General features: G+C 65.2%; 52 protein-coding genes and 3 pseudogenes (2 of these 55 cut by a window edge). 32 read left to right on the top strand and 23 right to left on the bottom strand.

The features are described 5' to 3' along the window. The 5 genes from CBI38_RS28665 to CBI38_RS28640 all read left to right on the top strand — a co-directional run. Window positions 1-781 carry the 3' portion of a DUF2254 domain-containing protein gene (locus tag CBI38_RS28665; RefSeq protein WP_109334292.1) on the top strand. 569 nt of this gene lie to the left of the window's left edge, so only the last 781 of its 1350 coding nucleotides appear in the window; the start codon falls outside the window, past its left edge; its stop codon occupies window positions 779-781. Between the two features lie 919 nt (window positions 782-1700). After that, window positions 1701-2156, top strand: coding sequence for a DUF4383 domain-containing protein (locus CBI38_RS28655; RefSeq protein ID WP_109334288.1), 456 nt, complete (start codon window positions 1701-1703; stop codon window positions 2154-2156). A gap of 82 nt (window positions 2157-2238) precedes the next feature. Continuing rightward, window positions 2239-2757, top strand: a complete 519-nt coding sequence (locus CBI38_RS28650) for an OmpA family protein (RefSeq protein ID WP_109334286.1) — start codon at window positions 2239-2241, stop codon at window positions 2755-2757. A 183-nt stretch (window positions 2758-2940) separates the two neighbouring features. Beyond that, window positions 2941-5937 carry a UPF0182 family protein gene (locus CBI38_RS28645; protein WP_109334284.1) on the top strand — a complete coding sequence of 999 codons (2997 nt, stop codon included), beginning with the start codon at window positions 2941-2943 and terminating at the stop codon, window positions 5935-5937. A gap of 70 nt (window positions 5938-6007) precedes the next feature. Further along, on the top strand, window positions 6008-7657 hold the full coding sequence (locus tag CBI38_RS28640; protein WP_109334282.1) for a cation:proton antiporter: 1650 nt from the start codon (window positions 6008-6010) through the stop codon (window positions 7655-7657). 67 nt (window positions 7658-7724) lie between these two features. Here CBI38_RS28640 and CBI38_RS28635 read toward each other — a convergent pair whose 3' ends face one another. After that, window positions 7725-7826: a Na+/H+ antiporter NhaA gene (locus CBI38_RS28635; RefSeq protein WP_230989992.1), complete on the bottom strand. Its 102-nt coding sequence runs from the start codon at window positions 7824-7826 to the stop codon at window positions 7725-7727. A gap of 84 nt (window positions 7827-7910) precedes the next feature. Then, window positions 7911-8819, bottom strand: a complete 909-nt coding sequence (locus CBI38_RS28630; protein ID WP_109334280.1) for an alpha/beta fold hydrolase — start codon at window positions 8817-8819, stop codon at window positions 7911-7913. A 427-nt stretch (window positions 8820-9246) separates the two neighbouring features. Here CBI38_RS28630 and CBI38_RS28625 point away from each other — a divergent pair, with 427 nt between their 5' ends. From CBI38_RS28625 to CBI38_RS38010, 4 genes are all read left to right on the top strand, one after another. Continuing rightward, window positions 9247-10752 (top strand): SulP family inorganic anion transporter, encoded by a 1506-nt coding sequence (locus tag CBI38_RS28625; RefSeq protein ID WP_418328293.1) that lies wholly within the window; start codon window positions 9247-9249, stop codon window positions 10750-10752. A 40-nt stretch (window positions 10753-10792) separates the two neighbouring features. Next, the gene (locus CBI38_RS28620) at window positions 10793-11209 is read left to right on the top strand and encodes a MerR family transcriptional regulator (protein ID WP_230989991.1); all 417 of its coding nucleotides are present in this window, start codon (window positions 10793-10795) and stop codon (window positions 11207-11209) included. Between the two features lie 690 nt (window positions 11210-11899). Then, on the top strand, window positions 11900-12337 hold the full coding sequence (locus tag CBI38_RS28615; protein ID WP_204164838.1) for a DUF4383 domain-containing protein: 438 nt from the start codon (window positions 11900-11902) through the stop codon (window positions 12335-12337). Between the two features lie 276 nt (window positions 12338-12613). After that, window positions 12614-12814 carry a hypothetical protein gene (locus tag CBI38_RS38010; RefSeq protein WP_162603155.1) on the top strand — a complete coding sequence of 67 codons (201 nt, stop codon included), beginning with the start codon at window positions 12614-12616 and terminating at the stop codon, window positions 12812-12814. Between the two features lie 86 nt (window positions 12815-12900). Here the strand turns inward: CBI38_RS38010 and CBI38_RS39390 are convergent. The 5 genes and pseudogenes from CBI38_RS39390 to CBI38_RS28585 form a co-directional block, all read right to left on the bottom strand. Next, window positions 12901-13061, bottom strand: a pseudogene (locus CBI38_RS39390) (ABC transporter substrate-binding protein); the annotation flags it as partial. A gap of 69 nt (window positions 13062-13130) precedes the next feature. Further along, window positions 13131-13665, bottom strand: a pseudogene (locus CBI38_RS28600) (DUF1360 domain-containing protein). A 35-nt stretch (window positions 13666-13700) separates the two neighbouring features. Beyond that, on the bottom strand, window positions 13701-14126 hold the full coding sequence (locus tag CBI38_RS28595; protein ID WP_109334276.1) for a hypothetical protein: 426 nt from the start codon (window positions 14124-14126) through the stop codon (window positions 13701-13703). Between the two features lie 43 nt (window positions 14127-14169). Beyond that, entirely contained in the window at window positions 14170-15339 is a 1170-nt protein-coding gene (locus CBI38_RS28590) for a zinc-dependent alcohol dehydrogenase (RefSeq protein WP_109334274.1), read from the bottom strand. 13 nt (window positions 15340-15352) lie between these two features. Beyond that, window positions 15353-15871, bottom strand: a complete 519-nt coding sequence (locus CBI38_RS28585; protein WP_109334272.1) for an SRPBCC family protein — start codon at window positions 15869-15871, stop codon at window positions 15353-15355. A 119-nt stretch (window positions 15872-15990) separates the two neighbouring features. Here CBI38_RS28585 and CBI38_RS28580 point away from each other — a divergent pair, with 119 nt between their 5' ends. The 7 genes and pseudogenes from CBI38_RS28580 to CBI38_RS40350 form a co-directional block, all read left to right on the top strand. After that, on the top strand, window positions 15991-16428 hold the full coding sequence (locus CBI38_RS28580; protein ID WP_109335431.1) for a hypothetical protein: 438 nt from the start codon (window positions 15991-15993) through the stop codon (window positions 16426-16428). 58 nt (window positions 16429-16486) lie between these two features. Beyond that, window positions 16487-17560: a YihY/virulence factor BrkB family protein gene (locus CBI38_RS28575; protein ID WP_109334270.1), complete on the top strand. Its 1074-nt coding sequence runs from the start codon at window positions 16487-16489 to the stop codon at window positions 17558-17560. Window positions 17561-17652: 92 nt separating this feature from the next. After that, window positions 17653-18753 carry a ferredoxin reductase gene (locus CBI38_RS28570; protein WP_109335430.1) on the top strand — a complete coding sequence of 367 codons (1101 nt, stop codon included), beginning with the start codon at window positions 17653-17655 and terminating at the stop codon, window positions 18751-18753. A gap of 20 nt (window positions 18754-18773) precedes the next feature. Continuing rightward, on the top strand, window positions 18774-20159 hold the full coding sequence (locus tag CBI38_RS28565) for a fatty acid desaturase family protein (RefSeq protein ID WP_109334268.1): 1386 nt from the start codon (window positions 18774-18776) through the stop codon (window positions 20157-20159). Between the two features lie 552 nt (window positions 20160-20711). Beyond that, on the top strand, window positions 20712-21386 hold the full coding sequence (locus CBI38_RS28555; protein WP_109334266.1) for a TetR/AcrR family transcriptional regulator: 675 nt from the start codon (window positions 20712-20714) through the stop codon (window positions 21384-21386). Then, complete coding sequence (locus CBI38_RS28550) at window positions 21383-22297, top strand: oxygenase MpaB family protein (RefSeq protein WP_109334264.1); 915 nt, start codon at window positions 21383-21385, stop codon at window positions 22295-22297. Before CBI38_RS28555 ends, CBI38_RS28550 begins: the two co-directional genes overlap by 4 nt. A gap of 59 nt (window positions 22298-22356) precedes the next feature. Continuing rightward, a pseudogene (locus CBI38_RS40350) lies at window positions 22357-22664 on the top strand (manganese catalase); the annotation flags it as partial. A gap of 3 nt (window positions 22665-22667) precedes the next feature. Here the strand turns inward: CBI38_RS40350 and CBI38_RS28540 are convergent. Continuing rightward, the gene (locus tag CBI38_RS28540) at window positions 22668-23372 is read right to left on the bottom strand and encodes a hypothetical protein (protein ID WP_109334262.1); all 705 of its coding nucleotides are present in this window, start codon (window positions 23370-23372) and stop codon (window positions 22668-22670) included. 322 nt (window positions 23373-23694) lie between these two features. Here CBI38_RS28540 and CBI38_RS38005 point away from each other — a divergent pair, with 322 nt between their 5' ends. From CBI38_RS38005 to CBI38_RS28525, 3 genes are all read left to right on the top strand, one after another. Continuing rightward, window positions 23695-23850, top strand: coding sequence for a lipopolysaccharide assembly protein LapA domain-containing protein (locus tag CBI38_RS38005; protein ID WP_162603295.1), 156 nt, complete (start codon window positions 23695-23697; stop codon window positions 23848-23850). Window positions 23851-23855: 5 nt separating this feature from the next. Next, window positions 23856-24647 (top strand): SDR family NAD(P)-dependent oxidoreductase, encoded by a 792-nt coding sequence (locus CBI38_RS28530; RefSeq protein WP_109334258.1) that lies wholly within the window; start codon window positions 23856-23858, stop codon window positions 24645-24647. Between the two features lie 102 nt (window positions 24648-24749). Beyond that, window positions 24750-25622: a hypothetical protein gene (locus CBI38_RS28525; protein WP_109334256.1), complete on the top strand. Its 873-nt coding sequence runs from the start codon at window positions 24750-24752 to the stop codon at window positions 25620-25622. 11 nt (window positions 25623-25633) lie between these two features. Here the strand turns inward: CBI38_RS28525 and CBI38_RS28520 are convergent, their stop codons facing one another. Together CBI38_RS28520 and CBI38_RS28515 are read right to left on the bottom strand one after the other, a co-directional pair. Then, window positions 25634-27160, bottom strand: a complete 1527-nt coding sequence (locus tag CBI38_RS28520) for a flavin-containing monooxygenase (RefSeq protein WP_109334254.1) — start codon at window positions 27158-27160, stop codon at window positions 25634-25636. Continuing rightward, complete coding sequence (locus tag CBI38_RS28515; RefSeq protein ID WP_109334252.1) at window positions 27157-28050, bottom strand: SDR family oxidoreductase; 894 nt, start codon at window positions 28048-28050, stop codon at window positions 27157-27159. Before CBI38_RS28515 ends, CBI38_RS28520 begins: the two co-directional genes overlap by 4 nt. A gap of 78 nt (window positions 28051-28128) precedes the next feature. Here CBI38_RS28515 and CBI38_RS28510 point away from each other — a divergent pair, with 78 nt between their 5' ends. Both CBI38_RS28510 and CBI38_RS28505 read left to right on the top strand, forming a co-directional pair. After that, a complete protein-coding gene (locus tag CBI38_RS28510) occupies window positions 28129-28767 on the top strand; it encodes a TetR/AcrR family transcriptional regulator (protein ID WP_109334250.1) in 639 nt (212 codons plus the stop codon). 114 nt (window positions 28768-28881) lie between these two features. Further along, a complete protein-coding gene (locus CBI38_RS28505; protein WP_109335429.1) occupies window positions 28882-30099 on the top strand; it encodes a hypothetical protein in 1218 nt (405 codons plus the stop codon). Between the two features lie 9 nt (window positions 30100-30108). Here CBI38_RS28505 and CBI38_RS28500 read toward each other — a convergent pair whose 3' ends face one another. Genes CBI38_RS28500 through CBI38_RS28490 form a run of 3 tightly spaced genes read right to left on the bottom strand, consistent with a single transcriptional unit; the run spans window position 30109 to window position 33186 of the window. Further along, window positions 30109-31317 (bottom strand): CoA transferase, encoded by a 1209-nt coding sequence (locus CBI38_RS28500; RefSeq protein ID WP_109334248.1) that lies wholly within the window; start codon window positions 31315-31317, stop codon window positions 30109-30111. A gap of 25 nt (window positions 31318-31342) precedes the next feature. Further along, on the bottom strand, window positions 31343-32350 hold the full coding sequence (locus CBI38_RS28495; protein ID WP_109334246.1) for a MaoC family dehydratase: 1008 nt from the start codon (window positions 32348-32350) through the stop codon (window positions 31343-31345). Then, the gene (locus tag CBI38_RS28490; protein WP_109334245.1) at window positions 32347-33186 is read right to left on the bottom strand and encodes an HpcH/HpaI aldolase/citrate lyase family protein; all 840 of its coding nucleotides are present in this window, start codon (window positions 33184-33186) and stop codon (window positions 32347-32349) included. The genes CBI38_RS28495 and CBI38_RS28490 overlap by 4 nt, the downstream gene beginning before the upstream one ends. A 192-nt stretch (window positions 33187-33378) precedes the next feature. On the opposite strand from CBI38_RS28490, the gene CBI38_RS28485 reads away from it, so the two are divergent. The 3 genes from CBI38_RS28485 to CBI38_RS28475 are packed head-to-tail and all read left to right on the top strand — an operon-like array spanning window position 33379 to window position 35810. Next, the gene (locus CBI38_RS28485; RefSeq protein ID WP_109334243.1) at window positions 33379-34530 is read left to right on the top strand and encodes an acyl-CoA dehydrogenase family protein; all 1152 of its coding nucleotides are present in this window, start codon (window positions 33379-33381) and stop codon (window positions 34528-34530) included. Between the two features lie 31 nt (window positions 34531-34561). Then, the gene (locus CBI38_RS28480) at window positions 34562-35308 is read left to right on the top strand and encodes a GntR family transcriptional regulator (RefSeq protein WP_109334241.1); all 747 of its coding nucleotides are present in this window, start codon (window positions 34562-34564) and stop codon (window positions 35306-35308) included. Between the two features lie 49 nt (window positions 35309-35357). After that, window positions 35358-35810: a MaoC family dehydratase gene (locus CBI38_RS28475; RefSeq protein ID WP_109334239.1), complete on the top strand. Its 453-nt coding sequence runs from the start codon at window positions 35358-35360 to the stop codon at window positions 35808-35810. Window positions 35811-35814: 4 nt separating this feature from the next. Here CBI38_RS28475 and CBI38_RS28470 read toward each other — a convergent pair whose 3' ends face one another. After that, on the bottom strand, window positions 35815-36957 hold the full coding sequence (locus CBI38_RS28470) for a glycoside hydrolase 5 family protein (protein ID WP_204164835.1): 1143 nt from the start codon (window positions 36955-36957) through the stop codon (window positions 35815-35817). 223 nt (window positions 36958-37180) lie between these two features. Here CBI38_RS28470 and CBI38_RS28465 point away from each other — a divergent pair, with 223 nt between their 5' ends. After that, complete coding sequence (locus tag CBI38_RS28465; RefSeq protein ID WP_109334237.1) at window positions 37181-41656, top strand: AAA domain-containing protein; 4476 nt, start codon at window positions 37181-37183, stop codon at window positions 41654-41656. A gap of 12 nt (window positions 41657-41668) precedes the next feature. Here the strand turns inward: CBI38_RS28465 and CBI38_RS28460 are convergent, their stop codons facing one another. After that, window positions 41669-42262 carry a TetR/AcrR family transcriptional regulator gene (locus CBI38_RS28460; protein ID WP_109334236.1) on the bottom strand — a complete coding sequence of 198 codons (594 nt, stop codon included), beginning with the start codon at window positions 42260-42262 and terminating at the stop codon, window positions 41669-41671. Between the two features lie 79 nt (window positions 42263-42341). On the opposite strand from CBI38_RS28460, the gene CBI38_RS28455 reads away from it, so the two are divergent. Both CBI38_RS28455 and CBI38_RS28450 read left to right on the top strand, forming a co-directional pair. Beyond that, complete coding sequence (locus CBI38_RS28455) at window positions 42342-42728, top strand: DUF1304 domain-containing protein (RefSeq protein WP_109334234.1); 387 nt, start codon at window positions 42342-42344, stop codon at window positions 42726-42728. Window positions 42729-42762: 34 nt separating this feature from the next. Then, a complete protein-coding gene (locus CBI38_RS28450) occupies window positions 42763-43767 on the top strand; it encodes an NADP-dependent oxidoreductase (RefSeq protein WP_109334232.1) in 1005 nt (334 codons plus the stop codon). 43 nt (window positions 43768-43810) lie between these two features. Here the strand turns inward: CBI38_RS28450 and xylB are convergent, their stop codons facing one another. The 4 genes from xylB to CBI38_RS28430 are packed head-to-tail and all read right to left on the bottom strand — an operon-like array spanning window position 43811 to window position 48615. Next, window positions 43811-45202 (bottom strand): xylulokinase, encoded by a 1392-nt coding sequence (xylB, locus tag CBI38_RS28445; RefSeq protein ID WP_109334230.1) that lies wholly within the window; start codon window positions 45200-45202, stop codon window positions 43811-43813. Then, window positions 45199-46122 carry a carbohydrate kinase family protein gene (locus tag CBI38_RS28440; protein WP_109334228.1) on the bottom strand — a complete coding sequence of 308 codons (924 nt, stop codon included), beginning with the start codon at window positions 46120-46122 and terminating at the stop codon, window positions 45199-45201. The genes xylB and CBI38_RS28440 overlap by 4 nt, the downstream gene beginning before the upstream one ends. Further along, window positions 46119-47600, bottom strand: a complete 1482-nt coding sequence (locus CBI38_RS28435) for a mannitol dehydrogenase family protein (RefSeq protein WP_109334226.1) — start codon at window positions 47598-47600, stop codon at window positions 46119-46121. Before CBI38_RS28435 ends, CBI38_RS28440 begins: the two co-directional genes overlap by 4 nt. 10 nt (window positions 47601-47610) lie before the next feature. Further along, on the bottom strand, window positions 47611-48615 hold the full coding sequence (locus CBI38_RS28430; RefSeq protein ID WP_109335427.1) for an NAD(P)-dependent alcohol dehydrogenase: 1005 nt from the start codon (window positions 48613-48615) through the stop codon (window positions 47611-47613). Window positions 48616-48764: 149 nt separating this feature from the next. Here CBI38_RS28430 and CBI38_RS28425 point away from each other — a divergent pair, with 149 nt between their 5' ends. The 5 genes from CBI38_RS28425 to CBI38_RS28405 are packed head-to-tail and all read left to right on the top strand — an operon-like array spanning window position 48765 to window position 54142. After that, window positions 48765-49787: a sugar-binding transcriptional regulator gene (locus tag CBI38_RS28425; RefSeq protein ID WP_109334224.1), complete on the top strand. Its 1023-nt coding sequence runs from the start codon at window positions 48765-48767 to the stop codon at window positions 49785-49787. A gap of 52 nt (window positions 49788-49839) precedes the next feature. Further along, on the top strand, window positions 49840-51165 hold the full coding sequence (locus tag CBI38_RS28420; protein ID WP_109334222.1) for an ABC transporter substrate-binding protein: 1326 nt from the start codon (window positions 49840-49842) through the stop codon (window positions 51163-51165). Continuing rightward, the gene (locus tag CBI38_RS28415; protein ID WP_109334220.1) at window positions 51162-52127 is read left to right on the top strand and encodes a carbohydrate ABC transporter permease; all 966 of its coding nucleotides are present in this window, start codon (window positions 51162-51164) and stop codon (window positions 52125-52127) included. The genes CBI38_RS28420 and CBI38_RS28415 overlap by 4 nt, the downstream gene beginning before the upstream one ends. After that, window positions 52127-53005: a carbohydrate ABC transporter permease gene (locus CBI38_RS28410; RefSeq protein ID WP_109334218.1), complete on the top strand. Its 879-nt coding sequence runs from the start codon at window positions 52127-52129 to the stop codon at window positions 53003-53005. The genes CBI38_RS28415 and CBI38_RS28410 overlap by 1 nt, the downstream gene beginning before the upstream one ends. A 51-nt stretch (window positions 53006-53056) precedes the next feature. After that, complete coding sequence (locus tag CBI38_RS28405; RefSeq protein ID WP_109334216.1) at window positions 53057-54142, top strand: ABC transporter ATP-binding protein; 1086 nt, start codon at window positions 53057-53059, stop codon at window positions 54140-54142. A gap of 341 nt (window positions 54143-54483) precedes the next feature. Here the strand turns inward: CBI38_RS28405 and CBI38_RS28400 are convergent, their stop codons facing one another. The 4 genes in view from CBI38_RS28400 to CBI38_RS28385 are tightly spaced (at most 27 nt apart) and all read right to left on the bottom strand, a layout consistent with a single transcriptional unit that may run on beyond the window. Next, window positions 54484-54960 carry an SDR family NAD(P)-dependent oxidoreductase gene (locus tag CBI38_RS28400; RefSeq protein ID WP_109334214.1) on the bottom strand — a complete coding sequence of 159 codons (477 nt, stop codon included), beginning with the start codon at window positions 54958-54960 and terminating at the stop codon, window positions 54484-54486. Further along, on the bottom strand, window positions 54957-55892 hold the full coding sequence (locus tag CBI38_RS28395; protein ID WP_109334212.1) for an acyl-CoA dehydratase activase: 936 nt from the start codon (window positions 55890-55892) through the stop codon (window positions 54957-54959). Before CBI38_RS28395 ends, CBI38_RS28400 begins: the two co-directional genes overlap by 4 nt. Then, window positions 55892-57232 (bottom strand): 2-hydroxyacyl-CoA dehydratase subunit D, encoded by a 1341-nt coding sequence (locus CBI38_RS28390; RefSeq protein ID WP_109334210.1) that lies wholly within the window; start codon window positions 57230-57232, stop codon window positions 55892-55894. The genes CBI38_RS28395 and CBI38_RS28390 overlap by 1 nt, the downstream gene beginning before the upstream one ends. 27 nt (window positions 57233-57259) lie before the next feature. Further along, on the bottom strand, window positions 57260-57671 hold the final stretch of the coding sequence (locus CBI38_RS28385) for a 2-hydroxyacyl-CoA dehydratase subunit D (protein WP_418328354.1). 737 nt of this gene lie beyond the right edge of the window; the window shows 412 of its 1149 coding nt (coding positions 738-1149); the start codon falls outside the window, past its right edge; its stop codon occupies window positions 57260-57262.

The following is a 57671-nucleotide window of genomic DNA, read 5'->3' as shown; positions in this document are numbered from 1 at the left end:
ATTCCTCGACCCCCGCCGCACCGGGGACGGCCGCGACACCAGACCCCCACCGCCGACACCACCCCACCCTCTCGAATCTGCCGCGTCGGGATTCCTCGTCAGCATCGACGAACAGGCACTTCTTCGCGCCGCCACCGAAGCCGGCGTGGTGATATGGATGGACCGAGCGGTCGGGGACTTTCTCGTTGCCGGTACACCGATCGGAGACTGTCACCCAGCCGGCCGCGGTGATCCGCTCGACCCGCAGAGCATGGACGCTCTCCGCGAACAGGTGACCCGATCGCTCGGAACCGGCCTCGAACGCACCGCAACCCAGGACATCGGGTACGGATTACGGCAACTCGTCGACGTCGCGATCAGGGCCTTGTCGCCGGGAATCAACGACCCGACCACCGCGATCCATGCGCTCAGTTCATGTTCTTCCCTGCTGTGCGAGCTGTCCGGATATCAGCTCGGCCCGGTGACGCTCGACGACGATGCGGGCATCACACGCGTGCGGTTGCAGCGCCCGACCTGGCCCGAACTGCTCGATCTCGTGTGCAGCCAGCCACGGCGTTACGGTGCCCAGGATCCGGTGGTGCTGGGCCGGCTGCTGTCACTGCTGCGCGATGTCGCCTGGCGTACAGAAGATCCCCACCACACGAGGGCAATCACCGACCAACTCGGCCGGCTGGAGCGCACCGCTTCCGAGCAGAACTTCGACGCCGCCGAGCGCGGAGAACTCGACACACTCGCCGAACACGTTCGCGCTGCCCTCGAACAGCACTGGACTCACAAATAGGAAGAGCACCCGACCCGGATAGCGACACATTCCGGCCGTATCGCCGGGTAAGGAGGGCCGCCACCGATGACGTGGCCACTGACCGCGGTCGGCTAACTGCTCATCGAAGGGGGCGGTCGCCGTTCTCCAACGCGGTCAGCCGAGTACGGCGACACGACTACTCGACTCGGTGACCGGGGCGCTGACCACGATGGAGCTAGATTTGATGCAGTACCAGGAAACCTTTTCTTCCGTGATGCCGATCCTGCCTACTCCTTCGCTGTCGCACTGTCGTTCGTGCCCGCGCTGGCGGCCGCAGGATCGAAATCCGACTCGATGGAGGTGCGCTGGGCCGCGGAGATGCTCGACACCCAGGCAGATCACCTCGCCCGCTGACTCGACGTGAATTACCTCCGTACCCGGGCAGGGACACGTGAGGTCTTCGACGCGTTCGCCGATGACCACCGGCCCCGCCCACTGCTCCACCGGTAGACACACGTCCGCGCGTCGGCGGGGAGACACCGATCGTCCCGCTCTGGATCTCACTTTTGTCGATTCTCATCTCAGCATTGCTCACAATTGCCATGGCGAATTGATGTTGCATGCGCAGGTTCACGGGTACGGTGTGTAAGACCTGCAAGCGACGAGTGCGGCCGGCAACAATATGAGCATTGCACGATCCGCGCCGAGGTCTGCCGCCGCTGCGAACACGCCTGCGTCGACGCCCTTGCCTGAGGCCCAGGCGAAGCCGCACCCCTCCGACCGATGTCCGTCTTACCGTGAGGAGCCGGCGACCCACGTGGTCGCCGCACTTTCTCGCCGTCCCCGGTTTGACCGAGACGGCAGCGGGTAGGCGGCAAACGAAGCGTAAAATTCGGACAAACCGGACACGAGCTTGTTTGTGCGCTTCTTGCGGATACAGCCTCTCGGAAGGACGCTGATGACTGAGCACTCCACCACAACCACCAGACCGCTTGCCCGGATCGCCGCCTTCACTGTCGGGGCACTTTTTCTCGTGGTCGGCATCCTCGGATTCATTCCTGGAGCCACAACCGGTTACGACACCCTCGGCTGGGCCGGCCACCACTCCGAAGCCGAAATCCTCGGAGTGTTCCAGGTATCGATCCTGCACAATGTGGTCCACCTGCTCTTCGGCGTCGCTGGAGTTGTGATGGCGCGCACCGCCGCCGCAGCGCGGATATTCCTACTCGGCGGTGGCCTCATCTATCTGCTGTTGTGGCTCTACGGGCTGATCATCAATCGGGACTCGGCCGCGAACTTCATTCCGGTCAACATGGCAGATAACTGGCTCCATCTAGGACTCGGCATCGTCATGATCGGCCTCGGCCTCCTCACCTCGAGTCGAGCGAAACACACGGCCGCGACGCCCACATAGCAGCAAACGCCGCCGGGTCTGCATGCAGTGCGGCAAAGATCGAAAACACCGAAGAACCCGAACTTGAACGAAGGAGAAAACAATGCGGAGAAAAATTGCCAGTGCATGTGCTGCTGCGGCCATCACCCTCGCCGGAGCAGGAGCTGCCGGATGTTCCGACAATGCCGATGACCCCACCCCAGCGAACACACCGACATCGATGCCAGAAACCACCGAAGACACCATGACCAGTGTCGACGCGACCGCCTCTGCAGCGTTGACCACGGCTCGAGAGACGGCCCAGGACGCCATCAACGCCGCCGTCGAGGCCGTACCGATCGCCTTCGCTCCCGGCACCGCCGACCTGAACGCGGCCTCCGACGCCACGATCACGGCGGTGGCTACTGCCTTGAAGGCAACCGAAGGTGATGTTCAGATCGAGGCCTACGCGACGAACAGTGACGAAGACGCGGCGACGGACCTGGCCGAACGGCGGGCCAACGCAGTCGCGGACGTTCTCGAAAGCAAGGGGATCGACCGTGAGCGGCTCTCTGCGGAAGGCATCGCAAACCCGGACAACGTCAACATCGATCAGGTAAAGATCACCGTCACCGAGAACTAGTGCACCCGGGACTTTCACGGCGGATCGGCCTTGCCGTGAATGCCCGGAGGGCTCCTTGTGCGGCTTTCGGGCAGTGCCGCGGGAACCCTAAACTAACGAACACACGGGCAGGCACTTTTCTTGGTCGCCGGGGCTGTTCCCGACTTCAGCCGCCCAGACAAGTGCCGCCGCGGGAGGTGGGCAATGCAACCGTCCGAACGGGTGCGACCGTTGTCTCGCCGTGCGACCGTGTGGACGGCGGCACTGTTGATCGTCGCGGCGCTGCTTGTGGTCGGGCCACGCCTGATCGCCGTCTATACGGACTGGTTGTGGTTCGGGGAAGTCGGGTACCGCGGTGTGTGGGGCACCATCCTGGTGACCCGACTAGTCCTGTTCACGCTGGTCACCGTGCTCGTGGCTGCCCTGATCTTCGCGGCGTTGTTCTGGGCGTACCGGTCGCGGCCACTGTTCGCCGACGCCGCGGCTGCCGCCGGGAAGGATCCCATCGAGCAGTACCGGACGGTGGTGATGAGCCGGCCACGGGTGTTCGCGATCGGCATTCCGCTGCTGCTGGCTCTGCCGTTCGGCCTCAACGCACAGGCGAACTGGGAACGAGTGCAACTGTTCCTCCGCGGCGGCAGCTTCGGAATCACGGATGCGGAGTTCGGGCACGACGTCGGCTTCTACGTCTTCGACTTACCGTTCTACCGGTTGGTATTGACGTGGTTGCTGGTGGCGGTGTTCCTGGCCTTCCTCGTCAGTGTGGGCGCTCACTACCTGTTCGGCGGGATACGGCTTTCGTTCAAGGAGAAGACCGACCCGGACGCCACCACCTCCGCATTGACGCGGTCGGCGCTGATCCAGCTCGCGGTGCTGGCGGGAAGCTTCATCGTGCTGAAGGCAGCGGCGTACTGGTTCGACCGCTACTCGCTGTTGTGGAGCAGCCGCAAGGAACCCACCTTCACCGGCGCCGGGTTCACCGATATCCACGCCGTGCTGCCGGCGCGGCTGATCCTGTTCTCGATCGCCATCATCTGTGCTGCAGCGTTTTTCGCGGCAATCGTGGTGCGCGATCTCCGGATCCCGGCGATGGCGGCCGCCCTGCTGTTGCTGTCCTCGATCCTCGTGGGCGGGCTGTTCCCGGCGCTGATGGAGCAGTTCTCGGTGCGCCCGAACGCCGCCGACCGGGAGAGCCCGTACATCGAACGCAACATCGACGCGACCCGGCAGGCGTACAGGATCGGCTCGGAGAGGGTCGAGTATGAGGATTACCCCGGTGTGGGTACCCGGCCACCACGGGATTTGCCCGCTGACGTCACCACCATCGCCAACGCCCGACTCCTCGACCCGAACGTGCTCTCGCGCACCTTCACGCAGCAGCAACAACTGAAGAATTTCTACGGCTTCACCCCGACCCTCGACATTGACCGCTACACGATCGACGGGGAGCTCAGCGACTACATCGTCGCCGCCCGGGAACTGTCCCCGAACAGCCTCAGCGGCAACCAGACGCAGTGGATCAACCGGCATACCGTCTACACCCACGGCAACGGATTCGTCGCCGCCCCAGCCAACCGCGTCAATGCCGCCGTGAGGGACGCCGCCGGCCAGAGCGCCAGCAGCGACAGCGGCTACCCGATCTACACCGTGAGCGACATCGCCTCCCAGGCCGCCGGCCAGCAACTCATCCCGGTGCAGCAACCCCGCATCTACTTCGGTGAACTCATCGCGCAGGCGAGCCCGGACTACGCCATCGTCGGCGCCCAGCCGGGGGCCGAGCCTCGCGAATACGATACGGACACCTCGGCATATACCTACACCGGTGCCGGTGGGGTACCGGTCGGGAGCTGGATCAATCGGCTGGCGTTCGCCGCCAAATACGGTGAACGCAACATCCTGTTCTCCGGTGCGATCGGGGCCGATTCGAAGATCATCTTCAATCGAGACCCGAAGACCCGCGTCGAGCACGTCGCACCGTGGCTGACCACCGACGGCAACCCTTACCCCGCCGTCGTCGACGGACGCATCACCTGGATCGTCGACGCGTACACCACCCTCGAGCACTACCCCTACGCACAGGCGGCGTTCCTCAGTGAACCCGTCACCACCGAGACGGGCCTGACACTCGCACGTGAGCAGGTCTCCTACATCCGGAACTCGGTCAAGGCCACCGTCGACGCCTACGACGGTACCGTCACCCTTTACCAAGTCGACCGAGACGACCCTGTCCTGAAAGCATGGATGAACGTATTTCCCGGGACGGTACAGCCCGAGGACACGATCTCGCCCGATCTGCGCGCCCACTTCCGTTATCCCGAGGACCTGTTCCGGGTGCAGCGGGAACTGCTGGCGAAGTACCACGTCAACGATCCACGCGAGTTCTTCACCAACAACGCATTCTGGTCGGTGCCCAGTGACCCCACGTCCGACACCGACGGACAGCAACCGCCGTACTACGTTCTCCTCGGCGATCAGGACACCGCCGCACCCTCCTTCCGCCTCACCAGTGCCATGGTCGGATTCAATCGCGAGTTCCTCTCCGCCTACCTCTCCGTCCGCTCGGACCCGGAGGAGTACGGGAAAATGCACATACTGCAGCTACCCACGGACACCCAAACCCAGGGCCCGCAGCAAACCCAGAACTCGATGATCTCCGATACCCGCGTCGCATCGGAACGCACTCTGCTCGAGCGGTCGAACCGTATCCACTACGGCAACCTGCTGACGTTGCCGATCGCCGACGGCGGCTTCCTCTACGTCGAACCGTTGTTCACCGAGCGGCTGTCCACCAACGTCGACGGCTCCACGTTCCCTCAACTGTCCCGCGTCCTGGTGAGCTACCGGGAACCGGGAACCGGGGGTGTGCGCGTCGGGTACGCACCCACGCTCGCCGAAGCACTCGACCAGGTATTTGGAGCAGGAACCGGACGCGCAGCGACCGCGCCCGGCGGCGACGCGGCCACCGCACCACCGTCGGACCCGCAGGCCACTCCCGCGCCGCCGGTAGAAGGAGCCGAGCCGATTCCCGCGCCGCCGGCCGGGCCGGCGGACTTGACCGCCGCGGTCCTCGAACTCAACGACGCCCTGGCCAGCCTGCGCGAAGCGCAGCAAACCGGGGACTTCACCGCCTACGGCACCGCCCTCGACCGCCTGCAACGGGCCATCGACGGCTACCTCGCCGCCGGGGGAAGCCTGAATTGACATTCTCCCCGGAAGTGACGCGGCCGCTGGGGTTTGCCGCGTCGACCGGGCGCGTGTGAAGGGATCGAGCATGGCGGATCTACACGAGTTCGCGCTGATCGCGGTCATCCTGGCCATCGCCGCGTGCGCAGGATTGCTGGCCACCCGGCTGCGGCAGCCGATGATCGTCGCATTCATCGGAGTCGGCATCCTGGTCGGACCGGCCGGAACCGGCTGGGTGGTCGCCGACAGCACGATCGAGCTTCTGGCACGCCTCGGCATCGCCATCTTGCTGTTTCTGGTCGGTTTGAAGCTCGACCTGCACCTGATCCGCAGCACCGGGCCGGTCGCCCTGGCCACCGGTCTCGGGCAGGTCCTGTTCACCTCCGTGGTCGGGTACCTGATCGCGATCGCTTTGGGAATGGACTCGGTGACCGCACTGTATGTCGCGGTCGCTCTTACCTTCTCCTCGACGATCATCATCGTGAAGCTGCTGTCGGACAAACGTGAACTAGAACAGCTCCACGGGCGGATCGCGGTCGGTTTCCTGATCGTCCAGGACATCGTCGTGGTGCTGGTGATGATCGCTCTCAACGTCTTCGGACGGCAGAGCGGGGACAGCCTGGCACTGAACATCACGCTGGTCATCGCCAAGGGCCTCGGCCTGCTCACCGCCGTCGCCGTGCTGATGCGCTACGTGCTGCCCTGGCTGCTGCACCACATCGCCCGATCCCAGGAACTGCTCGTGCTGTTCGGGGTGTCCTACGCTGTCTCGATCGCCGCGGTGAGCGACACACTCGGTTTCAGCTCCGAAGTGGGCGCCTTCCTGGCCGGGGTATCCCTGGCGAGCACCCCGTACCGGGACGCACTCGGGGCACGGCTGGTCAGCCTGCGTGACTTCCTGTTGCTGTTCTTCTTCCTGGACCTGGGATCACGGCTGGAATTTACCCACGCCGCCGACCAAATTCCCGAGGCAGCCATCTTCTCACTGTTCGTGCTCATCGGAAACCCACTGATCGTCGTGCTCATCATGGCCGCGATGCGCTACCCCGTGCGGGTCGGGTTCCTCGCCGGGTTGACCGTGGCCCAGATTTCCGAGTTCTCCCTCATCCTGGCCGCCCTGGGCCTCGGCCTCGGCCACATCAGCACCGCCACCGTCAGCCTGATCACGGTCGTCGGACTCCTCACCATCGGCGGTTCCACCTACCTGATCCTGTACTCACATCAGCTCTACCACCGGCTCGAGCGGTGGTTGAAGGTGTTCGAGCGCACCAGAACCCAAGCAGTCGACATCGCCGACGAGGATGCCGAGGTCTACGCGATTCTCTATGGGCTCGGCCGCTTCGGCCGACACATCGCCGATCATCTCAGCCGTGCCGGGCACTCGGTGTTAGCGGTCGATTTCGACCCCCACCGGGTCGGTGCCAACAGCCGCGACGGGGTCACCGCGGTCTACGGCAGCGCCGAGGACGTGCATTTCCTCGAAACGCTGCCTTTGAACCAGGCCCGCTTCGTGATCAGCACCATCCCGTTGCTCGATACCAATCTGGCGCTCCTGCACGCCCTGCACCACCACCAATACCGCGGACACATCGCCCTGACCGCCCACACCGTCCACGACGCCGAACAATTACTCGCCGCCGGTACCGAGGTGATCCTCGAACCCTTCTCTCTCGCCGCCGACGCCGCGACCCAGGCGCTCGACCAGCTCCTCGCGAAAGACGCCGACACGGATTCGTGAAACGCGAACTACTGCTGGCAGAACCATCCCCGACCGCCGCGGCGATCGGTAGCACGGCCGCCGTGGATCACGTAGGCCCCTGGCCCACAAACACGCGTTTGAGCTCGAGGCCGACGGCGAAGCGGAAGATCGCGAGCAGCCCGTCCGCGGCCCAGGTGCCGATCGACACATACAGGTGGGAGCACCACGGGCCCGGAGGTTTCCGCCCACGATCCGCGCGGAAACAATGGAGGTCGAACTGGTCGACGAGTGTTTACACGGATCCTTTATGGTGCAAACCGGGCGCAGGAAGTGCGGAGATCAGCGTGGCCACCGATGCGGGGGCCTCACGTAAACCGAGATGCCCGCACCCGGCCAGGAGCTGAACCTCGACCCCGAGCAGGGACCGTGCTCGTCGGCGCAGGCGGTTCCGGTCGAGCAGTGGATCGCACTCACCGTCGGCGACGATGACCGGAACTTCTCCGGCCCAGCGGCGGATCATCCGCGCGGGCAGTCGGCGCGGGAGCCTGCCGGGGAAACAGTGCTCAGCAATCATGCTGTACCAACAGACCAGGCTCATGTCCGGGGTGAACGGGGATCCACTCAGGTATCTCAGGAGTTGTTCGCTGTTGTCGAGGGTGGGGTGGAGCATCCACTTCGTGCGCAACCGGGTCAGCTGCCAGGTGCGTTTGATCGCGGTGATGCCTGCGGGGTTGACCAACACCAGTCCGGCGAAGCGATCACTCGGCGTGGCGGCAAGTGCAATAGCGGCGCCAAGAGCGTGGCCGACCACGATCACCGGCTCAGGGCGCAGCTGCGGGATCAGCTCGTCGAGCCAACGCCCGTACACGTCGTACGCGTGCCGGTGCGGGCGCCGCGACGAACTCAATCCGGGTTCCCCGGGCAGGTCGGGAACGAGGACCCGGTGGTGCTCATACAATGCGCAGACAGTCGCCACAGTGCTGGCGGCACTCAGGCCCGCCCCGGGTAGCAACACGACCGGTGGCCTGCCCGTATTGGTGCCGGCGGTCAGGACTGTCGTTGCCCCCAGCGAGGTTTCGAGTCGCAGAAGGGCGTGGGGCACGTGCCAGCGTTCGAGACTCTCGCGGCATGCACGGCGGACCGGAACACAGTCTTCGTCGTCGCGGTAGATCCCGTGGGTGGCGATGGGAAGGCGCTTCATGTTCGCCGCCCGATAGCAGACGAAATGTTGTTCGCTGGGCGGGAGGGCGCTACGGATGGCTCGGTACGCATGCTCAGTCCTGTCCTGGTCGGGATGTCGCGAAACCATTGCCGACCAGACTTCCCGGCGCACCGACTTCACTCTATCGCGACACCGCGCGATCAATGTGCACTGTGCCACCAGCCGATGCCACTCACACAAGTTTTCCGGGAGACGCTCAACCGAGGCGGGTACCGATTCGCACTCTACCCTTACGGGAGGGTACAGTGCCTCCGGTCGGTGAATCCGGCGAAGACCCGCCACACGCGCGGGCTGCGACAGAATTCTGGCACTCGACGGTGATGTCGCTTCCCCTCGATCGGTGCAGCGATGCGCCGACCGAACATCTACGGCATCGGCGTCACCGCGCCATGCGAACGGAGCCTTGGTGGCCACACAGCAGCTAGACGACCATATTCGTGATGAAGGATCGGTGCGGGCCGCCTTGCGGTCACCACGCCGATTGAAGACTGAGGTACTGGCCGGACTGGTGGTCGCGCTGGCCCTCGTCCCGGAAGCGATCTCGTTCTCGATCATCGCAGGCGTGGACCCCCGCGTGGGTCTGTTCGCCTCCTTCACCATGGCGGTGACCATCGCTTTCGTCGGCGGCCGTCCCGCGATGATCTCGGCGGCGACCGGTGCGATCGCCCTCGTCGTCGCGCCGCTCTCGCGTGAATACGGTCTGGACTACCTGATCGCCGCCGTCCTGCTGGCCGGTGTGCTGCAGATCGTCCTGAGCCTGCTCGGGGTCGCGAAACTGATGCGATTCATCCCGCGCAGTGTGATGATCGGCTTCGTCAACGCCCTCGCGATCTTGATCTTCACCGCGCAACTGCCACACCTGATCGACGTGCCCGCCCTGGTCTATCCGATGGTCGCGGCCGGACTGCTGATCATGGTGTTCCTGTCCAAGCTCACCACCGCGATCCCCGCCCCGCTGGTGGCCATTGTGCTGCTCACCGCCGCCACCGTGATCTTCGCGCTGAACGTCCCTAACGTCGGCGACGAAGGCGAGCTGCCGTCTTCGCTGCCGACCTGGGTGATCCCGAACGTGCCGTTCACCATGGACACGCTGTCGATCATCGCCCCCTACGCGTTGGCGATGGCCCTGGTCGGGCTGCTCGAATCGTTGATGACCGCGAAGCTGGTCGACGACATCACCGATACCCACTCGGACAAGACTCGCGAGGGCTGGGGGCAGGGGATCGCGAACCTGGTCACCGGCCTGTTCGGCGGTATGGGCGGCTGCGCCATGATCGGCCAGACCATGATCAACGTCAAGGTCTCCGGAGCCCGCACCCGCATCTCCACCTTCCTGGCCGGGGTGTTCCTGCTGATCCTCGTCGTCGGACTCGGCGACATCGTCGCGCTGATCCCGATGGCCGCCCTGGTCGCGGTGATGATCATGGTCTCGGTCGGCACCCTGGACTGGCACAGCATCGCCCCGAAGACGTTGCGGCGCATGCCCCGCAGCGAAACATCCGTCATGCTTGCGACCGTCGCGGTCACCGTCGCCACCCACAACCTCGCCTACGGGGTGATCGTCGGTGTGATCACCGCAATGGTGCTCTTCGCCCGCCGGGTCGCGCACCTGACCGAGGTCGTGGACGTCGCCCACCCCGACGAGAACACCCGCATCTACAAGGTGCGCGGCGAACTGTTCTTCGCCTCGAGCAACGACCTGATCTACCAGTTCGACTACGTCAGCGATCCGGAGAATGTCGTCATCGACCTGTCCGACTCCCACATCTGGGACGCCTCGACCGTCGCGACCCTCGACGCGATCACCACGAAATACGCTGCCAAGGGCAAGCAGGCGGAGATCGTCGGCCTCAACGCCTCCTCCGCCGAACGCCACGTGCGCCTGAGCGGGCAGATGGGTGCGGAGCACTGACATCATCAGTGCCCGGACGAATGCAGAGAAAGGTGAGCAGATGACGGACCGCCTCGAGGGTTCGGCATTGCGGCACATGCAGATCGGTGAGGTCGCCGAACGCACCGAACTGTCGATCAAGACGATCCGCCACTACGACGAGGTCGGCCTGGTACGGCCTTCTGAACGCAGTGCCGGCGGCTTCCGCCTCTACACCGATGCGGATGTCCAACGCCTGCTCGTCATCCGGCGGATGAAGCCGCTCGGATTCACCCTCGACGAGATGCGCCAGCTCCTCGACTCGCTCGAAATTCTGGCGTCCGACCCCGCAGCCGACGAACGCGCCGACGCCCAGGCATTCGTCACCGACTGCCACACGCGGGCCGAGGAAAGTTGTCGCAAACTCCGCACACAACTGGCCTACGCTGAAGAGTTGACCGCACTACTCGCCGACAATGCGACCACCGAAGTACCGTAGCTGCCCCAGGCCGGCGGTCTGTGGTCACGCCCGAGCCTTCCGCAATCGTCGTGACAGTGCTGAGGACGCTTGATGGGCAGTTTCGCCGACCTCTGTGACGATCCGGTGAGGCCGAACTGTGCACGCTGGCTACCCACACTGGTGTGGCAAAGAGCATCCAATACCGCCACGGCCCGCGGTATTGGATCACTGCCTTACCCACCACACTGCGAACGCCGAGACGATTTTCGCTGAATGGCCGGGCTTGGACGTGTCTATACGGCGAAATCGTACGAACCCTCCAGCCGAAGGGGTTAGACGGCCGGAGGGTGTGGCTGTCGCGGCGGTTGCAGTCCGTGATTTCGCGGCAGCACACAAGTCGGATACCCGAATCCGTCTGGATTACTCCTCAGCCGGGAACATCCTGCCGGGACGCCGCCCTAGTGTTTGCGATCTCGAAAGGTGCCGGTGCTTCGCTACTTCACTACGCGTCGCGGCTGCAAGCAAGGAGCAGTAGATTCTGGTCACTTTCGATGAACGGACTTCGACTGCAACGTGGGTGCCACTCCACCAAAGAGGGACGCAATCAGGTCACTCGCGGTTTGCCCGCGGCACGCAGAGGAAACCCTCGTTCGGAGAGACACATCTTGCACCGACTGCGCGAAGGGACGCATGATGGCAACTCCCCGATCTCGCCCGACTCGAAACTCGATGACCTCCACCCCAGTGCAGGCCGCCTCGTTGGTTCTAGGTGCGGTGTTCCTACTCGTCGGCATCCTCGGTTTCATTCCTGGAGTCACCTCCAACCTCGACCAGCTCGCGGGCGCTGGGCATGACTCCGGCGCGATGCTGGTGGGTCTGTTTCAGGTATCCGTGCTCCACAATATCGTTCACATAGTCTTCGGTGTTGCCGGTATCGCCGCTGCCCGCCTGGCGTCAGCCGCCGGGATCTACTTACTCCTCGGTGGCTTCATTTACCTGGGATTATGGGTTTTCGGGTTGGTGATCGACAAGGACGAATCCGCCAATTTCATTCCACTCAACTCCGCCGACGACTGGCTCCACTTCACTCTCGGCGCAGGCATGATCATGCTCGGAATCCTGCTCACACGCGGAAGTCGCGCCGACGCCCGCACGAACACTTCCTGATCAGGTGGCCGCGACCGCTTCCTGGTCTGTCCCCGATCGCGCGAGCGACGGATGAAACAACTGATGGCGCAAGTAGTACTAATTCCTGATCCTCGAACACGCGCTTCTGCGAACGTCAGCCTGGCCTGGCATACCGACTCGGCGGTGTTCGGTGACGACGGCTGCGCGGACATCGACATGCTCATCGAGCCGGGCTTCACCCGGCCACCGAATGTTGCAGACCTCCGATCAGGTGTCCGCGGTGAACGGCAGCAGCCTCGAGATCGGGACATTTAGGTGCACAACATCTACCTCGAGCATGATCCCGCCGACCGCGCCCGGCTGGCGTTCACCGTCGTCAACGCCAGCCGCAGCCTCACCGACCGGCTGGTGTCCATCAAATCCGCGGCCGACGCCGTGAACATTCTCGCACCGCCCGCCGCGCTCACGCTGCACCGGGAACGGCATTGGCCTCCGGGCAGCCGGTCGAGCAGCTGACCGAACCGGCCGCCCCCGACGAGCCGATCACCGTGCAGCTCACCGTGCCCGGCGGGCTGCAACCGGGCCTGACAACACCGTTCACCTTCGGCCGGGTTCGCGCGGATCGGGTCGGCCCAGGTGGCGGTTCCGGCCATCCGGTCGGCCAGCCCGAGCGAGAGCAGGATCTCGGTGGAGCCCTGATTGAGGGACACCGCCCGCTGCGGCGGCGCGTCGACGATGACGCTGTGGCGCAATTCTCGATCAACGTGAACTGCGGGAAATCGCGTCGGACATCGTCGACAACTTCACCGCTGTCCGCCGGCCGGGCCGCGAACTAGCCTTCCGCCACCTGTTGGGCGGTGGCGTACGCGAGTTGCAGGAAGTCCGCGCCGGCCAGAGCCGCCATCGCATCGGCCACCATGCGTGTCACGCGGGGGGGCGAAGACGTGCCCGATGGTGAAACCGGTGATCACCCAGACATCGAAGCAGAACGGGCAGGTCAGCAGTTCGCCGATGCTGTGCTTGACGCCGTCGGAGGCCTGCGGCTTCTCCATCACCTCGCCGGGCCCCCCGTCCCCGGCATGCTGGGTGAACGGTGCGCGGAGCGGCGTGGTGACGGCGTCCTTGGTCACCGTGCGGGAAAGTTTGTGCGCCGCAAACGCGGTGATGACGAGTTCTCGCACGGTCATCGCACGCGGGAGTTGCCGGTTGGTGAGAGCGCCGAACACCGTGACCACGGCGACGACGAAGGTGTACGCGGCCATCGTCGCCGCGTAGCCGTTCAGTGAGCGTTCGCCCCCGGTCGAATTCTGTTCGCGCTCGCTTGTCGCCGCGCTGCGTTCGCGCTCCGGCGCCTGTGCCACGTTCATCCACTTTTCCCTTGTTCACTGTGCCGAGTGCGCTGTCAGTCCACGATGGGAAAGAGCGAGTCGCCGTCTTCAGGAGTGCCGTCGACCTGACCTTTGTCGACCCGTGAATCTTCGACGATCACGCCGTCGACCACATCCGCGGACTTTCTGCCCTCGCCCGGAATCTCGACGTCGTCGTCAAGGACTCGGTCGACGTCCTCCTCGGTCAGGGAGTCGTCCGGTGCGGCGGCCACGGGAATGTCCGGCGGCACCTCGACCTCGACGTCGGGCTCTTCCTCGGATAATTTCTCGTCGAGAGTCTCGCCTTCACGCTCTTCGCGTGGTGTCATGCCGAACTTGTCGGCCTCACTCCAGTGCTCCGGCGGGTCCACGACGTCGTCGCCGTCGTTGTTCCGCACGTCGTCGGCATCGAGGCTTTCGGCTGGGTTGAGGGTGTCACCAGGACCATCTTCGATACTCATAGTTGTTGCGTGCCCGATCGAGTAGTCACCGAAACATTTGCAGTCACGGCCGGAAGACGGCCCGGACACACCCTTCCTGTTTGCTCTTGAACACCTGGTATCCGCGCACTGCCTCCTCGAGGGACATATCGTGGGTGATCAGATATGAGGGATCGAGGTCGCCCTGCTGGACGTAGTCGAACATCCGCGGCATGTACCGCTGACCGTGTTGCTGTGCCGTCCGGATCGTCAGACTCTTGTTGGTCACCACACCCATCGGAAACTTGTCCGTCAGTCCGTAGATGCCGAGGACAGACACGATCCCGCCTTTACGGCAGGCGAGAATCGCTTCGCGCAACGGGGTTGCCCGGTCGGATTCGAGCCTCAGCAGTTGTTTGGCGCGGTCGTAGAGTTGCTGCAGTCCGGTGCCATGCCCTTCCATGCCGACAGCGTCGATGCACGCGTCCGGGCCCCGCCCGCCGGTCGTCTCGCGTAGCGCCTCCTGCACGCTGTCGACGGACGTGTAGTCGATGGTTTCAGCACTGAACTCCCGACGTGCCAACGCAAGTCGCTCAGGATAACGATCGATGACGATGACCCGTTCCGCGCCGAGGAGACGGGCAGTGTGTGCGGCCATCAGCCCGACGCCCCCGCTGCCCCACACCGCGATCGTGTCGCCGGGCGAGATGTCGCAGAAATCCGCGCCCATGAGGCCGGTGGGGACGGCGTCGGAGAGGAACAGGGCTTGCTCGTCGGTGATGCCGTCGGGGATGGTGAAGCAGTTGACGTCGCCGAACGGCACGCGGATGTACTGCGCGTGGGAGCCCTGATATCCGCCGAACGGGTGGGTATACCCGTAGATGCCGCCCGTGGGATAGCCGAAGACCGCTTGCTGCAGTTCGGCATTCGGATTCGTCGTGTCGCAGACCGAATACAAGTCGTGGTCGCAGTACCAGCACGAGTTGCATCCAATGAACGACGGAACGACCACGCGGTCACCCACCCTGGTGTCGGTCGCTTCGGGGCCGACGTCCACCACTTCACCCATGAACTCGTGACCGAACACGTCACCTTCCCGCATGCCCGGCAAGTATCCGTCGATGAAATGAAGGTCGGATCCGCAGGTAGTGGTCAGCCGTACCTGCACGATGACGTCGTGCGGATTGACGAGTTCGGGGTCGTCGACGGTCTCGACTCTCAGGTCGTTGACGCCGTTCCAACACAGTGCACGCATGGGTTCTCCTCGTTCAATGAGCGGCCTGACGCGCGCTCGGATTGTGCCTGAGAGTGGGCAGTTCGCCGGTCTGCAAGAGCGCGCGGGCACGGTAGAGAGCCTTGAATGTCGCCGCCCCGGTAGGGATGTCGGGCACCGGCGTCTTCGCCCGGATCGTCACCTCGGTTCCGAGATCGTGCGGTGCGTCGCGAAATGTGAGCTCGACCTCTGGTGGATCGGCGGTGGAGTCGTCACCCGTCTTGCCGACGAACCGCAGCCTGCCGTCTTCTTCCACCAGCGTGGTATTCCACGTGGTGAGCTCGTCGGCACCGGGATTCAGCGTCCACTCGTAGATACCGGGTTCGGTCGACCGGACCTCGGCCACATCGCCGAGCACCTCGGACAATTTCCCGGGGTCACGCCAGAACTGTTCCACCTCCGAGCGGGGCCTGCTGATCGTCAGCGTCTGACTGTTCCCGCTTCCGGCGGTGGAGTCGACCACCTTCCCGACCAGGTCGGCCAGCTGCTCTCTCGCCTTGTCGATGTAGTGCACGGATCCTCCCTTCGTCTGTTCCGCGTTACCCGGATCCTGCGGACGGAAACAGCCGGACCGACGCCGACTCACGCTCTGTCGCGGTGGTACGAGCCTGGCGGATGGGGTACACGCAGTCCATGACAGACCAGCAGACCCCGAATCCCCCCGACCATGCGAGGCCTGAGCAGGCGACGGACGAAGAGGTCGCCGCGGCCGGCAAGTTGTCCGAGGCCCTCGAGACGGTGGAACGTGCCCGTGGACGTTTGTATGACTTCCATCAGCTGATCGGTCACGCCGACCTGATGTTGGACGAGGCGGTCCAGAAACTCCGTGACGCAGGACGTGACGACATCGCCGAGCAGGTGGAAAAGGAGCTGGTAGGCCGCAACGTCCTGCACGGGCGATGGACGTTCCAGATCGTCGAAGACTTCGACGACCACTACTGGTCCACCTTCCGGGACTGTGAGGCCACCGTGCGCGGCCAGCTGTGCGGCGGCCGTCGGCACGTGTTCGAGTCCGAAATGAAGGAATCCCGTCGAACGCACGGGCAACCCAGGCACGAGGCGCGGCCATAGCCGCGACGCGCCGTTCCGCCGCCGTTTCCGGGAGGAGGTTCCTGGGTAGGAGAAGACGATGGTCGATGAAAAGCAAGCCGAACCGGATCCCGACGATCCCCGCAAACCGGACTCGCCCGCGGATCTGACGAAACCGTCGTGGGGGTACGTTCTGCGGAAGACAGCGCACGAGTTCGGTCGCGATCAGTGCATCGATCTTGCGGCCGCGTTGACGTACTACGCCGTCCTGTCGCTGTTCCCTGCCCTGCTCGCGCTGGTGTCGCTTCTCGGCGTTTTCGGACAGGGACAGCGCACCACCGATTCGGTGTTGCAGATCGTCGACGACCTCGGACCCTCGTCCGCAGTGGACACCCTGCGGGACCCCATCGCCCAGCTCGTCCAAACACCCACTGCCGGTGTGGCATTGATCTTCGGCCTCCTGGGCGCCGTATGGTCGGCGTCGGGTTACATCGGCGCGTTCGGCCGCGCCATGAACCGCATGTACGAGGTCGACGAGGGGCGTCCGGTGTGGAAGTTGCGACCGTTGATGCTGTTGGTCACTCTGATCGGACTCCTACTCGTGGCGGCGGCGGCCGTCATGCTGGCGCTGAGTGGGCCGGTTGCCCGTTCGGTCGGTGACGCCATCGGATTCGGTGACACCGCCCTGACCGTATGGAACATTGCGCGGTGGCCGTTCGTGCTGGGAGTGGTCGTCGTCGCGGTTGCGATCCTGTACTACGTGACACCCAACGTGAAGCAGCCGAAGTTCCGCTGGATCAGTGCGGGCGCATTTCTCGCGATCGTGACGTGGATCGTGGCGTCCGTCCTGTTCGGCCTCTACGTTTCGAATTTCGGCAGTTACAACAAAACGTACGGCTCTCTCGCCGGGGTCATCGTGTTTCTGCTGTGGTTGTGGATCACCAACTTGGCGTTGCTGTTCGGAGCCGAGCTCGATTCCGAACTCGAGCGAGGCCGGGAACTGCAAGCCGGACTGCCGGCGGAAGACGAGCTGCAGCTTCCGCCGCGCGACACCCGCGTGTCCGACAAGAATGCCGAGAAGTATCAGAAGTACATCGAGCAGGGACGAGCACTTCGCGAGAGCGACGGGAACACTGCCGAACCAGACGCGGTACCCGAAGAACAACAGCGTTAATCACATCAGGAGTATTCGCGCCGACGGATTTTCTCACCCGATCGCGCCCGGAACGCTGACCCGAGTAGTGCCGAATAGTTACGGTGGTCGTCATGGCGGAACGCGGTGCTCGTCCCAAAGTTCCCGTAGTGCGCAGATTCATGCTGCGCGCGGTGCGGCACCTGTTCAGCCCTCTCCGCCCGGACGACTATCTGGAGCTCATCAATCCGCTGTGGACCACCCGCGAATTGCGGGGGCGGGTGGAGCGGGTCGAGCCCGCCAGCGCCGACTCCGCCACCGTCGTGATCCGTCCCCAATACGAGTGGTTCGGGCACGAGGCCGGACAGTATGTTCGCCTCGGCGTCGTCCTCGACGGCGTTTACTACTGGCGCGCCTACTCGCTCACCTCGGACCCCGACCCGGATGACGGGCTGATCAGCGTTACGCCGAAGCTGGTGGAAAGCGGCACGGTGTCGCCGTATCTCGTCCGCGACATCCGTCCCGGCGACATCGTGCGTCTCGGTGAGGTGGAAGGCACTTTCACCCTTCCGGACCCTTTGCCGGACAAGTTGTTGTTCATCAGCGCCGGCAGCGGTATTACACCGATCATCAGCATGCTCCGCAGCCTCGACCACAAGAATGCGGTCGACGACGTGGTCGTCGCGCACTCGGCCCGCAGCGAGGAGCAGGTTATGTTCGATTCGACGCTCCGCGATCTCGACCGTCGCCACGACGGGTTCCGGCTGGTGCTCCGCCTCACGGGGAGGGAGGGCCGGCTGACACCGGACGCGCTCGCCGAACTCTGTCCCGACTGGCGTGAACGCGAGGTGTTCGCGTCGGGTCCTGGCGAGATGCTCGATCAGTTGGTGGAGCATTGGAACGACCACGGCGATCCGCAGCGCCTGCACATGGAACGCTTCCAGCCCGTGATCGGTGGCGATGACGCCGGCGGTGAAGGAGGCGAAGTCCACTTCTCGGACAGCGACGTGAAAACCGAGGTCGACGGGGGAACACCGATCCTCGTTGCCGGGGAGAACGCCGGCTTGACGCTCCCGTTCGGGTGCCGCATCGGCATCTGTCACACGTGCGTCGGGACGCTGAAGGCGGGCCGGCTCCGTGACCTGCGAACGGGGGACGTCGTCGACGACGCCGTCGGACAGGCGGTCCGCACCTGCGTCCACACCGCAGAAGGTGACATCGAAATCGAGCTGTGAAATAGGGGAAGGACCTGCTGGTGAGTATCGACATCGAGAGCCCGCTCGCACATCTGAGTGACGACACCATCGAGGCGCTCGGACGCGAGTTCGACGCCATCCACGACGAGATCTACGCCGATCTCGGTGAACGCGACCGCAGATACATCAAGTCCGTCATCGCCGCGCAACGTCAGCTGGCGGTCGCCGGTCGCGTTCTGTTGCTCGGTTCGGTCAGCAAACCTGCCTGGCTGGCCGGGACCGCGTGTCTGGGAATGGCGAAGATTCTCGAGAACATGGAAATCGGCCACAACGTGATGCACGGCCAGTGGGACTGGATGAACGACCCCTATATCCATTCGTCCACGTGGGACTGGGACACGGCGTCGACAGCGAAGGCGTGGAAGCATTCGCACAACTACATTCACCACACGTACACCAATATCCGGGGGAAGGACAAAGACCTCGGATACGAGATCATGCGGATCGACCCGAACCAGCGGTGGCACCCCGTCTATCTCGCCCAGCCGTTCTACAACGTCGTGCTGATGGCATTTTTCGAATGGGGTGTCGCGCTCCACGACATGGACCTCGAGGCGGTCCGCTCCGGTGAGAAGCCGTTGAAGGAAGTGTGGCAGGACCTCAAAGGGATCGGCGGAAAGGCTCGCGCCCAGGTTGTAAAGGACTATGTCGGCTGGCCCTTGATCAGCGCAGGCGCCTTCGGTCTCACACAACTCGCCGCCCGCGGGCGACTCGGTCAGCCGGCAACGTCGAAAGCGGGCCGACTGCTGCGCGGCAAGCGCGCTCGCGGCCGGTGGTCGTCGGTCGCGGACGTGTTCGACCGCATGTTGCCCGGGATGGAGCGGACGTTCCTCGCCACCGCGCTGGCCGACTTCACCGCCAACATCATCCGCAACGTGTGGGCGCACGGCATCATCTTCTGCGGCCACTTCCCCGATCAGACGTACACCTTCAGCGAGAAGGAGGCGGAGGACGAAACTCGTGGCGGCTGGTACGTACGCCAGCTGGTCGGCGCCGCCAACATCGACGGCAGCCCGCTGTTCCACATCATCAGCGGCAACCTCGGGTATCAGGTCGAACACCACCTCTACCCGGATATGCCGAGCACCCGCTATTCGGAGGTGGCACCGAAGGTGAAGGACATCTGCGAACGGTACCAATTGCCGTACAACTCGGGACCGTTGATGCAGCAGTGGGGAATGGTGCACCGGACGATCCTGCGGTTGGCATTCCCGGGCGGGAAGCCGCGTCCGAAGCCAGGACCTTACCGCGGGGAGAAGGGCACCGACGCCGGCAAACGAAGCGAGGCGGCGGCGTTCCGTAGCCGCGTGCCCGCCGACAACCCTGCCGCCGGACCCGAACACGACTCCGGCGGAGTGGAAGTGACTCCGCCACCGCGGGACTGACAGGCGGGCGCGCCGGGTGCCGTAGTTTACGTTTGGACGTCTGCCCTCCCTGGCGTCGGTCGCAAACCAGGGTCAGGCGCGGGTGGAAGGATCATCGCCGCTACGCAATGGTGGCAGGTGCTCGATGGCACCGGCGACCGTCGCGAGCGCATGGCTCGTTCGACGGCACCCCACGGCCAAGGGGGAGTGCGCCCGGCGGGACACCTGATCCAGTCGATCCCGTGAACGGTCCAATCCGGTGAGAGGCAGAGCGGCGAGGGCATTTCCGGGCAAGCGTCTGGCAGCCAGGAGGCGCTCGGCACGCCGGTCTCGCGGGAAACCATACTGCCGCTGATGCATGCTCTGCGCCGCGGAGCGCACCCGAACGTTGGCCGCCGCCCGCGCAGCAGAGCGCCGAGGTCACCCATCCATCTGCACCTGTGCCCACGTTTCGAAAGCTCGCTTTCAGCGATGTCCTTCGAACCATCTCGCGAGATCAGATCGCGAGCTCAGACGGTTGGTTGAAGTGTCGCTCAGTTGAAGTGTCGCTCAGGTTTGTTGTACGGTTCAGTTATGAACGCCACTACAAATACGGGAGGCGGCCCGGCGTTGCCGCGCGGTGCCCGTCGGCGGATGCGTACCCGGACTGCGTTGCTCGATGCCGCGGAGGGCCTGATGGCGGCGAAGCCACATGATGCGGTCCGGATCGACGACATCGCCGAAGCTGCGGATGTCTCGGTCGGTTCGGTCTACGTGCACTTCGGCAGTAAAGACGGGATCGCGGTCGCGGTGGCCGAACGCGTCGCCGAACGGGCGACCGGTTACCTGACCGCGGCGTTCGACGCGAGCACCTCGCCTCTGGAGCAGGTGGCCGCCGCCGGCACCGCCTACATGCAGTTCCTGCTCGACAACCCTGTGTTCGTGCGTTATCTCGCGACCGAACCGGCCGACGGAGCTGCGGGTGCGGTCGAGCAGGTCGTGTCCACACGAATCGAAGCGTTGCGGGCGGCATTCCAGTCCCGGATCGAGGACGCCGTGCACTGCGGGGAGGCCGGCCCGGTCGATGCCCGACTGCTGGCCCATTTCCTGTTCGGCGCATGGAACGGCGTGGCTGCACTGACCCTGCGCCGTGACGCGGCGGCGCTCGATCGCGCCGATGCGCAGGCATGTCTGCAACAGGCCCGCCACATCGTCGTCACCGGGCTTGCCGCAACTACCCGAACCGCCACCGATGAAGGATCACCATGACGCCGCAGAACACCACCCCCGCAAATCCACTTCCGCAGTACTGGGAGCCGAGGAGGGCGAGCGGTGCACAGATTATGCGGATGATCGACTCCCTCGACCCCATCGATCACGATGTCGAGATCACCCATCTGAGCATGGACGTCCTCATTCCACCGCTGTTCGCCTACATGGCGTACACGTCTGGATTCGCCCGAACGCTCGGCAATCCGGCGGTGGCGAACCGGATCTGGCGCGAAGGCGCCGGTGATCAGATCCGCACACCGGTTCGGCGTGACCGCGACACCCTCACGTTCTTCGGCGAGTTCATGCGTCGCGGCCACCGCAGTCCGCAGGCGCAGGCGGTGTTCGACCGGGTCCAGGACATTCATCGCCAGGTCAAGGGCGTCGGCAACGAGACCCAGGTCCATGTCCTGGGAATGCTGATCTTCGATCCCGAACGATTCGCCAAGGCCGTGGGACACCGCTGGTTCACCGACAAGGAGAACGACGCCCGGTTCAACTTCTGGTTGGGCGTCGCCCGCGGCATGCGCCTGCGCGATGTCCCGGAAACCCGCGCCGAGTTCCTCGACTGGATCGACGAATACGAACGTCGCACCTTCACCCCGACGATCGCCGCCGCCGAGAGTTTCAAGGGACAGCTTCGCGGCATCAGTGCATATGTCCCGCGACCGCTGCGGCCGGCGATCCGGCATTTGGTCATCGACACCCTCAAACCGGAAGTACGGGACCTGCTCGGGGTGAGTGCACCGCGGCCCGTCCACAGACCCGCGCTCCGCGCCGCCGTGCGAGCGCTGCGCACCGTCAGGCCCATCGACCGCTTCCGCCTCGACCGAACCTGGGTGAACAGCTTCAGCCGCGTCGGCCCCGACCCCGACTTCGACACCATCGGCTACCAGGCGGACGCCGGATAGACCCGCCACCGTCAATCATTTTCTCGTAAGCAGTATCTCGGTCCTCGGGGCGGACTGGGGCGATCGAGGAGTTGAAGGCGGACGGACTCGAGGGCAGTATCGCCCCGAACGCGTTGGCACTTGTCCGATGGCACGATGTGTGATCAGGGGCGCTGGGCGTCGGGTCCGGCACCCGACGGCGTCCACGAGAATCGGTTCCTCGCGGACCCGCAGCCGCTGGGAGGCAAGGGCGGTGCGCCCGCGCCGGATCCGAAGCTCTATCCGACGTACGACGGGAGCCTGGGTGACCCGGCCTCGAGCGCACTGGGCACGGAAAAGGGGTCTCGTCGGCAAGGTCAAGGAAGCACTCGACCCGGACAAGCCCTGACCGCTATTCGTCGGTAGCGCCCCGACCTCGGCGACTGCCCCGATACGCCCCAATCCGCGCTGCGGCAAGCCACTCGGGCCGCAACGCGATCGAGGGTGGGCAGTTCACTACCGGATCGAAAGACGGTTGTTCGTCATCCGCGAGGTCGCGCACATCGCTCAGCACGACACGCCCTGACGGCGTGGGTGAATTGGTGAAAGTAGCCAGTTGTAAGGAGAATGCGAGCGGCGCGATCGCGAGGGCATCGGCGAGTGCGTTGATCGACGTCGTCGGCGGGTGCTCACCGACCGGTTCGGCAAGCACCCAGGTGGGCGGTCCGCCCGTCGAGGAGAGCGGCATGAGACTGCTGTATCGGGCGGTGTTCCATCCCGTGGCAGGAAGCGGCAGCATGCGGGTCAGCGACGAGGTGCCCGAGCTCGCCAACAGTAGATCCCACGGCGTGGGGCCCTCGTCCAGGTCGATCCGCAGAGCGAGACCCAGTACGTCGGGGATCATGGACGGAGTACCGATTCCACCGGACATCCGCGCGGTCACCGGCAACGAGATTCGGGTACGTCCCGGCCACCAGGACGAGTTGAATTCGACTGTGCCGCCGATAACCAGCCCCTTGGGGTGGAACACCCGTGCATGGCGGACGGACGCGGCAATGCGGAACGGACCCACGAATGCGCTGCGTACGGTGTCGAGTGCTCGTCCAGAATCGCCCATGGTGCCTTCTCCTCGGTGAGGTGTGCGGAAACCTGCGTCAGATGAGTCTTGTTCCATCGTCGGTGACCCGTGTTCCCCGCACAACTCCGACTGCACCCTGATCTGCCGGTGTGAGGTAAATATGCCGGTGTGAGATGCCGGCACCTGGGTATTCGGCACCGTGATCGCCGACTGTTTCTCCCAGTGAAGAGGGGTTCTTTCGTGACCGAGCAACCGTACGTTCCCACGGGAACGGCTGGACAGACCACCACGGTCAAGCGCCGCACTTCCGTACTCACGACCATTCGCGCTCGTCGTCCTTGCAGCGCTGATCGTGTTCGTCGTGCAGAACGGGGACACCAGCTACTTCGGCTGGGATCTGGACCTCGCTTTGGGGCTGTCCTTACTACTCGCCGCAGTTCTCGGCTTCATTCTCGGCATGCTGACCTCGGCAATTCTGCGGCTCCGTAGACGGAGAAACCACACCACGGAGGGGTGAGAACTATGACCATGGCACGCCCACTGGCTCTCGTCACCGGAGCGTCCCGGGGGATCGGGCTCGAACTGACCAGATTGTTCGTCAAGGACGGTTACGACCTCGTCGTCGTGGCGGACTCCGAAGCCCTGGACTCCGCCGTCGCCGAACTGAGGTCGACGGGTGCCGGTGTGATACCTGTGCGCACCGATCTGCGCACCGAACAGGGTGTGGCGTCGGTGTGGGAGGCGATCACCACAGACGGCCGCCCGCTCGCTGCCGCTGCACTCAATGCCGGTGTGGGACATGGCGGCGCCTTCGTCGACACCGACCTCGCCGACACGTTCGCCATCATCGACCTCAATGTGAGGTCGACCGTGCACCTGACCAAACTCGTGCTCGACGACATGGTCTCCCGTGGTGCGGGGCGGATACTGATCACCTCGTCCGTGGCCTCCACGATGCCCGGTCCGTATCAAGCCGTCTACAACGCTTCCAAGTCGTTTGTGCAGTCGTTCGCGGAGGGGCTGCAAGGGGAGCTGAAAGACAGCCCGGTCACCATCACGTCATTGATGCCCGGGCCCACGGACACCCACTTCTTCAGCCGCGCCGAGCTCGACGACACCAAGCTCGGTCAAGGTCCCAAGGATGATCCCGCCGAGGTCGCCAAGCAGGGCTACGAGGCCATGATGAAGGGTGAGCGCAAAGTAGTGGCCGGGTCGATCATGTCCAAGGCGATGGCGGCGGTGAACACGGTGACCCCGGACGCGGTCAAGGCGGCAGCGCATCGTCTACACGCCAAACCAGGATCCGGCCGGTGACCTGACACGCTCAATCCACAGTAGGGCGTCGAGTTGTTCGCGGCGGGCACTGCTCGCGCCGGCAGGGATGTGTCACCGTCCCCGCTGCGGGTACCCGCAACTATGCGTTTTCCCCATTTCACCCCCGCAGGCGCGAAGAAGCTCTGCGCGCGTTGTGCAGCCGTGGCATTCCTCCTCGGCGGTGGAGTGGCCGCCCAATCCGGTTCGGTGAACGCCGCTCCCTCACCGGATGGGTTCGACACCGTCCCCGACCGTACCTCGCTGTCTTTCGCGCACTCACCCAGCGGAACGCGGGTGGGTACCGCCAACTCCGCGGAGGCCCGACCCGGCCTGTCGACCGTCAAACTGTATGTGGCCGACTACATGCTCCGGCACGGAGACGGTTCTGCCGAGGACCGTGAGCTCGGTCAGCGCATGATTCGGGACAGCGACGACGGTGCCGCCTCCCAGGCGTACGCCAAGTATCCGCACTCCATCGACGCCGTGGCCCGCGAGTACGGTCTCACTGCAACGCGAGGCGCCGCCTTCTGGGGCAACTCGAGCACCAGCACGGCCGACACCGTCACCTTCCTGGAGGCGAAGAAGGCCACCGACCCGTCGAGTCCTATTCTCGGCTGGATGGCCACCGCCGCCCCCGTCGCGGCGGACGGAACGACCCAGGACTGGGGAACGAGCACGCTTCCCTCCGTCGTCGGCACCAAATGGGGCTGGTCCGACTACGGACCGGACATCGTCGCATCGGCCTCGTTCGGTCCCGACTTCTCGGTGGCCGCCAACACCTATGGGAGCAAGGAACAGCACACATCCGACGTGCTGGGAGCCTTCGGTCCCGAGCCGACGCCTGCGCCGGACCAGGTGCCGGTGCGCGAGCTGATCGAGCGTCTCGACACCACCGACAATCCCGTCGTCAGCCAACTGGCGACGGCCATCCCACCCGAATGGACACTACCGGCCGACATCCTTCCCGCCCCGTGACTGCTTGTGCGTCAGTGTCCTGTCGTGAGCGAACGGGGCGGTCGTGACCCACGGAAGGTCATCGCGTCGTCGAGGATCTTGCCGTGGCGAAAAGTGACGAGGTCGTGGAAGTAGTTCATGCGCAGCCGCCACGGGGCTTTCGAACCCTGCTTCGGGAACGACTCCACCGAGCGGAGTACGTAACCCGCGGCGAAGTCGAGGAACGGTTCTTCGTCGACCGACGCGTCACGTTCGGGCACGCAGTTCGTGTACCCCTTCTCGTCCATGTGCTCGAGAAGACGGCACACGTACTCACACACGAGGTCCGCCTTCAGGGTCCACGATGCGTTGGTGTACCCGATGACGAACGCGAAATTGGGTACGCCGCTGAGCATCATGCCCTTGTATGCCATCGTGTACGCGAGATCGATGTCGCGGCCGTCGACGGCGAGCGTCATTCCGCCGAAGGCAAGCAGATTCAACCCGGTGGCGGTCACCACGATGTCTGCCTTCAGTTCCTCGCCCGACTTCAGGGCGATGCCGTTCTTCGTGAAGCTGTCGATGTGATCGGTGACGATTGACACCTCACCATGACGGATGGCACGGAACAGGTCTCCGTTGGGGACGAGGCACAGACGCTGATCCCACGGGTTGTATCGCGGCGTGAAGTGGGTGTCGATGTCGTAACCGTGAGGAAGCCACTTCGTCTGCAGTTGCCGGATACGGCCCTTCATGAACTCCGGATAACGCTGGCACAGTTGGTAGATCGCGACCGCGACCGACGCGTTCTTCAGCCGCGTCAGGCCGTAGGCGACGCGCGCGGGAAGGTGCTTGCGGAAGCGGTTGGCCAGCGCATCCTCGGCCGGCATGGAGAGGATGTACGTGGGCGAGCGCTGCAGCATGGTGACGTGCTCGGCCTCGGCCGCCATCGACGGCGCGAGGGTCACCGCGGTCGCGCCGCTACCGATGACGACGACACGCTTGCCGGCGTAGTCGAGATCCTCGGGCCACTGCTGGGGATGCACCACCTGGCCGTCGAATCGTTCCAGCCCCGGGAAATCCGGGGTGTAGCCCTCGTCGTACCGGTAATAGCCGCTGCAGGAGAAGAGAAAATCCGCTGTCAGCGTTATCTTCTCGCCGGAGTCCGTGCGTTCGGCCTCGACCGTCCACGTCGAGGAGGCGCTCGACCATTCGGCTCGGACAACCCGATGTCCGAACCGGATGTGGCGATCGATGCCGGCCTCGGCGGCCGTTGTGCGCACGTACTCGAGGATGGAGGAGCCGTCGGCGATCGACTTGTCGTTCTCCCAGGGCCGGAACCGGTAGCCGAGGGTGTACATGTCGGAGTCGGACCGAATTCCGGGGTAGCGGAACAGGTCCCAGGTGCCACCGATCGCGTCGCGGCCCTCGAGGATCGCATACGTGCGGCCAGGGAACTTGTCCTGCAGGTGGTACGCGGCGCCGATTCCGGAGAGGCCGGCGCCGATCACGATCACATCGAGATGCTCGACTGTGCGCTCGGTGTCGGATAGGCCGGCGGCGGTGTCGGTGGACGTCATGACGGGTCGACCGCCACGTCGTCGAGCGCAACGTTGCGCGCGGAGGTGGACCGGCCGAGGGCGGCCACCTCTTCGTCCATCAACGGAAGAATCCGCGGGATGTGGGGCAGGACCGCGCGATCGCCGATCCTGGAGGTGACCACCGCTTTGAACCAGCCCACCGGCCCGACCCAGCGGGGTACGTACACGCGGCGCTTGCGGCGAGACAGGGCATGAACGAAGGCGTCGACGCACGCCTGTACCGACGTCGTCTTCCCGAGGGGGCCGGGCAGAACGGCGAGGAGCTGATTGAACGCCGACAGATCCGCCTTCGCGTCCTGGACGAGTGGCGTGTCGATCCACGACATGTGCGCCGATCCGACCGCTACACCGAGGTGAGCGAGTTCGAGGCGAAGGGCGCTGGCGAAATGCTCGACCCCGGCCTTGCTGGCGCAGTACGCGGCGAGGCCGGGTGCGGCGGTGAATGCGGCGAGCGAGGAGACGACAAGTATGTAGCCCTTGCGTTCGATGACGGACGGGAGCGCGGCCCGGACCGTGTGGAAGGCGCCGAGAATGTTGATGTCGAGAACGCGCTTGAAGGTGGCCGGGTCTACCTGCGACACCGAGCCGTAGCTGGCGATTCCGGCGTTCGCGAGCACCAGGTCGATGCCGCCGAACTTCGCGACGCCGGCGGCGACGGCTCTCTGCATCGCGGGCAGGTCGCACACGTCGGCGACGGCGGCGAGGGCAACGTCGTCACCGAGTTCGGCGACCAGAGCCTGCAGGGGCGCAGCATCCAGGTCGATCAAGACGAGCTTGGCGCCCTTTGCGGCGAGCGCACGGGCGGTGTCTGCCCCGATGCCCCGCGCAGCGCCCGTGATGAGCGCGACCTTGTTCCTGAGCGTGGGCATGGCGATCTCCTGGCGTAGTTATCTGGCACCGTCCGGTGTCAGTTTGTATCTGGAACCGGTCAGTGTCAATATTGGGTCGTGAGTTCGCCCAGGCTCGAGGAACCCGGTCGCACCTACCGCGGTGCGGGACCCCAGCAACGTCAGGAAGAGCGCCGACTGCGCTTGATCGACGCTGCGGTCGAGGTGTTCGGCACTACCGGATACCGCTCGGCGACGGTCGGGAAGATCTGTGCGGTCGCCGGGCTCACCAAGCGCTACTTCTACGAATCCTTCACCGACAGCGAGGCGCTGTTGCTCGCGGCGTATGGCACGGTGACCGATCGGTTGCGGGAGGATGTGCTCGCCGGCGCCGGCCGTGACCCCGCCGACCTCGACACCCGAGTGCGAGGCGCCCTCACCGCATTCTTCGAGTCCGTCGCCGAGGATCCCCGAATCCCGCGGATCGCGTTCCAGGAGGTTCTGGGTGTCGGGCCGGAAGTGGACCGCGCCTATCGCCGGGTCACCCTCGAGTTCGTCGACGCCGTTCTCTTCGTCATCAATCCGGCGATCGATCGGGCGCCGGATCCCCATCTGCACACCCTCGCCACCGGGCTCGTCGGTGCCGTCCTGATGATCGCGCAGCAGTGGGTGTTGTCGGAGAAACCTCAGCCCATCGAGGCGGTCATCGCCGACGCGCACACGATCCTCTCGTCCGTGCTGGGCCGCCTGACCGACTGATCGAAGCGGGACAGTTCCGCCATTCGACCGCGCCGCATCACATATATGTTGTTCGATATCTCTATGCGCCTGCCCGACCACCGGCCTTCGCGTCGGAGACCAGCGATTCGCGCCTTGCTCACTGCACTTCTCGGGGTGGCAGCCCTGGCGGTCCCAGGTCAGGGCGTCGCGCACGCCGCTGGGTACGACGGTCTGATCGATCTCGCGCCGTCCAACGCCGACGCCGAGGCGATCGGCGGTCTCGACCCACGACTGCCCACCGACCCGGCCGTCCTCGGCACCGCACTGTCCTCGGCCAGGGCCGACGGTATTGCCCCGGTGCGGTATTCGGCACTGCTGCACCAGTACTGGCTGGCCCGAGGAGCGGAAGCGTCCGGCATCGATCTGGCGACGTGGGATCCGAATGCCGGACTGATCGCCAATGCGACCGTCGTCGATCGCGTCTACGAGAACTACGGCCGCTATCAACGCGAGCGCGCCGAACTCTACTGGTCGGGCATGGCGGGCATGGCCGGCGGTTCTTTCGCCGCCGGTTTCTGGGACCTCGACATGGGCAGGACCGTGCTCGACGTCGACGCCATCCACGCCCTCGGTAACTCAGTCGCATCGTCGATCCGCGGTTTGCCCGCCGAGGCGCTGTCGTTGCTACCGTCCGATGTGAGGACATTGGCAACCATCGGGCCGTCGATCACTGCCGAGGACGTCGACTGGTATCAGAAGCGACTGCTGATGATGCAGAAGCACATCTACTTCGACATGGTGCCGATGCACGAGGCGTACCTGAACGGTGGACGCGCAGCAGTCGAGGAATTCGCGGCGGCACGCTTGCTCGACGACAACGCCAGGATCGCGTGGGAAGGTGTCTTCTCGGGCACGAAGTCCGGATACTCCGATGCCTTGTTCCGGATGGCGTCGCGCGAGCAGAACCAGATCATCGCCGACCAGTGGGACACCACCTCCGCGGCCCGCGACGGAGTGGGAAGGGCGCTGACCTACGCCACCACGGTGGCCGCCCAACCGTCGGTCCCCGGTTCGAGGTCGGCGGGAAAGGCGGCACCGCTGTCGGTGACCGGGTACATCGACGGACGGAAACTGCGACTGCGGGCACCCCTGCCCGGCTTCAACTGGGCCGACCGAAAACCACGCTGGGAGTACATCGTCAGCGACATCGCTCCGTCCTACCAGCGGCTGGTGGAGACACGTCCCGGAGAGATGCACGCGATTCTCGCGATGCCGTTCCGGGACTTCGTCGACACCCAACGCGTCGTCCGGCGTATTCCCGACCTCGTGCGTGATCTCAGCACCGGCTGGGAGTTGGTGCAGGCGCAGTAGTTCTTCCGCTCAGCCGGCGACGACTCCGCGTTCGTGCAGCGCGGCGATGTCGGATTCCGGCGTGCCGAGCCAGTCCCTCAGGACCTGTGCGGTGTCTTCTCCCACCGCGGATGCCGGTGCGACGGTGGCGTGGTGGCCGTCGAACGAAGCGGGATGCCCGGACGCGAGGTAGGTGCCGATGCGCGGCTGATCGAGGGGAGTGAACATCGGGTTCTTCTCGAGTTCACCGGACTTCACCACTTCCTCGAAGGTGCGGTAGCGCTCGGCGAGCACGGACGTCTTCGAGAGTGCCTCGGCCACTTCGGTTGCGGTGTGTTCGCGGAACCAGCGGGCGAACAGGGCTGTGAGGACGTCGCGGTGGGTGAAGCGATCGGTTTCGCGTGCGAAGTCCACGTCGAGTGCGGTGGCGAGTGCCTCCACCGCGGCCGTGGTTCCGGTGACGGCGACAAGGTCACGGAAGTGACGTGGGGTGAGGGCGACGATCATGAACCGTTCGCCGTCGCTGGTGGTGAAATCCGTTCCGTACGTGCCGTAGACGGAGTTTCCGGTCGCCGGCCTGCCGGTGCCGTTGATCTGGACTTCGGTGAGGTAGCCGAGCGTGCCTGCGGTGGCGAGCGCGACGTCCTCGAGCGGCAGGCGGATGTGGGTGCCCTCACCGGTGGCGTCGCGGTGCCGGACGGCGGCGGCAACGGCCAGCGCGGCGTACAGCCCACACACCACGTCCCACGCGGGCAGGACGTGGTTGACGACACCGGCATGATCGGTGGGACCGGTGATGGACGGGAAACCGAGTCCCGCATTGACGGTGTAGTCGACGGCGGGGGAACCGTCGGTGCCACCGAGAACTTCGAGGGTGATGACGTCGGAGCGCAGGGCGCTGAGCGCGTCGTGGGCGAGCCAGTCACGGCCACCGGCGTTGGTGACGAGGATTCCGCCACCCGCACCGGGGGCCGTGACCAGTTGCTGCACCAGTTCCTGCCCCTCGGGGCTGCGCATGTCGACGGCCACGGACCGCTTACCGCGGTTGAGACCGGTCCAGTAGATGCTCTCACCGTCACTCGTGACCGGCCAGCGCTTGTAGCAGGCGGAGCCGCCGACGGGGTCGACCCGGATCACCTCGGCCCCCAGCTGAGACAGCGTCAGCCCGCACAGGGGGGACGCGATGAAGCTGGAGACCTCGACGATCCGAAGTCCGGCAAGGGGAGTGTGGGCAGTCACGAGAGAAGCTCCTTGATGGTGGAGATCAGGCCATGAGGGCGGTGAAACGCCAGTCGAGGACGGGAACGTCGGAGGCTGTGGCGTTGTGCGCGAACACCAGCGACCGAAGGTGGAGTAGTCCACCCCCAGCGGCGAGGGCGTCGGCGCTCTCGACGCGGAGTTCACTGGTGAGGGTGTCGCCCTCATGGACGGGCCCGGTGTGATCGCACGACTTCCAGCCGAGGACGGTGACGAGATTGGGCAGGGCGCGAGTGGCCTGCCCGAGGGCGATTCCGATCGTGTGGCCGCCGTAGACGAGCCGGCCGTCGGCGCCGACGCGCTCGTCGTGGTGTGTGGCCGCGATGTTCAGGGTCAGGCGTGCGAGTTCCGGTGCGCTGGACACCACATCACCGCTGCTGCGGAACACCGCACCGGCGAGGGCGGGGGTGAAATGTTCGCCGGGCACCTTCTCGCGGTACACGCCGAGATCCCATCCCTCCGGTGCGCCGAAGGGCTGCTCCGATTGCGGACCGACGGCCGACAGGTCGTCCGCCTTCCGGACGCGGTTCTCATCGGGGCTCTCGGAGAGGGGAAGCATCGCGCAGCGGTAGAAGTCGAGGACCGTCCGGCCGTCCTGATCGGTCGACGTCATCCGCAGGGCGGCGAGGCCCGTGGGCTTCCGCCCGGGTTTCGCGGAGTTCTCGCGCAATCCCACTACTTCTGTGCGGGTATGGAGGGTGTCACCCAGGTGCGGGAAGTGGTGGAACCGCAGGCCGCGGTAAAAGAGGTTGGCCTTCACGTGATGGGTGGCCACCGTCGACTGTCCGATCGCAAGGTCACACACGAGTCCCGGGTTGGCCACCCCCTCGGACGCTCCGGTGACCGCCCGCGACAGGTGAGTGTCGAGTGGCAGCCGAATCCGGTCGCCGAGGATTGCCTGGTGGGTGGCCGAGAGGCCACTGGTCAGAGTGACGGCAGGAGCCGAATTGAAAACCTGACCGATCTCGAGTTCGTCGAAATACGGTCCACCGACGTACGTCTGCGTGATCGTCATTGTCCACCCACCTGTGCGAGAACCCGTCGTGCCGCAACTGCGACGGCCTCGTCGAGCATCTGACCGTCGAGTTGCGCGGCGCCGTTTCCGGCCGCCTCCGCGTCGGCGAGCGCGTCGATCACTCGTCGCGCATTCTCGACGTCGGCGTTCGAGGGAGTGAATGCCGCGGCGCCAGAGGAGATCTGGTTCGGGTGGATCACCCACTTGCCGTCGAATCCGAGGGCGCTCGTCCACGACGCCGAGTGCCGGAATGCGTCGTCGTCGGCGATGCTGAGGAAGGGGCCGTCGATCGCCTGGATACCTGCGGCGCGAGCGGCCACGAGGACCGCCTCCTGAATGACGAGCCAGTGCTCGGGGAGGGCTGCGCGGGAACGTCCCAGTGCGGCACCCAGATCGGCGTAGCCGACGATGACCGCATCGAGGTGATCGGCCCGTGAGATCGCATCGATGTTCTGTACGCCGCGCGGTGTTTCCACCAGCGCCTGGAGTCGGACGGTCCCGACGGCGTCCGCGGCGTCCTGCAGATCCTGGTGCGTCTCGGTCTTGGGAACGACGATGCTCGTCAACGAGGGGCCGAGCTCGGCACATGCGGCGAGGTCGTCCGCTGCCCACGGTGTGGTGAGCGCGTTGATGCGGACGGAGACTGCCCGGGAGCCGTCCGATTCGCGCACGAGGCGAGAGACGAGATCGCGGGCCGCAGCCTTCTTCGCCGGTGCGACGGCGTCCTCGAGATCGAGGACCACCTCGTCGGCGTTCGACTGCAAAGCCTTCAGTGCTTTGCGTTCGTCGGATCCGGGGGCCACCAGGACGGCGCGCCTGCGGGTGAGGTTCTGCACGATGCTTCATTCCTCGTTTCGGGATTGCCGGGTTTCGAGATAGCCGGGCACGGCCGATATGTACGGCCAGAACTTCAGGACCGCACACGATGCTGGCAGGGCCTAACCGGCTATGTCAAGACGGATTCTTGACTTACGACGAACAAAGCGCAACTATGGCCGTACAAATGTCGAGCGCCGAGGTGAGGGTTCATGGGCAAGTTGAACGAGGAAGAGACGTACCTGGTCGAGACGGTGCGGGCTTTCATCGACCGCGACGTCAAGCCGACGGTGCAGGAGGTGGAGCACGCCAACGAGTACCCCGAGAAGTGGATCGAGCAGATGAAGCAGATCGGGATCTACGGGTTGGCGGTGCCGGAGGAGTACGGCGGATCGCCGGTGTCGATGCCATGTTATGCGCAGGTGACGCAGGAGTTGGCCCGTGGGTGGATGAGCCTGGCCGGGGCGATGGGCGGGCACACCGTCGTCGCGAAGCTGCTGTCGTTATACGGCACCGAGGAGCAGAAGCAGCAGTATCTGCCGAAGATGGCGACGGGCGAGATCCGGGCCACGATGGCGCTGACCGAGCCCGGTGGGGGATCGGATCTGCAGGCCATGTCGACCAACGCGAAGACCGACGGCGACGATCTGGTGATCAGCGGTGCGAAGACGTGGATTTCCAACGCCCGCCGCTCGGGATTGATCGCTCTGCTGTGCAAGACCGATCCGAGTGCGAATCCGAAGCACCGGGGTATTTCGATCGTGTTGGTCGAGCACGGTCAGGGGCTCACGGTGTCGCGGGATCTGCCGAAGCTCGGGTACAAGGGTGTCGAGACGTGCGAGCTCTCGTTCGACGGTTATCGCATTCCGGCCACGGCGATCCTCGGCGGCGCCCCGGGCAAGGGGTTCGGGCAGATGATGAAGGGTCTCGAGACCGGGCGCATCCAGGTGGCCTGCCGGGCGTTGGGAGTGGCGACGGCGGCGCTCGAGGATTCCCTCGCCTACGCGCAGCAGCGGGAGAGCTTCGGCAAGCCGATCTGGAAGCACCAGTCGATCGGCAACTACCTGGCCGACATGGCGACCAAGCTGACCGCGGCGCGGCAGCTGACCTGGCATGCGGCCGAGCAGTACGACAGCGGCGAGCGGTGCGACATGGAGGCCGGTATGGCGAAGCTGTACGCGTCGGAGGTGGCGATGGAGATTGCGCTGTCGGCGGTCCGTATTCACGGTGGGTACGGCTACTCCACCGAGTACGACGTCGAACGGTACTTCCGGGACGCCCCGCTGATGATCGTCGGCGAGGGCACCAACGAGATCCAGCGCAACGTCATCGTCTCGCAACTCGTGGCCCGAGGCGGTCTATAGTCCCACAACCTGCACGTAGGATCGGTGCGCGATGAACGGTAGGGAACGAGAGAGCGAGCCGGCGTACCAGCTGGTGTCTAAACAGCTGCGCGAGCACATTGCTGCGGGCAAATACCGCGACGGCGTGAAACTTCCCACCGAATTCGAGCTCGCGGAGCAACACGGGGTGAGTCGTCAAACGGTCCGGCGGGCGTTCCAGGATCTGGTGGCCGAGGGCATCGTCTACCGGGTGCCCGGGCGTGGCACCTTCGCGGCCGAGTCCGATGGCCGCTACCTGCGTCAGCTCGGATCCATCGAAGACCTGATGAATCTGTCCACGGACACAACCATGGAGGTGGTCTCGCCGCTGCGCCGCCGGGTCGACATCGAGGCGGCGAGCAGGCTCCGGCTCGATACCGACCTCGTCCACACGGTCGTGTTCCGGCGACGTCACGACGACACACCCTTCGTGCTGACCACCGTCTACCTTCCCGACGAGATCGCACGGCTCGTCGTCGACGCGCCCGAGATGGCCGAGGGTGCCGTCAGCTCGTACACGATCATCGGCCTGCTGGAACCGCACCTGCGAAGCCCCATCGTCGAGGCGGCGCAGTCGATCACCGTGGCGCCGGCCACCGAGTTCGTTGCCCGGGAGCTGGGTTGCGACGTCGAGCACCCGATGTTGCGAGTAGACCGCCTGTACACCGACGCCGAAGGCCGGATCGTCGAACTCGCGGTCAGCTACTTCCTGCCCGAGCACTACACCTACCGAGTCACGCTCCGCCGCGGTGGGCACTGAACAACCCCAACCACTTCTGAACTGTGAACCAACGAGGAGGAGTACCGACATGCGCGTGTTCAACGGAATCGACGAGGTCGAAGCTGCGGTAGGGGAGTCCCTCGGCTTCAGCGAATGGCTGGAGGTCACGCAGGACCGCGTGAACCTTTTCGCCGACGCCACCGAAGATCACCAGTGGATCCACGTCGACCCGGAGCGTGCCGCGGACGGCCCGTTCGGCGCGGCGATCGCGCACGGCTATCTCACGCTCTCACTGCTGCCGAAGCTCGGCGCAGAAATCATGCGCGTCGACGGAGTGAAGATGGTGATCAACTACGGGCTCAACAAGGTTCGCTTCCCGGAACCGGTCCGGGTGGGGGCGTCGATCCGCGCCGGCGGCGAGATCGTCTCCTGCGAACGCACGGCAAAGGGCGCCCAGGTGGTCGTGAAGAACACCATCGAGATCAAAGGATCCGACAAGCCGGCGTGCGTAGCGGAGACCGTGCGCGTGCTCGTGTCCTGAGTTCTCAGTAGGCGCCCGGGGCGGTACCCGTGCCGAGGGACCCGAACTGCTCGACCACATCCCACAGCGGGTCGTCGGGCCCCACGTCGTAAGTGCACTCGGTGGGCCGGGGATCCGGAACGAACGCCCAGAACAGTGCCCCGGCTGCGCCCGCATCGCGTTGTCCGGTGAGTTTCGTGGTGATGTGTGCGGCCCGGTCATCGAGGTCGCCGCACGATCCGGCGAGTTCACCGATCTCGCCCATGAGGAGCGGCTTCCCCAGCGCCTGGGCCTGTTCGAGTCGTCGACCCAGACCGTTCCACTGATCGCCCGGCAGCGGGACGGCGTCGGCGCCGTAGTCGTGATACTGGACGACGTCCACATACGGCGACGCCCCGACGAACTGGTACTCATCGCCCTGGGTGCCGCATTGCCCGCCGCCGGTGAATCCGGCCGTGATCAGGGTCCGCGGGTCGCGGGCGCGGAGCTCGGCGCCGGCGTCGTCGAAGAAGTCCCGCAATACCTGCGCGGCGTCTGGGCCACACGACCGAGTCCACCACGAACAGGCCGCGTCCGTGCAAGTGCTCGTCTCCGGTTCGCCCACCAATTCCCAGGCGGCGAGTGAGGACGAGTTCTTGTACCGGTCGACGGCGGTGTGCATCCAGTCCTGGAAGCTCATCAACGTGCGGGGAGCCCCCGGTGTCATGGTCTGCCACCCGTCGACATACCACTGCCGGCCCTTGAACACGTCGTCTTCACACGCGCCGTCCTGAGGTGCGAGGACGGGGATCACCATCTGGTCGTGTGCCTCGGCGGCAGCGAAGACGGCGTCGATCGGTCCGAAGTCGAGCTGCCCGGTGAACCGGTTGATCGCCAGTGCCTGGAAGAGGTTGAACCGGGTCAGCGAGTGCGGCGGAAGTGACGAGAAGTAGGACCCGAGATCGACCATGGCCCCGCAACCCCAGTTCACAGACCAGTTGGTGGCCAACTGATAGGCGTTGAAACCCGTCGGCCACCAGTGTTGACCGTCGAGGGCGAATCCCTCGGAAGACGCCGTGACCCGCGACCCCGGCGCGGGGTCGGCAGCCCCGACGGCACCGGTTCCGAAAGCCAGCAGAGTGGCGGTGGCCAGCACGGCACCGGCTTTGGTGATGCGCGAATCGGCCATGGACAGATACTAGAGACCGAATGGTCCGAATGGGGTGTGGCGGGGACGGGCATCGATGCGCGGCGGTGCCAGGCGACCGTCCAGTCCCTGTGACCTGCGCAACTGCCGGGCGCTCTTCCTGCCTCCGAACGGGGACTACGCCTCGATCTCCTCCCTGTCGACCCGATAGTGTGCGGGGCGGGGGCCAGCGCCGACCATCACCGAGAACTCTCAGAGGTTTACATTGTCGAGTCCCGAAACCGACGCCGAGCTTGCAGGCCGCGTCCAGCGGCTGCTGCAGTTCCTGCGCGAAATCGTCAGGGCTCGCACCAAGCCTGTACTGCGCGTCGACCAGCACGAACAGGTGGAATGGCTGTACCGCGATGGCAGGGTGCTCCGACCCTCGGCAGATGCAGCGCAGGGTGACATTGTCCTCCGAGCGCCCGTCGCTGCCGTGGAGGATCCACCGGCACTGCCGCCCGTTCTGCACGGCTGGGTGGATGCGGCTGCCCGATCCGACAGCTCGCGGCCCGAACTGACCTTGAATGCATCGGACGCCTATGCGGAGGACTCCGACGAGGAATACGACGTCCGCCGGGCGTACGAGGTCCGGCAAGCCTTCGACGCGTACCTGCCGCGGTGGAAGGCCTGGGCGGCGACGGATCGCGAACAGCGCCCGCACGCCGAGCTGTACCAGTCACTGCAGTCGATACTGCAGGAGCTGAATGCCCGGCCCGAGTCGATCGAACTCGTCCTCGCCTCCGGTCTGCTCACCGTTCCCGGTGTGGGTCCGGATGCCGGTATCCGCACCCACCTCGTCACGCAGCCCGCAGGGATTTCCCGCGACGTTCGGACAGGTGACCTCCTCGTGCGGTTGACGCCGAGCACAGCGCCTCGGCTCGAAGATTCCCAGCTGCTGACCGGGCTCGGACTCTACGACAGCTCGCAGTCGATGCGACTGCAACAGCAGTTGCAGGAGGTCGCGACCTCCCCGCTCGGCCCCGAGATCGGGCAGTTCCTCCGGGAGTGGGCACCGCTGGCGGTCACCACCGCTATCGATGTCCGTGACGCTGTCGAGCCCCCGGACGAGACGGGGACGGCCACACTCGCCCCCGCACCCGCGCTGGTCCTTCGCAAGCGCAGCGCATTCGCGCTCGTCGAGTACTACGAGAAGATGATCGCCCATCTCGAACGCGACGGTGCCACGGTCCCGCTCGGGCTTGCCCAGCTGGTCGACGCGATCGAGCCTGCGGACCGAGTGACGTGGCTGCAGCGCACGGGTGCTGCCGCGCCCGCCACGCTCGCCGAGGACCCTCTGTTCCCCCTTCCCGCCAACGCCGAGCAGTCGCAGATCATCGAGCGCCTCGGTGGAGACAGTGGGGTGGTGGTCGAGGGGCCGCCGGGGACGGGGAAAACCCACACCATCGCGAATCTTGTCTCGGCCCTCCTCGCCCGGGGACAGCGGGTGCTGGTCACCAGCGAGAAGGCTCAGGCGCTGCGTGTGCTCCGCGACAAGCTGCCGCCCGAGATGCAGGAACTGTGCGTCTCGATCACCGACCTCTCGCGCGGTGGATCCGACGAGCTCAACCGCAGTGTCGCGACGATCGCCGAGCGGAAGTCGTCGTTCAACCCGGACAGCGAGGGCAAGCGGATCGCCGACCTGCGGGCCCAGCGGGCGGAGGCAATGCAGAAACGTGCGGTCGTACTCGACCGCGTGACGGCACTGCGCGAATCCGAGACGTACCTCTACGATCCCGTGGCCGAGGGTTACGAAGGCACGGCCGCCACGATCGTCCGTAAGGTCATGGCCCTGCAGGCCGACTTCCAATGGCTCCCCGGACCCCTGCTGAGCGAGGAATCGCCGCTGACGGGCGCCGAGCTCGACACCTTGCGCGCACTCTGTGTGACGGCAACACCGGAACGTGCCCTGCGCTCGCGGCAAAGTCTGCCGCCACTCGACGCACTTCTGCCCAACCGCGCAGAACTCGAACGGCTCTGCGCACGGGCGTCGACCACCGTTCCCATCGACACCCCGCAGTCGGCGCATCTACTGGACGTCCTCGGCGGCGTCGACACCGATACCGCGCACACGGTCCGCCGGCACTGCAAGGAACTGCAGGCCCGGGCGCACGACGTCCTCGAACTCGACGGCAGATTCCACGAACTGGCCGACACGGTTCTCGCCGGCCGGGCCACGCATTTGTGGGGCCGATTGGATGCGCTGCCTGCCATCGTGGAAGCGGCCGCCGCCGCCGACCGCTACATCGGCGCGCACGACGTCCAGAGTTCCGTCATGAGCAGGCCTGCACTCCACGCGGTCGGGGCGCTGGCGGTGGCCATGGAATCCGGTGCCGTGGAATGGAAGTCGCGCTTTCGGCGCAGCGACGAGCAGAAGGCCGTCGAGGAGCTCGGCATCGAGGCGACCGTCGACGGACTACCCGCCACCACGGCCGCTGCCGTCCGTCTCGTCACGGAACACCTACGCGCGCACGACGCCGCCCAGACCGCGGCAACACTGTTGGGCGATCTCGGCATTCCGGTGGAGATGAACGGTTCCCGCGCCGTTCAGGTCGACAGCCTCAACCTGATGGTCGGCAGAATCGCGCGGGTGCGTGCCTTGCTCGTGGCGCGCGATGCGCTTGCCCGTGAGCTGTTCGCGCTGTCGCCCACTGCCCCCCGCATGCGCACACTTCGCGACGCCACCGCGGTCGCCGGTGCGGCCGAGGCCATCACCACCCGTACCGACGTCGACAGTGCGCGTGCAGAACTCGACGCTATCGTCTCGGCGGTGTCTGCCGAGATCGACTCGGGTCCCTCCCCCGAGGGCACCGCTCTGGTTTCCGCACTCGACCGTGCCGACAACGCGGCACTGTCCGCTGCCCTCGCGGAATACGCCAGGGCGCGCGCCGAGCAGCACGATCAGTTGCTCTTCGACGAGTTGTCCGACCGCCTCGCCCCCGTCGCCCCGGCTTTTTACGAACTGGTGCGCCGGACAGCGACGCTTCCCGAATGGGACGAGATGAGTTGGCAGCTGTCGGAGGCGTGGGCGTGGCGTCGTGCCCGTCAGTGGGTCACCGAACAGCATCGCGCCGGGCGCGAGCAGGAACTCGAAGCCGAACTGAACGGCCTCGACGCCGATCTGGCACATCTGACCGCTCGGCTGGCGGCCGCGGCCGCGTGGCGGGACTGCCTCGAGAATCTCACCGCCGACCAGGTGCGGGCGCTCCAAACGTACCGAGAGCACATCTCCAACATCGGTGCCGGAGGCGGAAAGTACGCCGAAAAGTACCGCAGTGCAGCCAGATCCGCAATGGGAGAGGCGCAGGGAGCCGTGCCCGCCTGGGTGATGCCGCTGCAGCAGGTTCTCGCGTCCATACCGCCGGTTCCGGGCAGCTTCGACGTCGTCATCGTCGACGAAGCGAGCCAGGCCGACATCACCAACCTCTTCCTGCTGTGGCTGGCACCGCGGGTGATCGTGGTAGGCGACGACAAGCAATGCGCGCCCGCCGATATCCCCACCAACGGGACGCTCGACGACGTCTTCACCAGATTGGATGCCTACCTTCCGGATCTCCCGGAATACGTGCAAGCGACGCTGACTCCCCGGTCGAGCCTGTTCTCCATCCTGCGTACCAGTTTCGGCCAGGTGGTCAGGTTGCGTGAGCATTTCCGGTCGATGCCCGAAATCATCAACTGGTCGAGTACCCAGTTCTACGGTGAGCTTCCTCTGGTGCCGGTGCGGCAGTTCGGTGCAGACCGGCTACCGCCCCTGCGGCACACCTACGTTCCCGACGCCACGGTGTCGGGTAGGGACGCGACGCTCGCCAACCACGTCGAGGCGAAGGCGCTCGTCGATCAGCTCATCGAATGTCTCGTCGATCCCCGGTACGACGGAAAGACGTTCGGAATCGTTGTGTTGCAAGGGCAGTCGCAGGTCGACGCGATCCGCGGTGAATTGGTGCGGCGCATCGGAATCGAGCAGTGGGAGCAACGGCGGCTGCGGGTGGGAACACCGCCCGACTTCCAGGGCGATGAACGCAGCGTCGTCTTCCTGTCCATGGTGGTGACGCCGGAGCAGCACTTCGTGCCGCTGACGGCCAATCAGTACAAGCGTCGATTCAACGTCGCGGCGTCGCGGGCGCAGGACCAGTTGTGGCTGTTCCACTCGGTGACCGTCGACGAACTGAAGCGAGCAGACCTCCGTAACTCCCTGCTGAGCTACGTCATGTCGACGTCGCCGGCGCCGGCCGAGCCGATGCCCCAGGGTGTGAGCCGAGACGTCCGGACGCCACCGTTCGACAACCTCCTCGAGCAGCGGGTGTTCCACGACATCGCCGAGCGCGGCTATCACGTCAATCCTCAAGTCGAGGTGAACAATCGGCGTATCGACCTCGTAGTCACCGGCGGGACGATGAGGCTGGCCGTCGAATGTGATGCGGACGCCTTCTCTACTACGCCGGCACAGCGCATCGCCGACCTCGAACGCGAGCAGGAACTCAAGCGTTGCGGCTGGACCTTCTGGCGTGTGCGCGAATCCGAGTACTACCTCGACCCGAAGGCGGCGATGGCCGGTCTCTGGGACACCCTGGACAACCTGGGTATCGCCCCCCACGCCGTCGAACACGCCACCGCGATCGAGACGGCGGCCGCCGAGCGGGCGTCCGGAGACGGCGTTCCTCCCGAGCGCGGCAAGCACGCGGCGCCGGCTCTGGCCGACTGACGGACGGCGCGGTCAGGCGGTCCCGCGCCACTCCTCGAGCTGTTCGATCGCCGTGTGCGCCACCGCGATCGCCTCGTCCCGGTTGATGCGCGAGAGCAGGAACGCGCTGACCGACAACGACGTCAGCAGCCGCGTGCGGTGCTCGACGACGGCGGCAGGCGCGTCCGGATCCAGGGCACGCAGCGCGTGGGTCAGCGCTGCGGACAGTTCGCTGCGGTAGGCATCCACGACCATCCGCTGAGTCTCGTCGTGGGCGGCGAACCCGGCAGCGCTGTTGAGGAGCAGGCACCCACGACCCGGGCAGTCCTCGGGGAGCGTGGCCAACGTCTCGGCGAGAGCGCGGTAGTAGCGCACGCCCGCGTCGGGCCGGGTGGGTTCAGCGGTGAGGATTTTCAGACGCGGGCGGACGACCCGGTCGAGGTAGTCCTGCACGGCGGCGTCGAACAGGCCCCGCTTGCTGGTGAAGGCGTTGTACAGGCTCGAGCGGTTGAGTCCGGTGGCGCGTTCGAGGTCCGGCACCGACGTGGCTTCATAACCCTTGTCCCAGAACACGTCACGTGCGAGGCCGATCACCTCGGCGGTGTCGAAGTCCTGTGTCCGTGGCATGACGATCCTCACTCACTGTTGTGAAACGCTCATTTCAGTATATATTGAAATGGTCAGTTCACAATCAGGAGGAGCTTGCATGGTCACCGCCGGTCTGGTTCTCGCCGCTTTCGCCAGTGCATTACACGTGTACATCTTCGTGCTCGAGTCGGTGCTGTGGACAGCGCCGCGTACCCGCGCGACCTTCGGCACCACCGCCGACGATGCCGCCGCCACCAAGGAGCTGGCCTTCAACCAGGGCTTCTACAACCTGTTTCTCGCCATCGTGACCGCGGTCGGCATCGTTGCGGTCGCTGTCGGCGCGACTGCGGTGGGTGCTGCCCTCGTCTTCGCAGGTGCCGGATCGATGGTTCTCGCCGCGGCTGTCCTGCTGATTTCTTCACCGGACAAGGCACGCGCCGCTCTCACCCAGGGCACGCTTCCGTTGCTCGCGGTCCTTCTCCTCGCGCTCGGACTGGCGCTCTAGACATCTTTCGTCAAAGCAGTGAAAGGAACTACTCGTGGTATCGAGCACGCAGATTCAATTGATCAACCGGCCGGCGGGCTGGCCCACCCAGGACGACTTCCGGACTGTCACCGTGGAGTTGCCCGACCTCGCCGGTGATCAGGTTCGTGTGGTCAACGAGTTCACCTCCGTCGACCCATACATGCGCGGTCGCATGAACGACGTCAAGTCCTACATTCCGCCGTTCGTGCTGGGGGAGACCATGACCGGTGGCGCAGTGGGGCGAGTCGTCGAGTCGACCGCCGACAGCCACCCCGTCGGCTCCGTCGTGGTGCACGACCTGGGATGGCGCGACGTGGCGCAGGGCGATGCCTCCGCATTCCGTGTGGTGGAAGAGATTCCCGGTGTCCCGGTGTCCGCATACCTCGGCATTCTGGGGTTGACGGGCCTCACCGCCTATGTGGGTCTTCTGCACATCGCCCACATGAAGCCCGGTGACTCCGTGTTCATTTCCGGTGCCGCCGGTGCCGTCGGAACTGCGGCCGGGCAGATCGCCCGCCTCGAAGGCGCCTCCCGGGTCCTCGGATCCGCGGGCTCAGCCGAGAAGGTGGCGCTACTCACCGACCGCTACGGCTATGACATCGCGCTCGACTACAAGGCCGCACCCATCCGCAAGCAGCTGCTCGAAGTCGCGGGTGACGGAATCGACGTCTACTTCGACAACGTCGGCGGCGATCACCTCGAGGCGGCACTCGCCGCCATGCGCAACGGGGGACGAGCCGCGCTGTGCGGCGCGATCGCCGGCTACAACGCCACCGAGCGTGTGCCGGGACCGGACAACATGATGAACATCATCAGCCGCGGTCTCACGTTGCAGGGATTTACGCTGGGCAACTACACCCACGTGTTCCCCGAGTTCGCCGCCAAGATGGGACCGTGGCTTGCGTCCGGTGACGTGGTGCACGACGAGACGGTGGTCGAGGGCATCGAGAATTCGGTGGACGCATTCCTCCAGCTCATGCGCGGCGGGAACGTCGGGAAGATGCTGGTCAAGGTGTAGGCGGCTCCGCCGCCCGTGAGTGGTTGAGGAGTCCAGAGACTCGTTAACCACTCACGGGCGCGGAGCGCCTGTAGCGTTCGCGGACGTTGGGGGCAGGGTCGGCTTCGTAACGCTGGGTGGAGGTCTGATTCCACTTGGGTGGTTGCGTGGTGCCGGCGAGTGTCCACGCAGCCTGACGGCACGCGCCGACCGCGACGTACTCACCGGGTTGCGGCACCAGGACGGGCGCACCGAAGATGGCCGGGGCGATCTCACGTAGTGCCCGCGAGCGTGCGCCGCCACCGACGAGCAGGATCCGGCGCACGGCGACACCCTGCGCGACCAGGTGGTCGATTCCATCGGCCAACCCGCACAGCAACCCTTCGACGGCCGCCCGCGCGAGGTGGGCGGGCGTCGAATTGCTCAGCCGCAAACCCTCTATCGACCCTGTGGCGTCCGGTCGGTTCGGTGTGCGTTCGCCTTCGAAGTACGGCACCATCACCAGGCCGCCGCTGCCGGACGGTGCCGACAGCGCAAGCCGCGACAGCTCTTCGTGATCGACCCCGAGTAGTGCCGCGGTGGCGTCGAGTACCCGCGCCGCGTTGAGCGTGCAGACGAGCGGCAGATGGCGTCCGGTCGCGTCGGCGAACCCTGCGACGAAACCGCCGGGGTCGTTGGCCGGTATGTCCGACACCGCGGACACCACCCCCGATGTGCCCACCGAGACGATGACGTCACCCTCCTGTGCGTCCAGAGCGAGTGCGGCAGCGGCGTTGTCACCTGTTCCGGGGCCGAGTACCGCGCCCGACCGCGTCTCGCCGATCCGCTCGGAGGGCGCTGCCACTCGGGGCACCTGCACGGAGCGGCCACGGAGGGCCAGCGACAACAGGTCGGGTCGATACGCGTTGGCCGCGGCCGAGAAGTATCCGGTGCCGCTGGCGTCGCCGCGGTCGGTGGCCAGGGCGTCGAGATCGCGGGCACTGGTGAGCTGCCAGCCGATCCAGTCGTGCGGGAGGCATACCGCTGCCGTTCGGTCTGCCTGTGCGGGTTCGGAATCCGCGAGCCATCGCAGCTTGCTGACGGTGATGGCCGCGAGCGGGACGACACCCACGGCGTCCGCCCAGGGGTCGGGACCGCCGAGATCCTCCACCAACTGTGCGGCAGCCCCCGCCGACCGGGTGTCGTTCCACAGCAGCGCCGGGCGTACCACCGACCCGCTGTCGTCGAGGCACACCATGCCGTGTTGCTGGGCTCCCACCGACACCGCGGCGACGTCGTCGAGACCACCGGCCGTGGTGATCGCGGTGTCCAGGGCCCGCGCCCATTCCTGCGGGTGCACTTCGGTCCCGTCGGGATGGGGCGCTGTGCCCTTGCGGACGAGTTCTCCGGTGTCGGCGTCGCAGACGAGCACTTTGCACGACTGGGTCGACGAGTCGATTCCTGCGACGAGTGTCATTGCAGAATCCCGGCCTCTCGGTCGAGCGTCTCGCGGTCGGGAAGGTCCGCGCCGGCCTTGGCGACGGTGAGGGCGGACATGAGAACGGCGTTGGCGAGTACGGTGCGCAGCCGTGCGGGATCGAGTGCACGCAGGGCGCCGCGGTGTTTCGCGCCGAGCAGGCCCTGGGACCAGAAGCCGTCGAGCAGTCCGGCCATGAAGGCGTCACCGGCGCCGACGGTGTCGATCACCTGGACCTCGCGCGCGGCCATCTCGACGACACCCGCCGCGCACACCGCGAAAGCGCCCTCGGAGCCTTTGGTCACGGCGACCACTGCGGGTCCGAGCGCCAGCCAGTCGCGGGCGATGTCGACGGGGTCCCGGGTGGGGTCGAACCAGGCGAGGTCCTCGTCGCTGGCCTTGACGATGTCGGACATCGACACGAGGTGCTCGATTCGTTCCCGGGCCCGTACCTCGTCGGTAATCAGTGCGGTCCGGACGTTCGGGTCGAAACTGATGGTCGCCGAGGAGCGGAGGCGGTAGAGGATATCGGCCACCACGGCACATCCAGGTTCCGTCACGGCGGCAATGGACCCGGTGTGAACCAGCTCCGGAGTCGAGGCCCAGGCGGGGGCGGGCAGCGCCCATTCGAGGTCGAACTCGTAGGTGGCCGCACCTGTCGGGTCGAGTGTCGCGCGGGCGGTGGCCGTGGACTCTGCGGACATGCTTCCCGACGCCACACGGACGCCCGAGGCTGCGAGGTGGTCGAGGATCATTCCTCCCCGTGCGTCCTCCCCGATGCGGGTGACGAACTCGACCGGTCTGCCGAGGCGGGCGAGTCCGACCGCCACGTTGAGGGGGCTGCCTCCGGCGTACTCGGTGGTGGTGCCGTCGGCAGCGGTGACGATGTCGATGAGGGCTTCCCCGACGACCATGCTCATGACTGCACCTTCTCGAGCAGGGATTCGAGTGTTTTTCGCGCGCCGACCCGGTGTAGCGAATCGAGTGCCCACAGATAGGCGGTGACGAACCGTGGATAGTCGGCCAGATCGCCGAAGACCGATTGGTTCTCGATGAAGGCCGTAGGGTTCTCGTGCTGGCTCCGCGCGATCGGCACGAGGGAGTCCTTCATCTGGTCGACGACGTCGATGGGTTCGCCGTCCTCGTCCACTCCCTCGGCGTACCGGGCCCAACTCGCGACGATCGCGGCCGACAACCGAATGTGCCGGTCGGTGATCAGATTCTCGCGGATCACCGGCAGCAGCCACTTCGGGATGCGGTCGGAGGACTCGGCGCACAGGCGGGCGACGGTGTCGCGGATCTCCGGGTTCGAGAAGCGTTCGATGAGCGTGCGCTTGTACTCGTCGAGGTCGACGCCGGGAACCGGCGCCAGGGTAGGTGTGGCCTCGTCGTCCATGTACGACAACAAGAATTCGGCGAACAGCGGGTCCTGCGCGACCTCGTGCACGAGGCGATACCCGGAGAGGTACCCGAAATAGCAGAGGGCCTGATGACTGGCATTGAGCAGGCGGAGTTTCATCAGTTCGTAGGGTGCGACATCCTCTACCAACTGCACGCCGACCTGCTCGAACGGCGGCCGGCCCAGAACGAACGAATCTTCGAGAACCCAGGAGGTGAACGGTTCGGCGGCGACGGGCCACTGGTCGTCGACGCCGAATCGAGTCGAGAGTGCCTGCGTCACTTCTACGGTGGTCACCGGGGTGATCCGATCGACCATGGAGTTGGGGAAGGAGGTCTCGGTGCGCATCCACGCCGCGAGTTCCGGGTCTTTCATTTCGGCGTAGGCGAGGAACATCTTGCGCGCCACGGTGCCGTTTCCCTCGATGTTGTCGCACGACATGATGGTCGGCGACGCCAGTCCGCGGGCCCGTCGACGGGCCAGCGCTTCCACGATGAGCCCGAATGTGCTTGTCGGCGCGGCGCCGTCGCGGAGATCGTGGACGATGTCGGGATTCTCGCGGTCGAACTCGCCGGTGTCGTGGGTGAAGTTGTAGCCGCCCTCCGTGATGGTGAGCGAGACGATCCGGGTGGACTCGGCGGCGATCTTCTCGATCACCGCTTCGGGGTCGTCCGGTGCGAAGAGGTAGTCCACGATGGAGCCGATGACGCTCACGTCCCAGGTCCCGTCGCCATGTTTCAGGGCCAGGATATAGAGCCCGTCCTGTGCCTCGAGTACGTCCTTCATGCGCCGATCGCCGGGCAGAACCCCGACTCCGCAAATGCCCCACGCGCGGGCCTGCCCGAGGCGCAGTAGCTTGTCGACGTACATCGCCTGGTGTGCACGGTGAAAGCCCCCGACACCGAAATGCACTATCCCGACGGTTATGTCGTTTCGGTCGTAGGTGGGTACTTCGACTGCATCGCTGAGACGCTCCAGCGTCTGCGCGTTCAGTTGCATCGCTCTCTCCTCATTCCTGGACGCGTACGACGGCCTTGAGGCTGCCCGGCATCCGGTCTGCATTCAACGCTTGTTCGGCCTCGGCCAACGGGTACTTTCCGGTGACCATCGAATCGAGATCGACCCGGCCGGAACGGGCGAGTGCGATCGCAGCGGGCCAGGTGTTGGCGTACCGGAAGACGCCGGTGAGTATCAGTTCCCGGTTTTGAATCGTCTGCACCGGAAGTGTCATCTCGCTCGAACCCATGCCCACCAGGACGACGGTGCCCGCCGGCCGGACCGCGCCGATTCCGGCCAGCACGGCGCTCGGCGCTCCGGACGCGTCGACGAAGGCATCCACCCGAAGGGCCGACACGTCCTGCTCGCGCGGGTCGAGCACGGTGGTGGCGCCGAACTTGGCGGCCACTGCCCGCCTTTGTGCGTCGAGATCGGAGACGATCACCTCCGTGGCGCCGAAGGCCAGTGCCGTTTGCGCCGTGGCGATTCCGATCGGCCCGGCGCCCGCGATGAGCACCCGCGACCCCGCGGTCAGCCCGGCTTTCCGGGCCGTGGCGATGGCCACCGACAGCGGCTCACACAGCGCTGCCGCGTCGTCGGACATCTCGTCCGGGACGGCGTGCGCGAAGGCGGCGCCGATCGTCACGTACTCGGCGAGCGCCCCGTCGATCGGCGGGGTCGCATAGAACTGCATGTGCGGGCAGAGGTTGTAGAGGCCGCGCCGGGTCTCGTCGCTACCGGGATCGGGGCGCTGGGGTTCGATCGACACCCGCTGCCCGATCCGGTCTGTCGCGACGCCCTCGCCGACACCGACGATGGTGCCCGACGCCTCGTGGCCGAGAACGATGGGCTGTTCGACGACGAACTCCCCGATGCGTCCCTCCCGGTAGTAGTGCGCATCGGATCCGCAGACGCCGACCGACGAGACCTGCACCAGCACGTCGCCCGGAGCGGGGGTAGGTACCGCGCGCTCCCTGATCTCGATGCGACCGGGTTCGACGAGAACGCTGGCTCGCATCGTGCTGGGCATACGCGAGGGAAGTGTTGTGTGGGTCACATCTCGATGCTAACGTACTGAGCAGAAGAACGCATAGTGATCATTTGCTCACGGCTTCTCGGGCAACCGAAGTACCGCTCCACGGCCCGAGATCATGGCGAGGAGAACCAGTGACATCCCCCGACGCGACGGCGCCGACGCCGTCTCTCACCGCAGTCCCGTCACCGTCGACCACGGAAGATCTACGACTCGCGTTACGAGCGGCAACGCTCTACTACCTCGACGGGCTGACGCAGGCCGAGGTCGCGACTCGGCTCGGCGTCTCCCGGCCCACCGCGGGCCGCTTGGTTGCCCGCGCCAAGGCGCAGGGCTTGGTCCGCATCGACGTGCAGGTTCCGGCGCATCTCAGTGAGGCGCTGCGCTCCGACGAGGAACGCGCTCTCGAAAAACGGTTCAACCTGGTGGAAGCGGTGGTGGTGGCCGATTCGGTGGACGCCGCCGGCCCGATCGACCAACACGGCAGCTTCGCCGGGGTGGGACGCGCTGCTGCGTCGTTGCTCGTACGGCGGATCCGTGACACCGACACGCTCGGTTTCACCTGGGGCCCGGAAACGGTGGCCGTGGCGCAGGGTCTGCCCTCGGGTGCGGCGGTGTGCGCCACCGTTGTGCAGCTCGACGGCTCGGTGAGTGCCATCAACTATCAGACCGGCACCGAGTACGTCCTCGGTAGGTGTGCTGAACAATTGCAGGCGAACACTATTCGGCTTCCCGTTCCGCTGTACGCGGATGCGTCCACGGTGGTATCCATGCGGGGAGACTCGGTGATCTCCAAGGCGCTCGAGGTCGGTCGCACGGCGCAGATGATGATGTTCGGCACCGGCGCGGTCTCCACGTCGACCACGTTGTTCGAGGGAAGCTTCCTCGACACCGACATGCTCTCCGTACTTACCGACCTCGGCGCGGTCGGCGAGGTGGGTGGCCGTTTCTTCCGGCTCGACGGCACTGACGTGGATGGGCCGCTGAACGAGCGGGCCATGTCTGTTCCACTCGACGACATCCGGGCCTGCGAGGGATCGATCCTCGTCACGGGTGGAGCCGCGAAACACCATGCGGCACTGGGTGCCCTCAACGGCGGACTGGCCAAGATGCTGGTCTGCGACATCGAATGCGCGCGTTGGCTGCTCGATCAGTAGCACCACGCAAGAGAGGTGAAGATCGGTGAAGAAACACAGGAAACCGGCGACGATGCTGGTGGCGGGCGCGGGAGCGCTCTGCCTCACGCTCAGTGGTTGCGCGGGCGCCGGATCGCTGGGCGCGTCGGATCAGACCATCACCATTGCGATGGTGTCCAACTCACAGATGCAAGATGCTCAGAAGCTCGCGTCGCAGTTCGAGGAAGAGAACCCCGACATCGACCTGAAGTTCGTGACACTGTCGGAGAATCAGGCGCGCGCGAAGATCACGGCATCCACCGCAACCGGTGGCGGCGAGTTCGACGTCGTGATGATCAGCAATTACGAGACTCCGCAATGGGCCAAGTACGGTTGGTTGAAGAATCTGTCGGAGTACGCCGAGGCGACCGAGGGGTACGACGAAGCCGACTTCATCCCCACCCTGCGCGAGTCGCTGTCCTACGAAGGGGACATGTACTCGGTGCCGTTCTACGGCGAGTCCTCGTTCCTGATGTACCGCAAGGACCTGTTCGAGCAGGCCGGGATCACCCTGTCGGAGAAGCCGACGTGGACCGAGGTCGCCGCAGCCGCACAGCAACTCGACTCCGAAGACATGGCCGGTATCTGCCTCCGTGGCAAGCCGGGCTGGGGTGAGTTGCTCGCGCCGCTCGACACCGTCATCAACACGTTCGGTGGCCGCTGGTTCGACGAGGATTGGAATGCGCAGCTCACCAGTCCGGAGGTGGAACGCGCCGTGCAGTTCTACGTCGATCTGGTGCGCGAGTACGGCGAGCCCGGTGCCGCGACGAGCGGTTTCGGTGAGTGCGCCACACAGCTGGCTCAGGGGCAGGTGGCGATGTGGTACGACTCGACGTCCGCGGTGTCCACCCTGGAGGATCCGTCGTCGAGCGCCGTCGTCGGCAAGATCGGGTACGCACCCGCACCGATCGAGGTGAAGGACAACTCCGGCTGGCTGTACAGCTGGTCACTCGGAATACCGGAGAGCAGCGACAACCCCGATGCGGCGTGGAAGTTCATCTCGTGGATGACCGACAAAGAATACATACGCACGGTCGGTGAGGATCTGGGCTGGGAGCGGGTGCCCCCGGGCAGCCGTCTGTCGACCTATGAGATTCCCGAGTACAAGGAGGCCTCGGCGGCCTACGGTCCGCTGACGCTCGAGGCGATCGAGAACGCGACACCGGAAGCGCCTACCGTGCAACCGGTTCCGTACACCGGCGTGCAGTTCCTGGCGATCCCGGAGTTCCAGGATCTCGGAACCCGCGTCAGTCAGCAGATCAGTGCGGCCATCGCGGGCCGGCAGACCGTGCCCGAGGCGCTCGCCCAGGCACAGCAGTACGCCGAGGTCGTCGGCGCGACATATCGGGAGGAACAGTGACCACCATCGCGGAGAAGCCAGCCGCGGATAACACCGCTGACCGGGTGCGAGAACTGCGGGAGGCCAAGGACGACAGCGTCTCCCGCGCCGAGGGATGGCGTCGCCGAGGACCGTTGCTGCCCGCCCTGATCTTCATGATCGTGGTGACTCAGATCCCGTTCCTGTTCACGCTGTACTACTCGACGCAGTCCTGGAACCTGGTACGTCCGGGCTCCCAGGCGTTCGTCGGACTGCAGAACTACGTGGACGTGTTCCAGGACAGCCAGTTCCGTGAGGTCGCGGTCAACACCGTGATCCTGATCGTCGGCACCGTGCTGATCTCGGTGGTGCTCGGACTGCTGCTCGCGCTGCTGCTCGACCGCGCCTTCCTCGGCCGGGGCATCGTGCGTACCCTCCTGATCACCCCGTTCCTGGTGACGCCTGTTGCCGGTGCGCTGCTGTGGAAAACCACGATGTTCGACCCCGTGTTCGGCATCGTCAACTTCGTCCTCTCCCCGTTCGGTGTGGGGCAGGTCGACTGGGTCAGCAGGTTCCCGCTCCCCGCGGTCATGGTGAACCTGATCTGGCAGTGGACGCCCTTCATGATGCTGCTGATTCTGGCGGGTCTGCAGTCCATGCCGCGCGATATCCTCGAGGCGGCACGGGTGGACGGCGCCAAGCCCTTCGCGATGTTCCGTGAATTGACCCTGCCGCATTTGCGCCGGTTCATCGAACTGGGTGCGGTGCTGGGGGCGATCTACCTGATCAACACGTTCGACGCCATCTACATGATGACCCAGGGCGGGCCTGGCACGGCCAGTGCCAACCTCCCCTTCTACATCTATCAGCGGGCGTTCCTCGGATTCGACATCGGGCAGGCCGCCGCGATGGGCGTCATCGTCGTGATCGCGACCATCGTCGTCGCGACCCTGGCGTTGCGCCTGATCTTCAAGAGCTTTACCGGTAACGAGGAGGCAGCGTAATGAGTACCGACACTGCGGCGGCGCCGGTGGAATCGACTCCCGCCGTCCCGGAGACGAAGCGGGCGCGCAAGCACCGCAAGTTCAGCCCGTGGAGTGTGGTGGCGTGGATCGTGGCCCTCGGCTTCTTCTTCCCGGTGGCCTGGATGGTGCTCACCGCGTTCAAGCAGGAGGGTGACGCCTACACGACTCCGCCGAAGCTGTTCTTCACGCCTACCCTGGACCAGTTCACGGCAGTGCTCGAGAGCGGAATCGGCATCGCACTGCTTAATTCGGCCTTCGCGACCGCCATGTCGACGATCCTCGTGCTGGTACTCGGTGTGCCGGCGGCGTTCGCGCTGTCGCTGCGGCCGGTACGCAAGACGAAGGACGCCCTGTTCTTCTTCATCAGCACGAAAATGTTGCCGATCGTGGCCGCGATCATCCCGCTGTACGTGATCGTCAACGACATCGGTCTGCTCGACAACATCTGGGCGCTGGTCATCCTGTACACGGCGATGAACCTGCCCATCGCGGTGTGGATGATGCGCTCGTTCTTCCTCGAGGTCCCGGGCGAACTGCTCGAGGCGGCGAGCATGGACGGAGCGAGCCTGTGGACGTCGGTGCGTGAGGTAATTCTTCCGCTCGTGTCTCCCGGCATTGCGGCCACCGCGTTGATCTGTGTGATCTTCTCGTGGAATGAGTTCTTCTTCGCGGTCAACCTCACCGCCGTTCAGGCGCAGACCATTCCGGTGTTCCTCGTCGGATTCATCACCGGTGAGGGACTGTACTGGGCCCGACTTTCTGCAGCGGCGACGCTGGCGGCGCTCCCGGTCATCCTGGCCGGCTGGGTGGCGCAGAACAAGCTGGTGCGCGGCCTGTCCTTCGGTGCCATCAAATGATCACCCCGACAATCACTTCCCCCGACTTCGGTACTCACAAGAGGAGCAATCATGGCTGACATCGCGTACAAGGGCGCATCCTGCATCTACGAGAACGCTGACACGCTGGCGGTCGATTCGCTCGACCTCGAGATCGAAGACGGCGAGTTCATCGTCCTCGTCGGACCGTCCGGTTCCGGCAAGAGCACGGCACTACGCATGCTCGCCGGCCTCGAGGACATCGACGAGGGCACCATCACCATCAACGGCAAGGACATGGTGGGTGTGCCGTCGAAGGACCGCGACATCGCGATGGTATTCCAGAACTACGCCCTCTACCCGAACAAGACGGTGGGCGAGAACATGGGATTCGCGCTGAAGATGCGCGGGATCGGACTCGAGGAACGCAAGCGGAAGGTGGCCGAGGCGGCCAAGGTTCTCGATCTCACCGAATACCTCGATCGTAAGCCGGGCAAGCTGTCCGGCGGCCAGCGGCAGCGCGTCGCGATGGGACGCGCGATCGTGCGTGAACCTCAGGTGTTCTGCATGGACGAACCACTGTCCAACCTCGACGCCAAACTGCGCGTCCAGACGCGTACCCAGATCGCGGCATTGCAGCGCAGGCTCGGCACCACCACCGTCTACGTCACCCACGACCAGGTCGAGGCCATGACGATGGGTGACCGGGTTGCCGTCCTGAAGAACGGTAAACTGCAGCAGTTCTCGGCGCCGACCGAGCTGTACGACCGGCCGAACAACGCCTTCGTCGCCGGCTTCATCGGGTCACCGGCCATGAACCTCATGACCATGCCCATCGTCAGCGACGGAGTGCGCCTGGGAAACTCGACGCTCGCTCTCGAACGCGACCAGCTGTCGGCGCTGCACTCCGCCGGGCTGGACACCGTCACGGTCGGGGTCCGTCCCGAGCAGTTGGAACTCTCGACCGGAGAGGGCGGCATCGAGGTGATCGTCGACCTGGTCGAGGAACTGGGGAGTGAATCCTACGTCCACACCCACATCGCCGGCGACGGTACGCAACTGACCGCCCGTTCACTGACCCGCACCCCCGCGCGGCTGGCCGACACGGTGTCCCTGCGCAAGCGCGAAGGAGCGGTGCACCTCTTCCACCCGGAGACGGGCGAGCGGATCGGCGACTAGAGCGTGGGCGCGGCCGATCCGCGATCGGGCCCGCGTCCACCCGATTGTCCCGATCGTCGAATCAGCTGTTGGACAGACGTTCCGGCGCCGGCTTCTCGTCGAGTCGTGTGGCGGTCAGTGCCCCGGATGCTATCCCCTGCTGCAAAAGAAATCTCTGAAGCACCGATTCTGGCAGGAGGTGATGGGTTCATCAACGGTCGTTCTTCGGGGCTGGTGGGGCCGTGTCACGAGATCGGTACGGTCATGCCGGACGATCAGTTCAAGATCGTCATCCCGACCGCCACCAGCATGGTCGGAGAACCTGTTCACAGCGAAGGAACGCGGCAAGCAAGTGGTCCTCTTCAGCCGCAACGCTGCAGGACTGCGGTTGCGACCGCATCCGGTGCGGCATTCTCGGCAGCTACCCAAGTGATGCGGATGCCATCCGTATAGTGCGGCGGTTCGATGCGAGTGCCGACGTCGACTACCGTCCCCGAACCCTGCTCTCGCATGGCACACAGTACGGATTTCCTGATTGCGCCGGCGTCGGAAAAGCAGTTGATAAAAATGTCCGGATCTCCGAGCGACGCGCTCAGTTCGGATAACAGGCGGTCGGCGTCGGATTCTGAGGCCGGGTCTCCGCTGGCGGAGAGGGCCCAGATCCCGGATGCAGATGTGAAGAGCGTCCTCGCAGCCGCGTCGCCTTGCTTGGCATCGTGAGCGATCAGACCGATGCGCTGTGTTCCGGCGCGGACGAAGTGCTGTGCGATGAGAAGGCCGATGCCGCTGTCACCGCCCACGATGAAGACGGTGGCATCGGCAACGTCAATCGAACTCATGACTTGCGCCGAAGTGTCAGCGGCACCGAAACGTGGTTGTGATCGCCGGCGGTACCGTCACAGCCGGCGCATTGCGGCACGATTCCTGCGGCCCGTACGGAGAGTTGCTCTTTGGCTTTTGCGTCTCGCGATTCGGCCGAAGAAACTGAACCCGCGTACTCGTCCCGTGCGAGCAGCCCGGCTCCGTATGCTCCGGCGATCTGCGGCTGTGCAAGCACATCGATGGGGTGCCGCAGCGCCTTCTCGATGTAGTGCCGAGCGGCAGCGTTCTGCGCGACGCCGCCGGTCATCACGGTTGGCGTCGCCTTCCCGACCTGTGCTACCAAGCCCAGCGTACGGGCGGCAACGGCTTTGTGAACCGAGGCGGCGATGTCCGACTTCTCCCGACCTTGCGCCAGCATCGAGATGACTTCGGTCTCGGCGAACGTGGCGCACATGCTGCTGACTTCCAGACCTTCCGCGCCGGAGAGCGCAAGGTCGCCGACATTGTTGACGTCGACCTCCAATGCACGGGCGAGCACGTCGAAGAAGCGTCCGGTCCCGCTGGCGCACCGATCGTTCATGGCGAAGCGGTCGACGAGTCCGTCGGAGTCGACGGCGATGACCTTGCTGTCCTGCCCGCCGATGTCGATTACCAGCCGGACGCCCGGATACAGAGCAGCCGCGCCGCGTGCATGGCAGGTGATCTCGGTGAACGAGCGGTCCGCGCCGGGTACGAGCTTGCGTCCATACCCGGTGCTGATGGTGCGTCGTATGCTGTCGCGACCGATGCGGGCCGAGGTCAATGCGTGATCCATCGCGCGCAGCACGGCGTCACGGCTGACCGCCCCCATTTGCACGACACTCGATCCGGCCAGCCCGCCGTCCTGATCGACTATGACTGCCTTTGCCGTCGTCGAACCCAGGTCGACGCCCATCACGTACCAACCCATCAGGCTAGAGTCTTCATCCGCTGCACGTCGATTGCTTCGAGCATTGCCTCGAGGCGGCTGTCGAACAGCTCGTCGTTGTAGAACGAGGCGTCTGCGACGTCGCCTTCGAAGAAGAACGATTTGACGCCTCGCTCACGCTCAGCGGATTTGGCGAGCATCGACTGTGGATTTGTCATCGCTCGGCACGTTCGGGTCGAATGGAAGGCAATGCCATCGATCGAGTACTCGTCGAGACGGCGAAGCAGCAGCTCCTGCAGGTTTCTCAAACCGTGGTTGAGCGGGCAGAGCAGGTAGTGCTGAGCCATGCCGCGGAGAGGGTTGTCGATATCGATGAGTTGTGGTTCCTGCCAGAATGATTCGTGGGTGTAGCGACCGGCGACGACCGCGACGTCGTATTCGGCGAACTTCCTCGTGAGGAAACCGAGCTTGTTCCAGTTCATGATGCCATCGAAGTAGACGCGGTAGCGTTCGTTCGCCACCCCGGAGATGCCGTCGACGATGCGTTGCTGGATCTCGGCTTTCACGCCGGCGAAGTAGTCGACCAGTGCCTGGTTGCCGGGTAGGAAGTTGATGGGTGCGATGCTGGCAACCCAATCCCAGTACGTCGCGGGTGTCGGCGCCAGCGTGCACAGTTGCATCGCTTCGAGTCGCAGTTCGGAAGCGCGCTTGATGTAGGACATACTCTCGCTCAACAGGTCCCAGTCGAAAGGTCGTCCGGTCTGATGCTCGAGGAAGCTGACGAGTTCGCGCAACTGGCCTTCGGCGTACGTGCTGACTTCTTCCCATTCTTCGCCGCGCATATAGCCGGCGTCGGGCTTGTTGCCCCACAACATCGGCAGCGACACGTTGAAGATCGGAAGCTTGCGGTCGAAGACGCGGTAGGTCATGGCGTCCCACTGCTGTCCGGTGCTGCACCCTGCGTAGCCGTTGACGAAGAAGTCCGGTGCGGGCAACTTCGCTGCAAGTTCCTGCTGGTCCACCACCCCGACCACACCGGTCTGTCGTTCACTGATGGTTTGTTGGGTCAGAACCGCGCACCCTAGGTGCGTACGGGCGTATGAACAGAGCTCGCCGATGTAGCCGTACTCGGCCCCGGCGGCCTGCGCAGGCTCTTCGAGGTGTTGCGCGGCCAGTCGAGCGGCGAAGGCCTCACCATGGCACCATTCGAGTCCCGCCGCTTGGAAGAGCGGATTCATGGCGGCGCCGTTGTACCAGACGACGTGTTTGCCGCGTTCCTTCGCGGTGAAGATGTTGTCCCAGTAGTCTGCGGTCATCTTCCCGCCGAGCCGAGTGCTCTTCAGGCGGTTGGTCTTGTCTTGATTCTGATCTGCGAGCGTCATGGTGAACTCCTGAAGTGTGCGGCGGATTCAAGCCGGAAGGGGCGACGGGTGACGGCGGATTCGCTCGACGAACGTCTCCATCTTTGTGCGCAAAGTCTCGATCGGAATACCTTCGTGTTCGGTCTCGATCAGTAGCGATTGAACTCCGTGGGCCTCTAGCGCCTTGCGTAACTCCGGGTAGTACAGCATGTGAGGTTCACAGAATTTGGCCATCAGCACGACGACGCCTACCGAGCGGCTCGCCTCGAGCGATTCCAGCAGGTAGGTGTCCCAGTCGACTTTATTGGTAACTCGTGTCGGGCACGGCGCGTTGATGTTTCGTTCCAAGTACCACGTTGACAGCGCAGCGAGGGGATCTCCGTCTTCGGGGACGTCCGTGGAGATGTACCGGAAGCCGGTGTAAAGATCGTCGTCGACTACGAGACCACCGGATTCTTCT

Origin of the sequence: Rhodococcus oxybenzonivorans (assembly GCF_003130705.1) — a bacterium.
Taxonomy (GTDB): domain Bacteria; phylum Actinomycetota; class Actinomycetes; order Mycobacteriales; family Mycobacteriaceae; genus Rhodococcus_F; species Rhodococcus_F oxybenzonivorans.
The sequence above is the reverse complement of the archived record's forward strand: the minus strand, read 5'-3'. Positions and strand labels throughout refer to the sequence as shown.

Bases quoted from the DNA above. Each gene is read 5' to 3' on its own strand.
- CBI38_RS28655 (WP_109334288.1), top strand. From the start codon at position 1,701: ATGACTGAGCACTCCACCACAACCACCAGACCGCTTGCCCGGATCGCC.
- CBI38_RS28650 (WP_109334286.1), top strand. From the start codon at position 2,239: ATGCGGAGAAAAATTGCCAGTGCATGTGCTGCTGCGGCCATCACCCTC.
- CBI38_RS28645 (WP_109334284.1), top strand. From the start codon at position 2,941: ATGCAACCGTCCGAACGGGTGCGACCGTTGTCTCGCCGTGCGACCGTG.
- CBI38_RS28640 (WP_109334282.1), top strand. From the start codon at position 6,008: ATGGCGGATCTACACGAGTTCGCGCTGATCGCGGTCATCCTGGCCATC.
- CBI38_RS28630 (WP_109334280.1), bottom strand. From the start codon at position 8,819: ATGAAGCGCCTTCCCATCGCCACCCACGGGATCTACCGCGACGACGAA.
- CBI38_RS28620 (WP_230989991.1), top strand. From the start codon at position 10,793: ATGACGGACCGCCTCGAGGGTTCGGCATTGCGGCACATGCAGATCGGT.
- CBI38_RS28615 (WP_204164838.1), top strand. From the start codon at position 11,900: ATGACCTCCACCCCAGTGCAGGCCGCCTCGTTGGTTCTAGGTGCGGTG.
- CBI38_RS28595 (WP_109334276.1), bottom strand. From the start codon at position 14,126: ATGAGTATCGAAGATGGTCCTGGTGACACCCTCAACCCAGCCGAAAGC.
- CBI38_RS28590 (WP_109334274.1), bottom strand. From the start codon at position 15,339: ATGCGTGCACTGTGTTGGAACGGCGTCAACGACCTGAGAGTCGAGACC.
- CBI38_RS28580 (WP_109335431.1), top strand. From the start codon at position 15,991: ATGACAGACCAGCAGACCCCGAATCCCCCCGACCATGCGAGGCCTGAG.
- CBI38_RS28575 (WP_109334270.1), top strand. From the start codon at position 16,487: ATGGTCGATGAAAAGCAAGCCGAACCGGATCCCGACGATCCCCGCAAA.
- CBI38_RS28570 (WP_109335430.1), top strand. From the start codon at position 17,653: ATGGCGGAACGCGGTGCTCGTCCCAAAGTTCCCGTAGTGCGCAGATTC.
- CBI38_RS28555 (WP_109334266.1), top strand. From the start codon at position 20,712: ATGAACGCCACTACAAATACGGGAGGCGGCCCGGCGTTGCCGCGCGGT.
- CBI38_RS28550 (WP_109334264.1), top strand. From the start codon at position 21,383: ATGACGCCGCAGAACACCACCCCCGCAAATCCACTTCCGCAGTACTGG.
- CBI38_RS28540 (WP_109334262.1), bottom strand. From the start codon at position 23,372: ATGGGCGATTCTGGACGAGCACTCGACACCGTACGCAGCGCATTCGTG.
- CBI38_RS28530 (WP_109334258.1), top strand. From the start codon at position 23,856: ATGACCATGGCACGCCCACTGGCTCTCGTCACCGGAGCGTCCCGGGGG.
- CBI38_RS28525 (WP_109334256.1), top strand. From the start codon at position 24,750: ATGCGTTTTCCCCATTTCACCCCCGCAGGCGCGAAGAAGCTCTGCGCG.
- CBI38_RS28520 (WP_109334254.1), bottom strand. From the start codon at position 27,160: ATGACGTCCACCGACACCGCCGCCGGCCTATCCGACACCGAGCGCACA.
- CBI38_RS28515 (WP_109334252.1), bottom strand. From the start codon at position 28,050: ATGCCCACGCTCAGGAACAAGGTCGCGCTCATCACGGGCGCTGCGCGG.
- CBI38_RS28495 (WP_109334246.1), bottom strand. From the start codon at position 32,350: ATGACGATCACGCAGACGTACGTCGGTGGACCGTATTTCGACGAACTC.
- CBI38_RS28485 (WP_109334243.1), top strand. From the start codon at position 33,379: ATGGGCAAGTTGAACGAGGAAGAGACGTACCTGGTCGAGACGGTGCGG.
- CBI38_RS28480 (WP_109334241.1), top strand. From the start codon at position 34,562: ATGAACGGTAGGGAACGAGAGAGCGAGCCGGCGTACCAGCTGGTGTCT.
- CBI38_RS28475 (WP_109334239.1), top strand. From the start codon at position 35,358: ATGCGCGTGTTCAACGGAATCGACGAGGTCGAAGCTGCGGTAGGGGAG.
- CBI38_RS28470 (WP_204164835.1), bottom strand. From the start codon at position 36,957: ATGGCCGATTCGCGCATCACCAAAGCCGGTGCCGTGCTGGCCACCGCC.
- CBI38_RS28460 (WP_109334236.1), bottom strand. From the start codon at position 42,262: ATGCCACGGACACAGGACTTCGACACCGCCGAGGTGATCGGCCTCGCA.
- CBI38_RS28455 (WP_109334234.1), top strand. From the start codon at position 42,342: ATGGTCACCGCCGGTCTGGTTCTCGCCGCTTTCGCCAGTGCATTACAC.
- xylB (WP_109334230.1), bottom strand. From the start codon at position 45,202: ATGACACTCGTCGCAGGAATCGACTCGTCGACCCAGTCGTGCAAAGTG.
- CBI38_RS28440 (WP_109334228.1), bottom strand. From the start codon at position 46,122: ATGAGCATGGTCGTCGGGGAAGCCCTCATCGACATCGTCACCGCTGCC.
- CBI38_RS28435 (WP_109334226.1), bottom strand. From the start codon at position 47,600: ATGCAACTGAACGCGCAGACGCTGGAGCGTCTCAGCGATGCAGTCGAA.
- CBI38_RS28430 (WP_109335427.1), bottom strand. From the start codon at position 48,615: ATGCGAGCCAGCGTTCTCGTCGAACCCGGTCGCATCGAGATCAGGGAG.
- CBI38_RS28420 (WP_109334222.1), top strand. From the start codon at position 49,840: ATGCTGGTGGCGGGCGCGGGAGCGCTCTGCCTCACGCTCAGTGGTTGC.
- CBI38_RS28410 (WP_109334218.1), top strand. From the start codon at position 52,127: ATGAGTACCGACACTGCGGCGGCGCCGGTGGAATCGACTCCCGCCGTC.
- CBI38_RS28405 (WP_109334216.1), top strand. From the start codon at position 53,057: ATGGCTGACATCGCGTACAAGGGCGCATCCTGCATCTACGAGAACGCT.
- CBI38_RS28400 (WP_109334214.1), bottom strand. From the start codon at position 54,960: ATGAGTTCGATTGACGTTGCCGATGCCACCGTCTTCATCGTGGGCGGT.
- CBI38_RS28395 (WP_109334212.1), bottom strand. From the start codon at position 55,892: ATGGGTTGGTACGTGATGGGCGTCGACCTGGGTTCGACGACGGCAAAG.
- CBI38_RS28390 (WP_109334210.1), bottom strand. From the start codon at position 57,232: ATGACGCTCGCAGATCAGAATCAAGACAAGACCAACCGCCTGAAGAGC.